Origin of the sequence: Pseudomonas sp. RIT-PI-a (assembly GCF_001187875.1) — a bacterium.
In the GTDB taxonomy this organism is placed as follows: domain Bacteria; phylum Pseudomonadota; class Gammaproteobacteria; order Pseudomonadales; family Pseudomonadaceae; genus Aquipseudomonas; species Aquipseudomonas coleopterorum.
Map to the genome: position 1 here is coordinate 1 of NZ_LGIR01000021.1, position 50,964 is coordinate 50,964.

A 50,964-nucleotide genomic window follows, 5' to 3' on the forward strand; every position below is an offset into this window, starting at 1 on the left:
GGTCAAGAAAGACCTGGGCTATGGCTTGCTGCTGAAGAAGTACACCGACACCGTGGTCGACGCCAGCGACGCGCAGATCGAGGCCGCCGCCGCCACCGTGGAAGCCGCCAGTACGCTGAGCTTGGCCGAAGCCAGCAGGGTCGGGTCGGTGAAGGCCAGCGCGGCGATGAAGATCGACATGGTGAAACCGATCCCGGCGAGCAGGCCGACCAGCCCCACCCCACCCCAGGTCACGCCCTCGGGCAGCCCGCAGATGTTCAGCTTGACCAGCAGCAGACTGGCCAGTAGCACGCCCAGCGGCTTGCCCAGCACCAGGGCGATCATCACCCCGGCGAACACGTGCTGCGACATCGCATCGCCCAGGTTCGCCCCACCGAAGCTCACCCCGGCATTGGCCAGGGCGAACAGCGGCATGACCCCGAAAGCGACCCACAGGTGCAGACCGACCTGAATCCGCTGCACCGGTGGCAGTACTTCGCGTTGCGCATCGCGCAGCTGCCGCAGCGGCTCGACCACCGCTTCTCGATTGTCGCTGCCAGGGGTGAAGCGCTCCATCAACTCGTTGAAGTTGCGGCGTATGACGTCCACCGGACGCTCGGCCATCGGCTTGGAGTAGACCGGCGTCAACAAGCCCAGAATCACCCCGGCAAGGGTGGGATGAACGCCCGTCTTGAGCAGGCCGAACCAGACGATCGCCCCAGGCAGCACGTAGGCAGATGCCTTGCTGATGCCCATGCGCTGGAACACCAGCACCAGCAGCACACCGGCCACGGCCACCAGCAGGCCGAGGTAGTCGAGGCTGGCGGTGTAGAACACCGCAATGATCAGGATCGCCACGATGTCGTCGATGATCGCCAAGGCCAGCAGCAGAATCCGCACGCTGGCCGGGATCGACTTGCCCAGCAACGCCAGCACGCCCACCGCAAAGGCGATATCGGTTGCGGTCGGCACCGCCCAGCCGGCGCTGGCGGCGGTGCCATGGTTGAGCACGGTGTAGAGCAAGGCCGGCATCAGCACGCCGCCCAGTGCCGCACCCAGGGGCAAGGTCGCCAGTTGCAGGTTGGCCAGGGCGCCGTCCTTGATTTCCTGGCGTATCTCCGCGCCCACCACCAGAAAGAAGATGGTCATCAGGCCATCGTTGACCAGAAAGTGCAGCGAGCGCGACACGCTGAAATCACCCAGCCCCAGAGTGATCTGGGTTTCCCAGAAATGCTCGTAGGACTCGGCTGCCGGGCTGTTGGCCCAGACCAGCGCAGCGATGGCGGCAAGCAATAACACGATGCCGCTGACGGCCTCGATGTGGGAGAAGCGTTCAAGCGCCGCCAGGGCGCGCTCGGTGAGCTGTTGCGGGCGGGGAATGACAGGCACGGCCGGTTTGGTTTCGGACACGGGGAGTCTCCGTTGGCGGCCCGACCAACGCTGAACTTTAACCTGCGCCGTACCCTATGCAGCGGCGCACCCGCGGCGATGATAGAAAGCCTGGGGCCAAGTTGCAATGCATCATCTCAATCCGGCGGCGGGGGTGGCATCAAGGTGGCGATCAGCGCGCGGACCGTGCCCGGCAGCGCCTCGAGTTCACGCACCAGAATGCTGCGTTCGCGCACTGCCCAGGGCTCGTCCAGTTCGATGGTCACCAGGCGCATGGTGCGGCTGTGCCGCAGGGCAGCCGATTCGGGAATGATGCCGATGCCCACGCCCGCCTCGACCATCCGGCAGATCGCTTCGAAGCTCGACACCTGAATGCGCAGCGACAGCCCCTGTCCGCTCCGCTCGACCTGTTCGCGCAGAAAGCTGAGCAAGGTGCTGCCCTCGTGCAGGCCAATGTGCTGGAACGCCAACGTCTGCTTGAAACCGATGCGCTTGCACTGGGCCAGCTCGTGCACCAAGGGCACGGTGAGTACCAGCCGGTCGGTGCTGAAGTGCATCACCTGCAAACCCGCCGCCTCCACCGGCCCGGCGATGATGCCCATGTCGGTGCTGCCGTCGAGCACGCCACGCACGATGTCGCGCGACAGTCGCTCCTGCAGGTCGACACTGACACCGGGCCGTTGTGCAAGAAAACCGGCCAGCACTTCAGGCAGAAATTCCGTGACCGCCGTGGTGTTGGCAAAAATACGGATGTGCCCTGCCGAGTCGCCCCCCAGGTGGGTGAAATCAGCTTTGAGGTATTCGACCTGACGCATGATCAACCGCGCATGCACCAGCAGCTTCTGGCCCGCGGGCGTCAGTTCCACGCCACGGCTGTCGCGGTACAGCAAACGCGTCTCGAGCTGTTGCTCCAGCGCCTTGATCCGCGCGCTGGCCGCAGCCGGCGACAGGAACGCCCGGCGCGCGCCCTGGGTCAGGCTCGGCGACTCGCCGATGTGGATGAAAAGGCGCAGGTCAGCCAGGTCGAAATGCATGGTGGGATCCTACCGTCGGGCGTTCGGCAAATATGAACGCCGCCTTACGCAAATGCAAATTCACAGAATGCGTCGGGCCTCGCATCATCGCTGCACAACAACAACGCAGAGGCCGACCATGAGCGCTTCAGATTCAGCCATCGACTACAGTGCCTGGACGGGCCGCACCGAGCAGGCGCGCGATGTACTGAGCCAGAACATCGTCGAACGCATTGCCGCGACGTTCGGCGAGCCTGCGCCGAAAGACGGCGAGCCCCTGCCGCCCTTGTGGCAGTGGTGCTTCTTCCAGGCGCCGGTCGCGGAAAGTCGATTGGGCACGGATGGGCATCCGCTGCGCGGCGGCTTTCTGCCCGCTGCGGATGACCGCAACCGCATGTGGGCCGGTGGCCGTCTCGAGTTCATCGAACCACTGACGGTCGGTTCTGCTGCCGAGCGTGTCTCCACCATCCTGCGCATCGAAGAAAAACACGGCCACACCGGCGCGTTGCTGTTCGTCACCGTACGCCACGACTACAGCCAGAACGGTCGCCTGTGCCTGCGCGAAGAGCAGGACATCGTCTACCGCGAGCCGAACCCGCCCAAGCTGACCAGTGACCCAGCGCCGGTTGCCGCGCAGTGGAGTGGAAGCGTGACGCCAACTGCGACCCTGCTGTTTCGCTACTCGGCCGTCACCTTCAATGGTCACCGGATCCATTACGACCACCCCTACGTGACCGGCACCGAAGGCTACGCCGGTCTGGTGGTGCATGGCCCGCTGATCGCCACCCTGCTGCTGCGCAGCTTCATCCACGCCAACCCCCAGGCGCGGGTGCGGCATTTCGCCTATCGAGGCGTGCGCCCCCTTACCGTACCCACCCCGTTCCAGCTCGGCGGCTGCCTGCTCGAGCAGGGCAAGGCGCGCCTGTGGGCCGGCAACGAGGCCGGTGTCGCCCAGAGCGCCGATGTCGCTTTCGACACTGTCACTACCGGCTCGCCACAACCTGGCCAGTAACCGCTCACTCAACACCGACTCCGAGATCCGCACATGCCTGCCTATGACGAAGAAGACCTCAATGCCATCCGCGAAGGCGTTCGTGCCCTGTGCGCCGAATTCGACGCCGCCTACTGGCGCAAGATCGATGAAGAAAAGGGTTTTCCCGAAAGCTTCGTCAAGGCCCTCACCGATGCCGGCTGGCTCTCGGCGATGATCCCCAGCGAATACGGCGGCTCCGGCCTGGGCCTGGCCGAAGCCTCGGTGATCCTCGAGGAAGTCAACGCCTGCGGCGGCAACTCGGGGACCGTACACGGCCAGATGTACAACATGTTCACCCTGTTGCGTCACGGCAGCGAGGCGCAGAAGCGCCACTACCTGCCCAAACTGGCCAGCGGGGAACTGCGCCTGCAATCGATGGCCGTCACGGAGCCGACCACCGGTACCGACACCACCAAGATCAAGACCACCGCCGTGCGCCAGGGCGACAAGTACGTCATCAATGGCCAGAAGGTGTGGATCTCGCGAGTGCAGCATTCGGACCTGATGATTCTCCTGGCACGCACCACGCCGTTGGCCGAAGTCACGCGCAAATCCGAAGGCATGTCGATCTTTCTGGTCGATCTGCGCGAAGCCATCGGCAAGGGCCTGACCGTTCAGCCGATCGCCAACATGGTCAACCACGAGACCAACGAACTGTTCTTCGACAACCTCGAACTGCCTGCCGACAGCCTGATCGGGGAGGAAGGCAAGGGTTTCCGCTATATCCTCGACGGCCTCAACGCCGAGCGCACGCTGATCGCTGCCGAGTGTATCGGTGATGGTCGCTGGTTCATCGAAAAGGCCAGCGCCTACGCCCGCGACCGGGTCGTATTCGGCCGGCCGATCGGCCAGAACCAGGGCGTGCAGTTCCCCATTGCCGAGGCGCACATCGAAATCGAAGCGGCCGACCTGATGCGCTGGCGCGCCTGTGAGGAATACGACAGCGGCAAGAATGCCGGCGCCAGCGCCAACATGGCCAAGTACCTGGCTGCGAAAGCGTCGTGGGAGGCCGCCAATGCCTGCCTGCAGACTCATGGCGGCTTCGGTTTTGCCTGCGAATACGACGTCGAGCGCAAGTTTCGCGAAACCCGCCTGTACCAAGTGGCGCCGATCTCCACCAACCTGATCCTGTCCTACGTGGCCGAGCATCTGCTCGAACTGCCACGCAGTTTCTGAGGGCCTGTCCATGAATGCCACACAGCGCTTGGCCCGGTTTCTCGCCGACCTGCAATACGCCGACATTCCCGAGCCCGTTCTGGCCCGCTGCGAAGACCTGTTCCTGGACTGGGTCGGCTCGGCACTGGCCAGCCAGGGTGCCCACCCCATCCCCTTGTTCGAACGCTACGCGCAGCGCATGGGGCCCGGCGACGGCCCGGCGAGAATGCTGGTCAACGGTCGCGGCACCTCGCCCTACTTCGCCGCGCTGGTCAACGGCGCCGCGTCGCACCTGGTGGAGCAGGACGACCTGCACAACAGCTCGGTGCTGCACCCTGCCACGGTGGTGTTTTCCGCCGTGCTGGCCGCGGCGCAGGAGCGTGGCAAATCGGGGCGGGAGTTGCTCTTGGCATCGGTGGCCGGCTACGAAGCGGGCATCCGCATCGGCGAGTTCATGGGCCGCTCCCATTATCGAATCTTCCACACCACCGCCACGGTGGGCACCCTGGCCGCTGCAGTCGCCGTGGGCAAACTGCTGGGGTTCGACCGCGAGCAGTTCATCAACCTGCTGGGCAATGCCGGCACCCAGGCGGCCGGGCTCTGGGAATTCCTGCGCGACGCCGCCGACTCCAAGCAGTTGCACACCGCCAAGGCCGCCGCCGATGGCTTGCTCGCCGCCTACATGACCGAAGACGGCCTGACGGGTGCGCGCAACATCCTGGAAGGCGAGCAGGGTCTGGCTGCCGGCATGTCCAGCGACGCCGACGCCAGCCGTCTGGACGATCGCCTGGGCAGCCGCTGGGCACTGGCGGAAACCTCGTTCAAGTTTCACGCCTCGTGCCGCCATACCCATCCGGCCGCCGATGCCCTCCTGCACTTGATGCAGCGTGAAGGGCTGTACCACCAGCAGATCGCCAAGGTGGTCACCCGCGTGCATCAGGGCGCCATCGATGTCCTGGGCCGAGTGGTCAAGCCCAGCACGGTACACCAGGCCAAATTCTCCATGGGCGCGGTGCTGGGCCTGATCGCCGTTCATGGCAGCGCACAGCTGATCGAATTCCGTGACCTGGCGCTGACGGATGCGGCAGTCGACGGCTTCCGCCAGAAAGTCAGCATGGAGCTGGACCCCGAGGTCGATGCGGCCTACCCCGCGCGCTGGTTGGGGCGAGTCATCGTCACGACCACTGACGGCCGTACCCTGAGCGCCGCCATCGACGAGCCCAAGGGCGACCCCGGCAATACCCTGTCGCGCCCCGAACTGGAAGCCAAGTTCCTGCGCCTGCTGGCCTTTTCCGGTGCACGCACACCGGCCGAAGGACAGGCGCTGATCGACCGCATCTGGCAATTGCGCGACGCCCAGACCTTGACCGATTTGATCTGACCCACAGGTGACCCCATGACCGAGCTCAATCCGCGTCCGCTGGACGGCATCACCGTCATCAGCCTGGAACACGCCATCGCTGCACCCTTCTGCACCCGTCAATTGGCCGATCTGGGGGCCCGTGTGGTGAAAGTCGAACGCCCCGGCAGCGGCGACTTCGCCCGTGGTTACGACCAGCGAGTCGACGGCCTGGCCTCGCACTTCGTCTGGACCAATCGCTCCAAGGAGAGCCTGACACTGGATCTGAAACAAGCGGCCGCCGATGCCGTGCTGCACGGACTGCTGGCCAAGGCCGACGTGCTGGTACAGAACCTGGCGCCGGGTGCAGCGGCGCGCATGGGACTGTCGTTCGAAGCGCTGCACGCGCGTTACCCGCGTCTGATCGTCTGCGACATCTCCGGATATGGACAAGGCGGTCCTTACGAGAAGAAAAAAGCCTACGACCTGCTGATCCAGAGCGAAGGCGGTTTCCTCTCCGTAACCGGCGGACCCGGCGAAGAGGAGCGGGCCAAGGCCGGCTGCTCGATCGCCGACATCGCTGCCGGCATGTACGCCTACACCGGGGTGCTCTCGGCACTGATGCTGCGCGACAAGACCGGCGTCGGCAGCCGCATCGACGTGTCGATGCTGGAAAGCCTGGTGGAATGGATGGGCTACCCGCTGTACTACGCCTACAACGGCGCGCCACCACCGGCCCGCGCCGGCGCGGCGCACTCGACCATCTACCCCTACGGCCCCTTCCCCACCGGCGATGGTGGCACGGTGATGCTCGGCCTGCAGAACGAGCGCGAATGGGCGCTGTTCTGCGAGAAGGTACTGCTCGATCCGGCGCTGGCCGCCGATCCGCGTTTTTCCAGCAACTTCGAGCGCTCACGTCACCGCGATCAACTGCGGCAGATCATCGTCGACAGCTTTGCGACGCTGTCGGTCGAGCAGGTGCTGGAGCGCCTGGACACCGCGCAGATCGCCAACGCCCGGGTCAACGACATGGCTGGCGTCTGGGCGCATCCGCAACTGGCCGCGCGCGACCGTTGGCGCCAGGTGGACAGCCCGTCCGGCAAGCTCCCTGCCCTGCTGCCGCCGGCCAGCAACGCGGCGTTCGCACCGCGCATGGATGCGGTCCCCGACCTGGGCCAGCACACCGCAGGCATTCTTGACGAGCTGGGTTATTCAGCCGAACAGCAGACGCACATGGCGGCGGCCGGCGTGATCTGATCCGTCTGCCACCGCCTCCACCGGGAACCATGAACCATGCCGATACCTACCCTTCGCTCGGCTCTGTTCGTGCCGGGCAGCCGCCCCGAACGGTTCGCCAAAGCCTTGGCCGCAGGCGCCGATGCGGTGATCGTCGATTTCGAAGACGCCGTCGAAGAGGTCCTCAAGCGCCAGGCGCGGGTGCATCTTGCCCAGTTTCTGCAGCAGACCGACACGGCCCGCGTATGGGTTCGGGTGAACGCCCCCGGGCATGCCGAACACGCCAGCGACCTGGCTTTCTGCGCCAGCCACCCAGGTGTCGTCGGGGTCGTGTTGCCCAAGGCCGAAACCTGCGCCCAGCTGACCACGGCGAGCCAGGCCGGCAAGCCGCTGTGGCCGATCATCGAAAGCGCCCGGGGTGTGCTGGCGCTGGAGTCCATCGCCAACGGCCCCGGCGTCGAACGGCTGTGTTTCGGCAGCCTGGACCTGGCCCTGGACCTGGGCCTGAACAATGGCACGCCATCGGCAGAAGCCTTTCTCGACCAAAGCCGCATGAGCGTGCAGCTGCATTCGCGCGCTGCCAACCTGCTGCCGCCACTGGACGGGGTGTTCGCCGTCCTTGATGACGCGCCGGGGTTGCAGCGCGCCATCGAGCACGCGCGCAACCTGGGCTACGGCGGCGCACTGTGCATCCATCCGCGTCAGGTGGCGGTGATTCATGCGGCACTGGCACCCAGCGTCCAGGATCTGGAATGGGCCCGTGCCGTACTGGCAGCCAGCACCGCCGCCGGGGGTGCGGGCGCTTTCCGGTTCGACGGCCAGATGGTCGATGCGCCGGTGTTGCAGCGCGCCAGGCGTTTGCTCGACGCCCCACAGGGCTAGGCCTGTACTGAAGCGTTCGGTAATGCCGAACGCCGGCTTACGCAAATACAGATTTTCGGCACGGCGTCGATTGAGCCATCCTCAAACTGAAAAATGCCTACGCTGCAAAGGGCCGGTTGGTTCGGTAAAACCGCCCTGAATGGATTGTCCTACAACAATAACAAGGTGATCTCCATGTTCAAGCTGACCCAGGCGCTGCTGTGCGCCGCCGCCGTTTCGATGGCAACCCTGGCCCAGGCCGCCGATCCCGTCGTCATCAAGTTCGCCCATGTGGTGGCAGAGAACACGCCCAAAGGCCAGGGCGCGCTGATGTTCCAGAAACTGGTGGCCGCCGATCCCAAGCTCAAGGACAAGGTGAAGGTGGAGGTCTATCCCAACTCCTCGCTGTTCGGCGATGGCAAGGAGATGGAGGCGCTGCTGTTGGGCGACGTGCAGATGCTTGCGCCATCACTGGCCAAGTTCGAGCATTACACCAAGCAGGTGCAGATCTTCGACCTGCCGTTCCTGTTCGATGACCTGGCTGCAGTCGACCGTTTCCAGCAAGGGCCCCAGGGCAAGGCGCTGCTGACCTCCATGGACGACAAGGGCATCCACGGTCTGGCCTACTGGCACAACGGCCTCAAGCAGCTGTCGGCGAACAAGAAGGTCATCCTGCCCAAGGATGCCCGTGGCCTGAAATTCCGCGTTCAAGCCTCCAGCGTACTCGAAGAGCAATTCAAAGCGATCCGCGCCAACCCGCGCAAGATGAGCTTCGCCGAGGTCTATCAGGGCCTGCAGACGGGCACGGTGAATGGCACCGAGAACACCTGGTCCAACTACGAGAGCCAGAAGGTCCACGAAGTGCAGCCCTTCTTCACCGAGACCAACCACGGCCTGATCGACTACATGGTCATCACCAATTCCAAGTTCTGGAACGGCCTGCCCGACGATGTCCGTGGCGAGCTGCAAACGCTGATGGACCAGGTCACCGTTGAGGTCAACAAGCAAGCCGAAGCGCTGAACCAGACCGCCCGGCAGAAGATCATCGACGCCAAGACCAGCGAGATCGACCCACTCACTGCCGAGCAACGCCAACAATGGCGCGAAGCGATGCGCCCGGTGTGGGACAAGTTCTCCGAGCAGATCGGCCCCGACCTGATCAAGGCCGCCGAAGCCTCCAACAAAGCCTCGTGAGGGGCTGACCTGTCCCCTGCACTGGCTTGGCTACGGCCGCCAGTGAAGCATGCGCGGCTGCCCGCTCGCCGGCGGCCGCTCTCTCGACGCTCGGAGAATTCCTATGCAATCGCTCAGGCAAGTCTGGGAGCACTTCGAGGAAGGCATGATCGCCTTCCTGCTGGCTGCCATGACGCTGGTGACGTTCGTCTACGTCGCGCTGAACAACCTCTACACGATGTTCTACACCCTCAGCGACAAATGGGCGTGGAGCAGCGACCTGTTCGCCGGCATCGGTGACCACCTGATGGGTTACGCCCAGGAAATGACCTGGAGCATCGCCTTGACCAAGGCGCTGTTCGGCTGGTTGATCTTCTTCGGTATCGCCTACGGCGTGCGTACCGCAGGTCACCTGGGAGTCGACGTGCTGGTGAAGAAAACCAGCAAGCCTGCGCAGCGCATTCTGGCGATGATCGCCTGCGGCTGCTGCCTGGTGTACGCCGGCCTGTTTCTGATCGCCAGCATCAAGTGGGTGTCGGCGGTGCTGGTCGCCGGCATCGGCGCCGAGGACCTGGATCGCTACGGCATCCAGATCGGCCATATCGCACTCATCGTGCCGATCGGCTTCGCCCTGATCATCGCCCGCTACCTGGAAATCATGTACCGCATCTATACCCATCGGCAGACCGGACTGGGCCTGGCCGACGAAGCGGCAGAAGCCAGCAAACTGGCCAACCCTGGCGAGGAGCACCGCTGATGACCGTTATCTGTCTGTTCCTGCTGCTGTTCGTGTTCATGTTTCTGGGCGTGCCCATCGCTATCTCCCTGGGCCTCTCCGGCGCGGTATCCATTCTGCTGTTCAGTCAGGACTCGCTGAGTTCGCTGGCGATCAAGTTGTTCGAGACCTCGGACAGCTACACCTTTCTGGCGATACCGTTTTTCCTGTTGTCCGGCGCCTTCATGACCACCGGGGGCGTCGCGCAACGGCTGATCGACTTCGCCAACGCCTGCGTCGGTCACATTCGCGGGGGCCTGGCGATTGCCGCGGTGCTGGCGTGCATGCTGTTCGCCGCCCTCTCCGGCTCCTCGCCAGCCACCGTCGCAGCAGTCGGCTCGATTGCCGTAGCCGGCATGGTGCGCTCCGGCTACCCCCGAGAATTCGGCGCCGGCATCATCTGCAACGCCGGTACCCTGGGCATTCTCATCCCGCCCTCGATCGTGATGGTAGTGTATTCGGCGGCCACCGAAACCTCGGTGGGCAAGCTGTTCATGGCCGGTGTCATTCCGGGCATCCTGCTGGGCGTGATCCTGATGGTGGTGATCTACATCGTCGCCCGGATCAAGAAACTCCCAGCCCAGCCACGCGCTACCTTCCGTGAATGGCTGACCACCGCACGCCGCGCCTTCTGGGGCCTGCTGTTGCTGGTGATCATTCTGGGCGGCATCTACAGCGGCATGTTCACCCCCACCGAAGCGGCCGCCGTAGCGGCGGTGTACTCGGCGTTCATCGCCCCGTTCGTCTCCAAGGACATGCGCCTGGCCGAGTGCCCGAAGGTACTGCTCGAATCCGGCCGCCTGACCATCATGCTGCTGTTCATCATCGCCAATGCCATGCTCTTCGCCCATGTGCTGACCACCGAACAGATTCCCCAGCAGATCACCAACTGGGTGCTGTCCGAAGGACTGACGCCGCTGGGCTTCCTGATCATGGTCAACATCGTGCTGCTGGTGGCCGGCAGCTTCATGGAGCCCTCGGCGATCATCCTGATCCTGGCACCGATCTTCTTCCCGATCGCCATGGAGCTGGGTATCGACCCGATTCACCTGGGCATCGTCATGGTGGTCAACATGGAAATCGGCCTGGTGCATCCGCCGGTGGGCCTGAACCTGTTCGTGACCTCGGCGGTAACGGGCCTGACCCTGGGCCAGACCATCCGCGCCGCCCTGCCCTGGCTGTCGATCCTGCTGATGTTTCTGCTGCTGGTCACCTACGTGCCGTTTCTTTCCCTGGCTTTGCCCAACTGGCTGGGCATGCCGTAACGGCCCGGGCCCCCCGCGCCGCTTTGGAGTTCGGTGGGCCAGGATCAGGAACCGAGCAGTGCGCTCTGCAATTCGCTGGAAGCAGCATAAAGCGGCACGTGACCGCGCATCAGAATCTGCGTACTGCGGCGGTAGGCCGCACTGCGGATCTGCAGTTGCCCATCGGACAGCGCCGCGACCACCGTGGTGTCCAGACGCCCCGCGGGGTTTTCGATGCTGACGTGGAGGTCCGCGAATGTCGCTCCGGGAGCGGCGATGTCACGGGCCACCTGGTGCGCGGTGGTGCCCGGGATCAGGCACGCTGCTGCCAGGCAGCAGCCGCCGGACACCGCCATGGAGGCATGACCGGTCTGCGGGGTGAAGTAGCGTACGGCGATATGACCACCCTCGCGCGGCGCGCCGACGATGCAGATCTTGGGGATGGTTTCGCTGCGCGCCAGCTCGTCGCGGGTCATGGGCACACCGTCTTTGCGGCGCAGCCCCATTTTCAATCCGGCCTCGGTCCACAGTGTGCGCAAGGTAGCCATGAAGGCCGCATCCGCCGCGAGCGATGCGACGGGTTCGTGCCCGGTCTTGCCCAGGCTGCGCGCATCGACGATGACCATCGGCACCGCCACATCGACGCAGGAGACCTCGATGCCAGCCACGTGGTCGACGACCGCGCCGGTCGGCAGCAAGGCACCGGTCTTGTTGCCGACCGGCGCCTGGAGAAACAGGTCCACGGCGGGGTAGTCGCCCATCACGCCAGGAATCTGCGCCGTGACGAAGTCCCCCCGCGTATCGCACTGCATGCGCGCCGTCGTGACCACGCCTGTGTTGGTGTTGCGGATATCGACTTCGCACAAGCCGCCGACCGGGGCTTGGAGCAGTCCGACATCCAGCGCCCACAGCAGCAGCGCGCTGGACATGTTGCCGCAATTCACGCTCCAGTCGATCTCGGCATGGTCACTGGCCAGTTGCGCGAGGGTGCTGACCAGACGCAGCTGGCCGTCCACGCGTTCGGTGTTCATCACGAACACCTTGTTACTGGTCGCCGGACCGCGGCCCAGACCGGTGATCTGGCGGTTGCCGGGATGACTGCCTGCCGCAGGCACACCCATCAATTGGCGCAGCAGTTGCTCACGCAGAACCGTATCGGTCGGCAGCAATGGCTCCCACAGGACTACACCGGTTGAGGTACCGCCGCGCATGTAATGCACCGGCACCTCGACCGAGCCGAGCCAACGTCGAGCGTGCCAGCCCGGCACAAGTCCAGAGCTGTTAGAGGTGACATCGTTCATCGGCTACTCCTGTGAGTCGGGCAGCACCGCAGAGCTCAGGGACTCATCAGCTCGCGGACCCTGGACGCCAGCGTGTCCATGGCGAACGGCTTGGTCAACACCTGCATGTCGGGCCCCAGGTAGCCATTGCCGATCGCTGCGTTTTCCGCATAGCCGGTAATGAACAGCACCTTGAGCTCAGGCCGCACCTCACGCCCGGCGTCGGCCATCTGCCGACCGTTCATGCCGCCGGGCAACCCGACGTCGGTGATCAGCAGATCGATACGCACGTCCGATTGCAGCAGCTTGAGGCCTGCCAGGCTGTCGGCCGCCTCGATCAAGGTGTAGCCCAGATCGCCCAGCACGTCGGTCAAGAGCATGCGCACGGTCGGTTCGTCGTCGACGATAAGAATGGTTTCTCCGGCGTGGGCCGCAGCAGCCAGGGATTCGCGGGTTTCCGGTATCTCGTCATCGACCTCGCCGTAATAGCGCGGCAGGTAGATGCGCAAGGTGGTGCCCTCGCCCACTTCCGAATAGATCCTCACCTGGCCGCCCGACTGCTTGGCGAAGCCGTAGATCATCGACAAGCCCAGCCCGGTGCCCTGACCGATGGGCTTGGTGGTGAAGAACGGGTCGAACGCCTTGGCAATGACGTCCGGCGCCATACCGGTGCCGGTGTCGGTGACACTGACCGACAGGTACTGACCTTCGGGTATGTCGTAACTGCGCGCGGCCTCACGATCCATCCAGCGGTTGGCGGTCTCGATGGTGATGCGCCCGCCATTGGGCATGGCATCGCGGGCATTGATGCACAGGTTGAGCAAGGCGTTTTCCAGCTGGCTGACATCCACCAAGGTCGGCCACAGGTTGGTCGCGCCCACCGTTTCCACGCGAATGCTGGGGCCTACCGTGCGCTGGATCAGCTCGGTCATGCCTTCCATCAGCGCATTGACATCGGTGGGCCGTGGATCGAGGGTCTGGCGTCGGGAAAACGCAAGCAACCGGTGGGTCAGCGCTGCAGCGCGCTTGGCCGCGCCCTGTGCGGTGCTGATGTACTTGTCGGTTTCCATCCAGCGCCCTTGGGCGATGCGCGTGCTCATCAGCTCGAGCGCACCGGAAATGCCGGCCAGCAGGTTGTTGAAGTCATGGGCCAGGCCGCCGGTGAGCTGCCCGACCGCTTCCATCTTCTGCGACTGGCGCAGTTTCTCTTCGGCCTGGATCAGCTTGACCGTACGCTCGGTCACGCGCTGTTCCAGGGTATCGTTGAGAGCACGCAACGCAGACAAGGCGCGATCGCGCTCGGCCTCGACCGAGCGCCGCGCCTCGACATCGATGAGCACCCCTGGAAAACGCAGCGGTTTGCCCTCGGCGTCGTTCTCGACACGACCGTTGGCCTCGATCCAGTAATAGTGGCCGTCGGCCCGACGGACGCGATACTGATGGGAATAACTGCCGCCGCGCTGAATCACTTCGCTGATCGCAGCGCTCAGGCCCTCGCGATCGTCGGGATGCACCGTGGCCACGATCGTTTCCAGGCTCAAGCCTTCACGGCCCAGCGCCGGATCCAGCCCGAACGCCAGGGCAAAGCCTTCGTCGACCGCGAAACGATCGGTCGGCAGATGCCAATGCCAGGTGCCGATGATGGCCCCCGCCGCCAGGGCCAACTGCACCCGTTCGATGTTTTCCCGCGCCACGGCTTCACTGGTGCGCAGACGATCCTCGGCATTGCGGCGGGCGGTGACGTCGCTGAAGATCACCGCTATCTTGCGTTCTTCGGGAAGGCCGACTTTCACGGCTCGCACATCGAACCAGCGTTTGAACGCTTCGGCATAGTTCTCGAAAGTAGCCGGCTCGCCGGTCTTGGCCACATGGCCATAGGTGTCGAACCAGAACTGCTCCAGGTCCGGGGCGAACTCGGTCACCCAACGCCCGCGCAGGTTGACACCGGCCTGCCGTTCGAAGGCCGGGTTGGCCTCGATGAAGCAGTAGTCGATGGGCCGATCTTCGGCGTCGAATTTGACCTCGACGATGGCGAACGCCGATTCGATGTTCTCCAGGATCTTGCGAAAACGTTCCTCGCTCTGCCGCAACGCGCTTTCAGCGTTGCGCACGCGGGTCAGGTCGAGCATCGCGCCGATCATCCGCACCGCCCGCCCTTCGGCATTGCGAATGACGTGCCCGCGGTCGAGCACTTCGGCGAACGAGCCGTCGTGACGCTGAAACCGGTATTCGCCGGACCAGGCCGATTGGCTGCCGTCGATCACGGCATGAATGGACTCATAGACGCCCGCGCGATCGTCAGGGTGAATATGCCCGATCCACCAGTCACCGGTGGGTTCGACGGAAGCCAGAGGATGGCCGTAGGCCTGCTCGAGCGCCTCGTTCCACACCACCTGGTTGCCGCTCAGGTCCCAGTCCCAGATGGCATCGTTGGTGGCCTTGACGGCCAGGCGGTAGCGCTCCTGGGTTTCCTTTATGGCCAAGCCGGCCAGGTGCTCGTTGGTACGGTCGCGCAGAATCTTGACGAAGCCCAGGTGCAGGCCGTCGTCGTACAGCGGCATCATCTCGCCAGATGCCCAGAAGCGCTGGCCATCCTTGCGCAGATGCCAGCGCTCGTCATTGGCACGCCCGTCACGCAGCGCCAGGCGCATCTCCAAAGCCAGCCGCCCCTGCTCGCGGTCTTCGGGCGTGAAAAACGGTTCGGCGCTGCGGCCGCACATCTCATCCGAGGTCCAACCCATGACGTGGGTCGCCCCCATGTTCCAGTCGGTCACGATGCCTTGGGTATCGATCACCACCATCGCAAAATCGATGGAGCTGTCGAATACGGCGCGTTGGCGAGCCTCGTCGGTCACATGCGGCGAACGACTGGGCTTATCGGGGGCGGCCTCGGGCGCAGGCGATCGGGCCAAGGCCTGCAACTGGCTCAGCACAACATGAGTGTGTGGATCGTGCAGGTCGAAACCGGCTTCTTCCATTACCTTGCGCAGGCGCTCGACCTGGAATGCGCGAGCTGCAACTGTCGTGTCGTTCAGAACGCCTCCAACTACCTTATAAAGGTGCCATTGACCCAATGCAGTGCTACGTGTGTGTTAGGCAGTGACCTGGCAGCGGGGTTCCCGAACGCGCGCAGCGTCAAGGGTATCCGGTGGTTCACGTGAAACGACTTGCAGACAGCGCCATACCCTGAACAGGCCACGCATCTTGAAAACGAGACGAGCGTGTACAGCAGGTGGAGAAATCATGTGCGAACAGGAAGGTGAAGCAGAAGGTGCACGTCATGTGCCGGGTTCATGTGCAGTGTCGATATGACGTGGATAATGGCAGGGGCGGCTGGATTCGAACCAACGCATGGCAGGATCAAAACCTGCTGCCTTACCGCTTGGCGACGCCCCTGTATCCGGTGCAAGAAAGCCAGTTGCTGGCCTCTGCATGAACGAGCGGGAATTTATCAGGTTTCTTTCGCGCAGGAAACCCCAATTGCAATAAATATTCTTCAAAAACAGCCGGTTGCTTTCCGGCGTCACCGTACCCGGCTTCAAACGGTGCAGGGATGAACTGTACGCGCCTGTGCCAAGTCCTATCTTCATCGCCCACTTGCCACGCCAGGCGTGCATCTTCAACCCTATCAGGAGGCACACTTCATGAGCCCTACCCCCTACGTTCCACCCAAGGTCTGGAAACACGACGCGGAATCCGGCGGCCAGTTTTCCAAGACCAACCGCCCGACCGCTGGTGCTACCCATGAGCAGACCCTGCCCGTGGGCAAGCACCCGTTCCAGCTGTATTCCCTGGCGACCCCCAACGGCGTCAAGGTGAGCATCATGCTCGAAGAGCTTCTGGAACTGGGCCATGCTGATGCCGAATACGACGCCTGGCCGATTCGCATCGGCGAAGGCGATCAGTTCTCCAGCGGGTTCGTCGAGATCAATCCGAACTCGAAGATCCCGGCGCTGGTGGATCACAGTGCAGGTGCCGGCGTGCGGGTGTTCGAGTCAGGCTCCATCCTGATCTACCTGGCGCAAAAGTTCGGCGAGTTCCTGCCCACCGATGTGGCAGCACGCACCGAAGCCATGAACTGGCTGTTCTGGCAGATGGGCGCAGCCCCCTATCTGGGTGGCGGCTTCGGGCACTTCTATGCCTATGCGCCGGAGAAGCTGGAGTACCCGATCAACCGCTTCACCATGGAAGCCAAGCGTCAGCTGGATGTACTGGACAAGCGACTGGCCGAGACACGTTTCATAGCCGGCGACGAATACACCGTGGCCGATATTGCGATCTGGCCGTGGTATGGGCAGCTGGTGCGCGGCAATCTGTACGACGCAGCGCAATTCCTGGCGGTTGACGAGTATCCTCACCTGCAGCGCTGGGCCGAAGAGATCGCCCAACGTCCCGCCGTGCAGCGCGGTCAACGCGTCAACCGCACCTGGGGCGATGAAGCGACCCGAGTCCCCGAACGCCATAGCGCCGCCGACTTCAAATAACCCAATCCCGGCTTGCACCGCCCCTGTAGCAGCGGTGCAAGCCGCGTCCGGCCTCACCGCAATACGCCTGACACTCCACGTATAACGCCGACGCGGCTTGCGCCGCTGCTACACGGGGCGCAGGCGACGTTCATGCTTTGTGCAAGGCATCGCCGTGATGCAGCGCCGAATGACCCGTCTTGTCGCTCTTGACCTCGTACTGCGGCTCATCCTTGGACGCCGGCCGGTGTTTGCCCATGAACTCCACGTCCTTGACGTGAACCTTGGTCACCTTGCCATGGATCTCCCCCGCTTCGGAATTCCAGCGCACCGCGTCACCCACCTTGAATGCATGGCTCATGGTCTTGCTCCTCATGTGATGAAAACCCTTCAAGAAAAGGAGTGCAACGCACTCCATTGATTCACTCCACATAGCGACTCAACGTCCGGATGGCACTGCGCGCAAGGTGAACTCGGTGATTTCCGACGGCACCCCCAAACGAATCGGAAAGCCGTTCCACAACCCGCTGCCATTACTGACATACAGCTGCAGGCCTGCGCGGCGGTACAACCCGGACACGAACCCCTCGTTGGCCTTGGACACCACCTGATCGAAACCGCGAATCATCCCGCCATGGGTGTGCCCGGACAACTGCAGATCGACGCCTGCGGCGATCGCCTGGTCGATCCCGGCGGGTCGATGGTTGAGCAGCACGATCGGCGCATCGGCCGGTGCACCGCGCAGGGCCAGATCCAGGTCCGGTGCGCTGCCTCCGTACCGGGTGGCGACCTTGTCGGTGATACCGGCGATGACCAGTTGCCCGCGTGTATCGCCGACCACCTCATGCTGGTTGATCAGACTGTGCATGCCCGCCTCGCGAAACTTGGCCATCCAGCCTTCGTTGCCGAAGTAATACTCGTGGTTGCCGGGAATCGCGATCACGCCATCGCGGGCGCGCAGCTTCGCCAGCGGTCGCACGTCGGTGGCCCGTGCCTGAAGGGTGCCGTCGATGAGGTCCCCGGTGATCACCACCAGATCCGGCGCCAGCGCGTTGGTGCGCGTGACGACTTCGTCCACCCAGGGCTCGGGAAACAGCACGCTGATGTGCAGGTCGGACAGCTGCACCAGCCGGAACCCATCCAGCGCCGGCGCCAGCCCGGGTATCTGGATGTCCACCTGACGCACGTCCGGCACGCGAGTGGCCTGGGCCACACCGAAGCCGGAGACCACCACCGCCAGCGCTGCCACGCCATAGCGCCATTTGGCCAGGGCGCTGCGTGACGAAGCGCGGCGACGGACCAGGCGGGTCAGCAGGATGCCCAGATCCAGTACCAGCACGAAAGCGAACAGCAGGGCAAACCCGGTACAGGCCCAGCCAGCGCTGTACGCCACCCAATAGGGGACTTCAGGCGAGTACATGGTCCCGGTGAACGCCAGAATCAGCAGGTGATACTTGGACGCGGCGAGCAGCACCAGACCGATCAGCAAACGCCAGCCAGTGGCCAGGGGCAATGGGTAGATGAAGCGCAGCGCAACATACAGAAACGCGACAGTCGCATAGATGTGGAACACGGCTATTCCTCATGGTCAGTGGCACTCTGACAGCCGGCCCCTTCGATGGTTTGTCAGCGAGTTGCTACAGAACGTGTGCAACCCCTCGACCCACCTGATGCGCTGCGCCCCCCCTGTAGCAGCGGCGCAAGCCGCGTCGGCGATCCACGCGGAGTGTCAGGCAAATTGCGGTGAGGCCGGACGCGGCTTGCGCCGCTGCTACAGGGGATCGGGGTGTCTGCGGGCCTGCAACCTCAACTGTCCGGAAACGGAATGGACAGCAACCACTCGCGAAAGGCCACCAGCGACGGCAGTTGCTGATTGTGGGTGGGATACGCCAGATAATACCCGCGACCGCTTTCCATGGGCTCGAACAGGGTCACCAACTCACCCTGAGCGATTTCGTCCTGTACCAGAATGCGCGGCACCAGCCCGATGCCGATCCCGGCGATGACCGCCTGGATCAGGTGCGCCGTGTGTTCGAAGCTCGGCCCCAGGCGCGGGGTCGACGAGCCGGTCAACCCGACGCTGGCAAACCAGTCCGACCACGCGTGTGGCCGCGACACCACGCCCAAGAGCAACTGCCGCCCTGCCTCCTGCACGGACATCTGCGTATGAGCGGGCAAGGCCTTGGGGCTGGCCACCACCACCAGCTTCTCCGAGAGCAATCGATGCGCCACATAGCCCGGCCACTGCCCCGACCCCGCGCAGATGATCGCGCTCATGTCCTGCGCGCCTTCGGACAGGTCACCGCGCACGATGCGCGAATGAAGATGCACCAGACTGCCGGGGTGGCGCCCATAGAAGTCCCCCATCCGCGGCATCAGCCATTTGGACGCGAAGGTCGGCAGCACCGCCAGGTGCAGGGTATCGGCCTCGATGCGATGGGAAATGGTCTGCAGGGTGGCGCCGCGAATCCGCGCCAGGGCGCCAGCCAGCTCGTGCTGGTACAGCGCGCCTGCTGCGGTCAACTCGATGTGCCTGCCTTCACGTTTGAACAACGCCACCTCCAGCAGCGCTTCGAGGGCCTGCACCTGCCGACTCACCGCGCTCTGAGTCAAGGCCAGTTCGGCCGCCGCCCGGGTGAAACTGCCGTGGCGACCCGCAGCTTCGAACGCCAGCAGCAACGACATGGAAGGTGTGAGCCGTCGAGGATTCATTCATTGAGCTCATGCAAAAAGCGAAGGATATACGTTTGCCCGGTGGGCCCGTGTCGGCGAAAATACGGTCACGCACGTCATGATGCAAGGCCCCTGCGGTAGATACCATCGGCTCTTCGAACTCGATCACCGCGCGCCTCGCCCTTTGCACACATGCCTGTTTCGAATGCAAATCCACTGCCCCGCCGGATTCCGACTGCCATGATCGCCGAACTGTCCCGTCAGAAAGCTCCCCTCGCGCCCTATCAGGCACTGCTGCGTCAGCTTGAACGTGCAGGCTTCCAGGGCGAGATCGTCGACGACTACGCCATGCGCACGGTGCTGGCCACGGACAACTCGATCTATCAGCGCCAGCCCCAGGCCGCCGTATTCCCTCGGCACGAGGCCGACGTGCAGCTCCTGACCCGCCTGGCCAGCCAGCCGGAACATCGCAGTGTAGTGCTGACCCCACGCGGCGGCGGCACCGGCACCAACGGCCAGTCGCTGACCGATGGCCTGGTGGTGGACCTGTCCCGGCACATGAACCAGGTGCTGGAGATCAACGTCGAAGAGCGTTGGGTGCGAGTCCAGAGCGGCGTGGTCAAGGATCAGCTCAACGCGGCCCTGAAGCCCCATGGACTGTTCTTCGCCCCCGAGCTGTCGACCTCCAACCGCGCGACCATCGGCGGCATGATCAACACCGACGCCAGCGGCCAGGGCAGCTGCACCTACGGCAAGACCCGCGACCACGTGCTGGAGCTGACGACCCTGCTGCTAGGCGGCGAGCGCCTGCACAGCCACAGCCTCGACGCGTCGCAGCTACAAGCCAACCGCGCGGGCGACGGCCGCATCGCCGAGGTCTATCGGTGCGCCGCGACCATCGCCGACGAGCAGGCCGAATTGATCGACGCGGTCTTCCCCAAACTCAACCGCTGCCTCACCGGCTATGACCTGGCCCACCTGCGCGAAGCGGACGGACGCTTCAACCTCAACAGCGTACTGTGCGGCTCGGAAGGCTCGCTGGGCTTCATCGTCGAAGCCAAGCTCAACGTGCTGCCGATCCCCAGGCATTCCATTCTGGTCAATGTGCGCTATGCCGGCTTCATGGACGCGCTCAACGACGCCAATGCCTTGATGGCGCACCAGCCGCTGTCGATCGAAACCGTGGACTCCAAGGTCCTCCTGCTGGCCATGAACGACATCGTCTGGCATGGCGTGGCCGAATACTTTCCCACCGACGCACAGGCGCCGACTCTGGGCATCAATCTGGTGGAATTCAGCGGCGACGACCTGGCCGTCGTCGAACAGCGTGTCGAACAGTTCATTGCCCACCTGCAGCAGGACACCACGGTGCAGCGCCTGGGTCACACGCTGGCGGTCGGCGCTCTGGCGGTGAGCCGGGTCTACGCGATGCGCAAGCGCGCCGTGGGCCTGCTCGGCAACGTTCAGGGCGAAGCCCGGCCGCAGCCGTTCGTCGAGGACACCGCCGTGCCGCCGCAGAACCTGGCGGCCTACATCGGCGAGTTTCGTGCCTTGCTCGACGGTCACGGCCTGCAGTACGGCATGTTCGGCCATGTCGATGCCGGCGTGCTGCACGTGCGGCCGATCCTGGACATGAAGGACCCGCGCCAGGCCGCCCTGATCCGGCCTATTTCCGACGAGGTCGCGGCGCTCACCCAGCGGCACGGTGGCCTGCTCTGGGGCGAGCACGGCAAGGGCCTGCGCTCGCAATACGTGCCCGAGTACTTCGGCGAGCTGTATCCGGCCCTGCAGGCACTCAAGGCCGCTTTCGATCCCTTCAACCAGCTCAACCCGGGCAAGATCGCCACACCGGCCAGTGTCGCCGATGCGCGACTGACCCAGGTCGACGAAGTGACCCTGCGTGGCGAGCTGGACCGCACCATCGACGAGCGGGTCTGGCAGAGCTACGACAGCGCCGTGCACTGCAACGGCAACGGTGCGTGCTACAACTTCGACCCGAACGACGCCATGTGCCCGTCGTGGAAAGCCACACGCAACCGTATTCATTCGCCCAAGGGCCGTGCCTCGCTGATCCGCGAATGGCTGCGCCTGCAGGGCCTGCACGGCGCCAACGTGCTGCAGAGCGCGGGCGGCAACCTGTTCCAGCGTGCGCGCAACAGCCTGGCCCGGCGCATGGGCCGCGACGACTTTTCCCACGAGGTGTACGACGCCATGGCCGGCTGCCTGGCCTGCAAGTCGTGCGCGGGGCAGTGCCCGGTCAAGGTCAACGTGCCGGAATTCCGTGCGCGCTTTCTGCAGCTGTACCACGGGCGCTATCTGCGACCGCTGAAGGATTACCTGATCGGCTCGCTGGAATTCAGCATCCCGTACCTGGCGCGCTTTCCCCGCGCCTACAACGCGGTCATGTCCTTCGCGCCGGTGCAACAGGCGCTGCAACGCGTGGCCGGCATGGTCGACAGCCCGCTGCTGAGCCTGGTCGATTTCCAGGCTCACTGTCGCGACTGGAACGTGCGCGCGGCGACCGCCGATCGTCTCGCCCGGCTGACCCCCGAGCAGCGTCAGCGCAGCGTGATCCTGGTGCAGGATGCTTTCACCCGCTACTTCGACACGCCGGTAATGGCCGACTGGCTCGAGCTGATTTCGCGGCTGGGTTTCGACATCTACCTGGCGCCCTTCGCCGCCAACGGCAAGCCGTTGCAGGTGCAGGGCTTTCTCGGTGCATTCGACAAGGCCGCCCGGCACAACGCCCAGTCGCTGCGGCAATTGCAGGCCAGCGGCATCGCTCTGGTCGGCCTGGATCCGGCCATGACCCTGGTGTACCGCCAGGAGTACGCGAAAACCCTGGGGCACGACCAGGCACCGACCGTTCTGCTGCCCCAGGAATGGCTGGCCCAGGTACTGCCGCAGACCGGCGAACCCGGCACCGGCGGCGTCTACCAGCTGTTGCCGCATTGCACCGAGAAGACCAACGAGCCGAACAGCATCACCCATTGGCAACAGGTGTTCAGCCGTCTGGGCGCGACCCTGCAGGTATTGGCCAGCGGCTGCTGCGGCATGTCCGGCACCTATGGCCATGAAGCGCGCAACGTCGCCACCTCCAAGGTCATCTACGGGCAATCCTGGCAGCCGTTGCTGGCCCGCTACCAGGGCTCGGGCAATCTGCTTGCCGACGGCTATTCCTGCCGCAGCCAGGTCAAACGCGAAGAAGGTCACACGGTCCGTCACCCGCTACAGGCCTTGCTGGAACACGTGAGAAAAAACACCGTTTGAAAACGCTGGCGAGCCTGACGTTGGTGACTATGCTCGGGTAGACTAGGCGGCTAATCGACCCCGCATGCTCGCTTGCGCACACAGGAATTTCTCGGATGTCCGTCCAGGCTCGCAACAATGTGGTAGTCAAGGGCCAAGGGCCTCTGACGCTGGTGTTCGCTCATGGGTTTGGCTGCGACCAGAACATGTGGCGCATGGTCGAACCTACCTTTGCCAAGCGCTACCGCACCGTGTTGTTCGACATGGTCGGATGCGGCAAGTCCGATGTTGCCGCCTATGACATCGACAAGTACTCGACGCTGGCGGGCTATGCCGAGGACATCGTCGAAATCATCCAGGAATTCAAACAGGGTCCGGTGGTGTTCATTGGCCATTCGGTCGGCGCGATGGCCGGCGTCATGGCCGCCAACCTGAGCCCCGGTCTGATCAGTGCCCACGCCATGGTCGGCCCCTCGCCGTCCTATATCACCGACGAAGACTATCCGGGCGGCTTCACCCGCGACGACATCGACGCCCTGCTTTCGACCCTTGAAAGCAACTACCTGGGCTGGTCCAGCACGATGGCGCCACGCATCATGGGCAACTCGGAAACGCCGGAACTGGGCGCCGAACTGACCAACAGTTTCTGCCAGACCGACCCGAACATCGCCAAGCGTTTCGCGCGTGTGACCTTCCTCACCGACAGCCGCGAAGACGTACGCCAGTTACGTGAGCCGGTACTGGTCATCCAGTCTTCCGACGACTTCATCGCGCCCAGGGCCGTTGGCGAATACCTGACTCAAGTGATCGACGATTGCCGCATGGTGCTGGTCGAGAACGAAGGCCACTGCCCGCACCTGAGCCAGCCTGCCGCCTGCATCGAAGCCATCCAGACCTTCCTCGACCAGACCTGCGGCCATCTGCCCGCATGAGCGTCGAGGCCACGGGCATCCCGAATGCCGAGGCGCTCTATCAACAGGCTCCCTGCGCCCTGCTGCTCATCAACGAAAAGGGCTTGATCCTCGAGGTCAACCAGACGTTCTGCCAATGGCTGGGCCATACCCGCGAGCAACTGATCGGCACACGCAAGCTGCAGGAACTACTGACCGTAGGTGGTCGCATGTTCTACCAGACGCACTGGATGCCATTGCTGGCGATGCAAGGTTTCATCACCGAGGTCAAACTGGACTTCTTGACCGCGCAAGGCACTGTCGCGCCGATGGTACTCAATGCCGGAAGACGCGAGCATGAAGGCCAGGTGCTCAACGCCGTATCGGCGTTCATCGTGGCTGACCGCATGCGTTTCGAACAGGAACTGCTGCAGGCCAAGCGTCAGGCCGAGGACGCCCTGCAGCGGCATGTGGTGCTGGAACACGAACTGAATCGACAGCGCGAGCTCGCCGTAGATCGCGCACTGTTCGCCGAGCAGATGATCGGCATCGTCAGCCACGATCTGCGCAACCCGTTGCAGGTCGTGTCCATGGCAGCGCAGTACCTGCGTTCGCAGGACATGACCGAACGGCAGGACACCATGCTCGGCCACATCGGGGAGGCCACGACACGTTCGCAACGCCTGATCAACGACCTCTTGGACTTCACCCAGGCGCGAATTGGCCAGGGTTTGGCGGTGAGCCGCGCACCCATCCAACTGGACCGTGTCATCGCGGCCGCCGTCGCCTCGTTGCGCCTGCTTCACCCACACCGCGAAATCGCTTTCAGCGCCAGCGACGAAGCCTTGTTCTGCCAGGCGGACGCGGACCGTCTGGCGCAATTGCTCGGCAATCTGGTCTCGAATGCGGTGACTTATGGCGATGGCGCCAGCCCAATCGACGTGCGAGTGTCGGCAGCACAGGGAACAGTGGAAATTGCCGTGCACAATGTCGGCAATCCGATCGAGGAAACCCAGCTGAGCACGATTTTTTCCCCCATGACGCGAGGAGCTGAAGCGGGTCGCGAAGTACGCAGTGTCGGGTTGGGGCTGTTCATCGTCAGCGAGATCGCCAAAGCCCACGGGGGTGTGGTCGAGGTCGTTTCTACCGCACAGGCAGGGACCACCTTTGCCGTGCGTTTTCCGGCGTATGCCTCAGGCGGTCACTGACCGCCATCGGCAGACCGGCTGCCCAAACCTCAGCGCGGCTCGTGCATCGGGCAACCGTTGTGGGTGGCGCGAAAGCCGGATGACATCTCGTAGGCGGGTTTGCGCACACGCATGACACCCCCCAGGGGACGGTGCGCCGCCAGACCATGCCAAGGGCTGAACGACATCCGCTCGTTGATCGTCTGAATGCTTTCCTCCGACCATGCGGCCTGGGCCGGCACTTCGATACGGGCAACGGTCACGAAGGGACTCAGCTCTTCCGACCATTGCTTTGAGGCATCCTCGATCGGCATTTCATCAAGGTCGGTTGCCAGCTGGATACGCACTTCCCACGTACCCCCCTGGGTTGCGAAATATTCGGTGACCGCTTCACGCAGTCCGTCTGGCTTGCCGTCCAGATCGACGGGTTGATCGGTCAAATCGGTCAGCGATTGGGCTACTGGCACCACTTCCAGCTTGGCGTAGTGGTTACCGTACAAAAACGGCACGACCGTGTTGAAGGTCTCGCCCAGCACATGGGTCAGCGGATGCCCGCCCATGCTCTTGAGCGTACCGCTTTCACCGCCCATGGTCTCGATCACCGACTCCACGCCACGAAGCAGCGCCGAAAACGCCTTCTTCAGACCAGGACCCTTGTCTGTGGTCTTGGCCAAGAGCTTGAGACTCTTCAAGAACGCCTTTGGCGTGGCAGCGGTGAACGCCTTGGCGTTCTGCATCACGAAATCCTGGGTCACATCGCCTTCACTGCCCGGCAAACGCTCGCCCTGAACGCCAACGATCTTCAGCCCCAAGCCGCGAGGTGTGGAAACCTTGTCGTCCAGAATGTCACCAGGGTTGGTGGAAAAGCGCATCACCACCGGCAGTGTGCCAGGGACGGCAAAGGCGCCCTGCGCCAAAGGCGCAGGAAGACCCTCGAGTACCGTGATATGACCCCTTACCAGCCCGTGAGCCTTGGCATGCACGCCACGCAACGCGTGGCCGCCGTCTTCGAACGTCGTATCCAGGATGCTGCGCATCACCTGGTTAAGCTCTTGGCTGGTTTCAGCCTCGTCATCGGGCACTTGCTCGAATGAAGGCTCAAACACCAGCGGAGTGACGGTCAATCCACCTTCCGGCAGTGGACGGTCAGCCAATGGGTTATCCGAAGAATGGTTCATGTGCATGCCTCTGCTCTGGTCGTACGGTTATCACGCTGGATCTTTATTATTTGGCCAGGTCGGCTTTCAGACGCTCGCCTGCATACATCTGGGCTTCCTCGGCTTTTTTCACCACTGCAGCGGTGCCGAAGAATTCGTGGGTCACGCCGGGATAAACCTTGCGCTCGACACTGACACCCGCAGTACGCAGCGCCTTTTCCAGCTCGGCGCCATCGTCGCGCAGCGGGTCGATTTCGGCGTTGATGACTGTCACTGGCGGCAAGCCCTTCAAGTCGGCATGGACCAGATCGATGCGTGTGTCTTTCACGTCAGCCGGACCCTTGGTCACGTTGTCGATGAACCACAGCATCATCGGACGGTTGAGCGGCATGGCATCGGCGTACTTGCGATAGGACTCGGTCTCGGTATTCGACTGAGCCACCGGGTAAACCGACAGCACATGCTTGGGCTCGGTCAGACCGGCCTTGTGGGCTGCAACTGCGGTTGCCACAGCGAGGTTGCCGCCGGCGCTTTCGCCAGCCAGTGCCAGACGTTTGGCATCGCCATTGACTGCGGAAGCGTTCTTGCTCAGCCAGCGATAGGCTGCCAAGGCATCGTCATGAGCCGCGGGAAACTTGTTCTCAGGGGCGCGACGGTAGTCGACGGACACGACCACGGCGTTAGCCTGCTTGGAAATACCGCGCGCCCCACCGTCATACACCTTGCGATCGGCGAATACCCAGCCGCCACCGTGGAAGTACAGGACCACCGGGAACGGTCCTTTGCCTTCGGGGGTGTAGACGGTAGCCGGCAGTGCGCCTGCTGCGCCCGGTACGGTGATATCACGAGTGGTCACACCAGGGACCAGGGCGGTCGGAGTGCTGTCACGCTTCTCATCAGCGAGCACGCCTTTGACGGCATCGGCAATGGTGGGTTGCTGCCGAGCCTCGACGGCCGTGATTTTCTCCACGGCCTTGGCGTCGAAGCTGGCGAATTTGTTCAGGACGGTCTGCATGTCCGAATCGGTGCGGAACATGCTCTTGGTACCGCTCACGGCGAGTTCGGAAACCGAGCGTTTTTCCGGATCACGCGCGCAGCCGCTCAAAGCCATTGCCACGCCAGCAGCGCACAGCGCTACCATCCACTTACGGTCAGTCTTGATCATTGTTTTTTGCCTCGCACGAGAGTGGGAACGTCACGGAATATCAGGCCGCTGATAGCAACTTGATGTTCCAAAATTCTCACCTGCACTCAGACCGACGGTAGTCCTCCAAATACCACGACCCCTGTAGCAGCGGCGCAAACCGCATCATCGGCCACAGAGGTGTGTCTGGAAAAACTGGGCGACCCCTGACGCAGGTTGCGCCGTTGCTACAGGGGTCGCGGTTGGCGGGACTTACGCAGTGGCGTCCCAGGCGCGGTCGCCGGAGGCGTCCTTGATGCGCGTCGGCAGGCCCATGGCGTCGAGCGCCTTGAGGAACGGCTCTGCGGGCAGCTCTTCGACGTTGGCCATGCGCTGCACGTCCCATTCGCCACGGGCAACCAGCAGGGCGGCAGCCACGGGCGGCACACCGGCCGTGTAGGAAATGCCCTGGCTGTCGGTCTCGGCGTAGGCTTCTTCGTGGTCCGCGACGTTATAGATGAACATCTCAAAGGGCTGCCCATTGCGGCTGCCCTTGACCAGATCGCCGATGCAGGTCTTGCCGGTGTAGCCCGGCGCCAGAGACGAGGGATCCGGCAACACCGCCTTGACCACCTTGAGCGGGACCACTTCCAGACCTTCGGCGGTCTTCACCGGCTGCTCCGACAGCAGACCGAGATTCTTCAGCACCGTGAACACATTGATGTAGTGCTCACCGAAGCTCATCCAGAAGCGCACGTTGGGCACATCGAGATTCTTCGACAGCGAGTGCACTTCGTCATGCCCGGTCAGGTACAGGTTCTGCGAACCCACCACCGGCAGATCGTCGGTGCGCTTGACTTCGAACATGGTGTTGCTGGTCCACTGGCTGTTCTGCCAGCTCCAGACCTGCCCGGTGAATTCCCGGAAATTGATTTCCGGATCGAAATTGGTGGCGAAATACTTGCCGTGGGAACCGGCATTGACGTCGAGGATATCGATCGAATCGATACGATCGAAATGCTGTTGCTGCGCCAGCGCCGCATAGGCATTGACCACGCCCGGATCGAAGCCCACGCCCAGGATGGCGGTGACGTTCTTCTGTTGGCACTCTTCCAGGTGCTTCCACTCGTAGTTGCCGTACCAGGGCGGCGTTTCGCAGACCTTGCCCGGCTCTTCGTGGATGGCGGTGTCCAGGTAGGCCACGCCGGTGTCGATGCAGGCGCGCAGCACCGACATGTTCAGAAACGCGGAACCGACGTTGATGACGATCTGCGACTCGGTCTGCACGATGAGTGCCTTGGTCGCCTCGACGTCCAGCGCATCGAGCGCGAACGCCTGGATGTCGGCGGGCTGCTTGAGGCTGCCCTTGGCCTTGACGCTGTCGATGATGGCCTGGCATTTGGAGATGTTGCGCGACGCGATGGCAATACGACCAAGTTCATCGTTGTGCTGCGCGCACTTGTGGGCCACCACCTTGGCGACACCTCCTGCACCAATGATAAGAACGTTCTTCTTCAATTTATTCACTTCTCCTCGGCTGTCCGCTTACGAAAGGCTGGACAGGTAGTCTTCGAAACCAAACTCACGAACCATCTCGACTGTACCGTCGAGTTGTTTCACTACGATGGACGGCATCTTCAGGCCGTTGAACCAGTTCTTCTTGACCATGGTGTAACCGGCGGCATCGACGAACGACAGGCGATCACCGATGGCCAACGGACGCTCGAACGGGTATTCGCCGAAGATATCGCCGGCCAGGCAGGATTTGCCGCACACCATGTAGGTGTGTTCGCCACTGCTGGGGGCCAGCTTGGCATTGAGCCGGTAGATCAGCAGGTCGAGCATGTGCGCTTCGATCGAGCTGTCGACCACGGCCAGGTGCTTGCCGTTGTAGAGGGTGTCGAGCACGGTGACTTCCAGCGATGCGCTGTTGGTGATCGCCGCCTCGCCAGGTTCCAGGTACACCTGCACGCCGTACTTCTGCGAAAAGGCCTTGAGCCGGGCGCAGAAGTCGTCCAGTGCGTAACCTTCACCGGTGAAATGAATGCCGCCGCCGAGGCTGACCCATTGCACCTTGTGCAACAGATGACCGAAGCGCTCCTCGATGGTCCCCAGCATCTTGTCGAACAGGGCGAAGTCGCCGTTCTCGCAGTTGTTGTGGAACATGAAGCCGGAGATCTGCTCGATCACTTCCTCGACCTTGACCGGGTCCCATTCGCCCAGACGGCTGAATGGCCGCGCCGGATCGGCCAGCAGGTAGTCGGAACTGCTGACCTGCGGGTTGACCCGCAGGCCGCGGGTCTTGCCTTGCGAAGCCTGGGCAAATCGCTGCAGCTGGCCGATCGAGTTGAAGATGATCTTGTCGCAGTTGGCGAGCATCTCTTCGATCTCGTCGTCGGCCCAGGCCACGCTGTAGGCGTGGGTTTCACCGGCGAACTTCTGCCGACCCAGCTTGAGCTCGTACAGCGACGACGAGGTGGTGCCGTCCATGTACTGCTCCATCAGGTCGAACACCGACCAGGTGGCGAAGCACTTGAGCGCCAGCAAAGCCTTGGCCCCGGACTGTTCGCGCACGTAGGCGATCTTTTCCAGGTTGCCCAGGAGCTTCTGTTTGTCGATGAGGTAGTACGGCGTATTGATCATTTCGAGGCCCCCGGCATGGCCAGCCAAAAAAAGGACCCGCATTGTGCCTTCAGTTACCTCGGACCGAAAGAGCGACCGCCCGATTTCCACGCGATACCACCCCACCGACCGCAGCACCGGACACACCGCACCCACCACCAATGCGGCTTGCACCGCTGCCACATGGCGGCGCAAACCACGTCCGGCCTCACACCGCCTACACCACCGACGCGGCTCCCGCGCCCCTGTAGCAGCGGCGCGAGCCGCGTCCGGCCTCGCCGCGCAACATCAGGCACACCGCCGACACGCTTACCGGGACTTGCGCCGGGCCAGCAGGCCGCCCATGAGGCCCGTGGCGCAGCCGATCAACAGTCCGCCGACATGCGCACCATTGGCAATTTCGCCGAAGCCCAGCACGCTCACCAGCCCACTCAGGCACAGCCCGAGCCATATCAGCATCATGACCAACACACCACGGGGCAAACGGTAGATCGGGTTGGGCGCCAGCCACTGGTACAGCCAGCAGTGCCCGAGTAAGCCATACAGCACCCCCGACAACCCGCCGAACAAACTCGGCCCACTGACCAGGTACTGGACCACGTTCGAGACCAGGCTGAACGACAGGGTCAGCCCGAGCAGATTGATCCGCCCCTGCAACGCTTCGATACGCCGCCCCAGCTCCCAGTACCACAGCGCGTTCATCGCCAGGTGCAGCAAACCGAAATGGATCAGCATGGGGCTGAACAGACGCCACCACTGCCCGCTCGCCAGGGTATCGGCCAGCGGCGTGAAGTAGAGGTACTCGCCCTGCACCTGAAAGTCGAGAAAGGTCAGCCAGCGCAGACTGCCCAGGTTGTCCCCCAGCAGGGTCACTGCCGCCACCACCAGGCACGCCAGAAGCACCGCAGCCGTGGCCGGGCTGGCCTTGAGCTGCTGCACGAAACCCGGCCTCTGCACCGGCGCATGCCGGGCCATCAATTGCGGATCGACTTCGGCGTTGCCTTCCGGATAGCGCTGGTACAGGTCGCGAATATCCTGCGCCAGGCGTTCGTCGGGCACCCAAAGCACTTGGTTACCCTGCTCTTCACTGACCCGATGGGGCACCTTCAGACGTCTCAGCAAACCTACGAAACCACTCAGGTCAGTGCTCAGCGGCAGACGCAATACGGCGATTGCACTCATGAAAACGCCTCCGGGCGTTCGACTTCGACCCACACGAACTTGCGCGGATCGATTCGGGTTTCCTGGTCCAGACGGTACGCCACCAACTTGCCGTACAGCACCGCGCTGTAATCCAGGCAAGCCAGGTTGGGCCGTATCGCCGCCGGTCGCCCACTGCGCCAGTAATGGCCGACGAACAGCAACGGCTCGTCGACTCCATAGCGCAGCAAGGCGTTCTTCTGCTCTTCGCTCAACGGCGCGCAGGCCACCTCGTCTGGCAGCGCATCAGGCTGAAACACCACATCACCGTAGGTTTGCGGATCGTCTTCCCAGAACTTGGTGCGAAAGAAGGCCCGACTCAGGCCGTCGGCCCCAGTCAGGGTGAGACCACCGGGCAGACGCATGTCGGTGCCGCGCAGCAGGCGGTCGAACACCTGGCTGGCAAAGCTACCCTTGACCGCCGATGCCTGGAGAAAATGCGCGTCGATGCAGCCATCCGGGTGCTGTCGGCGCAGCGGCTCGATAAGGCCTGCGTCCCAGCACGCGTGCACCAGCCGGAAGCGTTCGGCATCCAGAAACAACGGCAACTCGTAGAACCAGCCAAGAAAATCATGCCAGTCACCAGGGTGCTGAGCGAACTGGTCGAGGGTCTCCTGAATCAGGCGTTCATGCCGTGGCACATGTTCGCGTACATAGTGCTTGCCACTGCCCGGCAGGGCCGGCGTGCTCCAGCCCAGGGCGTTGAACTCGTGATTGCCCATGATGCAGCGCGCCTGATCGGCCACCACCATGTCATGAACGATGTGCAGGGACTCGCGGATCCTTGGCCCGCGATCGATGATGTCGCCGAGAAACAGCGCCTGGCGCGAACCATGGCGCCAGACGCCGCCCTGCTTGCGATAGCCCAGCCTGTCGAGCAGATGTTCGAGGGTGTGTGCGCAACCGTGCACATCGCCGATCAGGTCATAACTTCGCGCCGGGTCGAGCATCAATCGCCTCCGGTGTTGCCGAGCCGGCTGCCCCAGCCGAGTTTGGTCCGGCACACTTCGTAATAGTTGTGGTCCAGCGGGTGGATCAGGCGCAGTTTCTGCGATTTCTTGCGCACCGTGAGGGTATCGCCCGGAGCACAGGTAAAGTGGTTCTGGCCATCACATGAGACTTGCGGATAGATCTGCATGTTCTTTGAGACAACGATTTTCATCTCGCTGTTGCCATCGACGACGATCGGCCGACCCGAAAGCGTGTGCGGGTACATGGGCACGATCACAATCGCATCGAGCTTGGGATGCATAATCGGCCCGCCCGCCGACAGTGCGTAGGCGGTCGAGCCGGTCGGCGTGGCGAGGATCAGGCCGTCGGCCTTCTGGCTGCAGACGAACTGCCCGTCGATGTAGATCTCGAACTCGATCATGCGGGTCGACTTGCCCGGGTGCAGCACCACGTCGTTGAGCGCATCGCCCTGGCCGATGGCCTCGCCATGCCGGCGCACTTCGGCCTCGAGCAGGAAACGGTTCTCGACCAGATAGTGCCCGTCCAGCACCTCGGCCACCTTGACCTCGAGTTCGTCGGGACGGATGTCGGTGAGAAAGCCCAGGCTGCCGCGGTTGATCCCCAGCACCGGGGTGTTGTGCCGCGCCAGCGCCCGTGCCGCACCCAGCAGGCTGCCGTCGCCGCCGACCACGATCACCAAGTCACAGACTTCGCCGAGCATCTTGCGCGAAGACGTCTGCAGGTTGTGGCCGGGCAGTACTTCGGCAATGGTGTCCTCGAGGATGACGTGCATGTGCCTGTCCAGCAGGAAGCGCTTGAGGCGGCGAATGGTATCGAGCACCTGCGAGCTGCCGAGGCGGCCGATGATACCGATATTGCGAAATTGCTCCATGAGGCTCCTGCTCGGGTCTGTTCTGGCTATCGGGATGCGCCAGGCACATTCCACAACGCTGTCGCGCAACCAGCGGTTGCGGACACAAATACGGATCTGGATTATGGAGTAAAGCCGTTGCCGCACAAAACCCTTTCAGCCACCGCGCCATTGACCGGGATCGTCCCATGAATCCATTTGCCGCCCTCGCCGACTTCCCGCGCCACCTGCGCCAGCCCCAGGTGCGCGATCTGGCGTGGGTCATCCTCGCCCCGCCGCTGCTGCACACAGCGCCCTGGACGCAACGCCATCCCCTGGCCGGCAGCCGCTGGGCCGAACGGCCCGAAGACTTGCAGGCGTGGCTGCTGGCCCTGGACGATGCCAGCCAACCCCTGGTCGACTGGCTGGCCCAGGCCCCCACGCGGCGCCTTGGCCTGTACTACGAACGCCTGTGGCAATTCGCCCTGCGCCAAGCGCCCGGTATCGAGCTGCTTGCCGCCAACCTGCCGATTCGCAAGGGTGGACACACGTTGGGCGAGCTCGACATGGTGATTCGCGACCGCGACGGTGTACATCACCTGGAACTGGCCATCAAGCTGTACCTGGGGCCGGTGGCCGCCGATGGCCATGATGCCTTTCAGTGGCTGGGCCCCAACACCCAGGATCGGCTGGGTCGCAAGCTAAACCACCTGGCCGAGCATCAGTTGCCCATTTCCACGTCCAGTCAGGGCCGCGAAGCCTTGCACGACCTGGGCATAGAGCAGTTCGACGCCCACCTGTGGCTGGCCGGCTACCTGTTCTACCCCTGGCCAGGTGCAGCGAGCGCGCCCGAACATGCCCACCCCGACCACTTGCGCGGACGCTGGGTGCATCAGCGCGATTGGCCGATCTTCGTCGAGCAACGCCCGGACGGGCGCTGGCAGCCGCTGCCGCGCGATGCCTGGCTGGCACCGGCTCGCCTCGCTGCCGCCGACGCCTGGGCACCCGACCAGCTCAACGCCTGGCTGCAGCAACTGGACCCACTCGCCGCCGCGCAGATGCTCGTGCGTCTGACCCACGACGCTCATGGTGACTGGCAGGAAGCCGAGCGGGTCTTCCTGGTCGCCGACCCCTGGCCAGCCCTGCCGGGCGTGTAAAGCACGGAGCTGGCTAAAGATGTCCACGGCCGGCCCGATACCCTGTGCATGACCGCTCGAGTAGTCGCCCGATGACCTGGAGAAACACCCACGCGCGTTACGGCAGCCTGTCCATCGCCCTTCACTGGTCGATGCTGGTCCTGCTGGCCGCCACCTATGCGTGTATCGAGTTGCGCGGACAATTCGCACGAGGCAGCGGCGCGCGCGCACTGATCGTGCAGTTTCACTTCATGCTGGGCCTGAGCGTGGGTTTGCTGGTGTGGCTGCGTCTGCTGGCACGAAGCCTGGGCGTCACCCCGCGCATCGTTCCGCCTCTCCCCGCCTGGCAGACCCGCCTGGCCAGCCTGATGCACCTCGCACTCTACGCCTTGATGATCGGCCTGCCGTTGCTGGGCTGGCTGATCCTCAGCGCGCAGAACCGGCCCATATCGTTATGGGGCATCGAGTTGCCTCACCTGATCGGCGAGGACCGTGACCTCGGTGGGCGCCTGCAGGAATGGCACATGCGCATCGCCGGCTGGGGCTATTGGCTGATCGGCCTGCACGGTCTGCTGGGCCTGGGCCATCATTATCTGCGCGGCGACAATACCCTGCGCCGCATGCTGCCGCAGCGCGACTGAAACGTCACGGCGAGGTCCGCCAACCCTGCAGGCCGCCGGTGTGCACGAACACCACGCGGCTGCCTGCGGCGAGCACGCCCGCCGTTGCCGCCTCGCGCAAGGCCCACAACGCCTTGGCCGTGTACACCGGCTCCAGGGGAATACCCGCCTCGGCCTCGCAGTCGCGCATGAACGCCAGCAGCGCGCTGTCCATCTTGGCAAAGCCGCCGCGACTGGCATCGAGCAGGGTATGACCCCGTTCGCCGCACAGCGCATTCACCTGCTCTTGCGCACCATGTCCCGGCCCGACCGCCAGCGCTCCGTAAACCCGACGCTGCCCGCCTTCGGCGAGGACCAAGCCGGCCAGAGTCGTACCGGTACCCACGGCCAGCCACCATGCCTCGAAATCGTCCCAGCCGATATCTGCCAGTTGCGCCTGCACTTGAACCCTCAGAGCTGCACACCCCTTGGCCCCCAGCAACCCTCCGCCACCCTCGGGCACCGGCAGCAGATCGGGGTAGCGTGCCTGCCAGGGTGCCCAGAAATCCTCCCGGTGGCGCTGTCGATACCCCTCGTAACCCAACCAGTGCAGCTCCATTCCCCACCGCTGCAGGTCAATCACGGTCGGCGTCACCTGGGCGTGGCCGCGCAGCAAGCCGACCGTGCGCAGACCCAGGCGCTCACCGGCCGCCGCCAGGGCATGCAGATGGTTGGAATGCGCACCGCCCAGACTGATGAGCCCCCTGCAGCCAGCAGCCTGAGCGGCCAGCAGGTGATGCTGGAGCTTGAACGACTTGTTGCCGCTGATCAGCGGATCGATGAGGTCGAGCCGGAGTACGGCCGCTTCGATGCCGGCCTCGGCGAGCCAGGACAATCGCAAGGGGTGTAACGGGGCGCGTGGTAGATCAAGAAGCATGGGGGCCTGACAAGCTGGACGTGAGAATGCAGCGGCGCCGGGACCGACCCGGCGCGCTGCTCATTCTACAGCACGGCTGCCAGGCGCGAGCCCTGGTCGATGGCGCGTTTGGCGTCCAGTTCAGCGGCCACGTCCGCACCGCCGATCAGGTGCACTCGCTGCCCGGCCTCGATCAGCCCCTGTTCCAGCTCGCGCAACGGATCCTGCCCCGCGCAGATCACCACGTTGTCCACCGCCAGCACCCGCGGCTCGCCCCCGGCCACGCGCACATGCAGGCCGGCGTCATCGATCTTCAGGTACTCGACCCCGTTGACCATGCGCACGCCCTTGCTCTTCAACCCGGCGCGATGGATCCAGCCGGTGGTCTTGCCCAGGCCTTCACCCACCTTGCCCGCCTTGCGCTGCAGCAGGTAGACCTCGCGCGCCGGCGCGTGGGTCTGCGCCGCAACCCCAGCCACACCGCCGCGAGCGTGCAGCGTCAGGTCGATGCCCCACTCCTTCCAGAATGCCTCACGATCAAGGCTGGTGAACGGCCCTTGATGCACCAGGAACTCGCTGACGTCGAAGCCGATGCCACCGGCGCCGATCACTGCCACACGCGGCCCCACCGGGCGCCGTTGCAGCAGCACGTCCAGGTAACCCAGCACCATGGGATGGTCGATACCCTCGATGTCCGGCAGCCGAGGGGCGATGCCCGTGGCCAGCACGATCTCGTCGAAACCTCCGGCTGTCAGCGCGGCTACGTCGACCCGCGCGCCCAGGCGCACGTCCACGCCGAGGCGCGTCAGCCTGCGATCGAAATAGCGCAGGGTTTCGTTGAACTCTTCCTTGCCCGGAATGCGCTTGGCCACGTTGAACTGACCGCCGATCTCGTCGCGCGAGTCGAACAGCGTCCCCGCAGGGCCGCGCGCGGCCGCCACCGTGGCCGCCGCCAACCCGGCCGGGCCGGCACCGACGATGGCAATCCTGCGCACCTGGGTCACGGGCAGATAATTGAGCTCGGTTTCATGGCAGGCGCGCGGGTTGACCAGGCAACTGGTCAGCTTGCCGGCGAAGGTATGATCCAGGCAGGCCTGGTTACAGGCGATGCAGGTGTTGATCTCGTCGCCCCGGTCGGCAGCGGCCTTGTTGATGAATTCAGGGTCGGCCAGAAATGGCCGCGCCATCGATACCATGTCCGCGTCGCCATCGGCCAGGATGCGCTCGGCTACCTCCGGGGTGTTGATGCGATTGGTGGTGATCAGCGGCAGCCGCACCGCCGTGCGCAACTTCGCCGTGACCTTGCTGAACGCCGCGCGGGGCACCTTGGTGGCGATGGTCGGAATGCGTGCTTCGTGCCAGCCGATACCGGTGTTGATCAGCGTGGCGCCCGCCGCCTCGATGGCCTGGGCCAACTCGACCACTTCCTCCCAGATGCTGCCGCCTTCGATCAGGTCGAGCATGGACAGGCGGAAGATGATGATGAACTCGCGACCGACTGCTTGCCTGACCTGACTGACGATCTCGACCGCCAGGCGCATGCGATTGGCGTAGCTGCCGCCCCAGCGATCGGTACGCTGGTTGCTGTGGGCTGCCAGGAACTGATTGATGAAGTAGCCTTCCGAGCCCATGATCTCGACACCGTCATAGCCTGCCGACTGGGCCAGTCGAGCACAGGCGACGAAGTCAGCGATCTGCTTCTGAATGCCCTCTTCATCAAGTTCATGAGGCTTGAACGGGTTGATCGGCGCCTGAATGGCGCTCGGCGCCACCAGCTTGGGGCTGTATGCATAACGCCCGGCATGCAGGATCTGCAGGCAGATCTTGCCGCCGGCCGCGTGCACCGCCTGGGTCACGATCCGATGCTTTTCCGCCTCCTCAGGCGTGCTCAGCTTGGCCGCCCCGGCATACACTCCGCCTCCTTCGTTCGGTGCAATGCCGCCAGTGACGATCAGGCCCACTCCACCCCGCGCACGTTCAGCGAAATACGCGGCCATGCGTTCGAACCCGCCCGGTTTTTCCTCAAGACCGGTGTGCATGGAACCCATCAGGCTTCGGTTGCGCAAGGTGGTGAAACCCAGGTCCAGGGGTGCCAGCAGATGAGGATAGGGAGCAGCGGCCATGGGATCTCCACAGGCAGGATCACGGATAGGTGCCAAGCCTCTTTCAGCGGGCTCGGTCACAACGAGTGTCTGACAGTAAAGACCCGAGCCGTCTGTCTCAATGACCAGAAATGACAAGTCATTGATCATGCCGCACGCGACGTCTACCCTAGTGCGGATTCACCAACAGGAGCTGATTGTTGTCCCTCATGCGCAAAATCCTGATGTCCGTGGTCGCCCTGCTTTGCCTGGCGGCGTTGACCACCTATGCGCTGTGGACGACCCAGCGGCCCGTGGGCCACTACCTGTCGGACCTGCGCGTCACGTTCGAGGGGGTCGACGGCGTGCCGGCCGGGCGGGGCAATCTACTGGGCGTTCAGCCCGAACTGTTCCCGGCGGACTACCAGAGTGTCGAACGCCTGCGCCTGAAACTGGCCGGTTATCTGCAACACGCCCAGGACGCCGGCCTGCTCAACGGCAAGACCATCGTCGTGCTGCCCGAGCACATCGGCACCTGGTTGTGGGCCGTGGGCGAGAAGAACGAGTTCTACCAGGCCGCGCAACGCCGCGATGCCGAACAATGGCTCGCCGCCAGCAACCCGCTGGACCTGCTCGCCGGATTGGTCCAAGCCCATGGCGACGACCGCTTCGCCGACGCCTACCTGCGCATGAAGGCGGCGCGCATGGCCGATCAATACCAGCAACTGTTCGGCGGCCTCGCCAGGCAGTTCGGTGTGACGCTGGTCGCGGGCTCCATCATTCTGCCCAAGCCTTCGGTTGCCGACGGTCGCCTGCGAACCGACAGCGGGCCGTTGTACAACGCCAGCGTCGTGTTCGCCACCGATGGCTCCATCCTCGGTCAGCCGCAGCTCCAGCATTTTACCAGTCACCCTACCCGGCGCTATGTGCAATCCCTGGGCGATGCGCCATTCAACGTTTTCGACACCCCGGCCGGAAAACTCGCCGTACTGATAGGCACCGACAGCTGGCACCCGGCCAGTCACGCCCAACTACGCCGGCAGGACGTGCAACTGCTGGCGGTGCCGGCATCGGTGCTGGGCCGGGGCCGCTGGTCCAGCCCGTGGCGTGGCTTCCGCATCAGCCCGGCGCCCACCGATGTCGCCGTGTCATCTCGCGAAGTCAGCGAGGCACACGCCTGGCAACGTCTGAGCGAAGCCAGCGCGCCCTTGGCCAGCATGACCGTGTTCATGGGCGGGCATTTCTGGAATCAGTTCTACGAAGGGCAAAGTTTCGCGCGCCAGCGCGAACGGTTCGGGCAAGTCGGCGATGGGCGCGGCGCGCGCCTGATCAACTTGTGGCTCTAGGCGCGTGACGGGCCAGCGCATCAAACTCGGCGACCTGTCGGTCGGCTTCACTCAAAGCCTGGCCGAGGCAGTACGTAGCCACGGTCATGACCCCTTACCCCTGTTGGCCCAATACGGACTGGAGCCCAGTCGGCTCAACGTGGCCGGTGCACGGTTGACCATCGCCCGCTATATGCGCCTGGGGCATGCGGCCATCGCACTCACCGGCGACCCTGCCCTGGGCCTGCGCATCGGTCAGGCCAGTCGCTTGAGCCAGGCGGGGTTGGCGGGTATCACGGCCGCACAGGCGCCAACGGTGCGCGAAGCCGCCCGTACGCTGATTCGCTTCGAAGCACTGTATGCAGCCAACTACCGTGGACAGTCGAGCTTTCATGAAGACCGCGAAGGCGCCTGGCTACGTTTCTATTCGATCAGCCCCTACAACGCCTACAACCGGTTCGTTGTGGATTCGCTGCTGACCGGCTGGCTGCGGCAACTGAGCGTGCTGGCGGGGCAGGAAGTGCGTGCACAGCGGCTGGAGATCGAGTTCGCCGCGCCGCAGTACGCCGATCACTACCCTGCCAACACCAGCTTCGGCTGCGAGCACAATCAACTGCGTCTCACCCACGCCAGCCTCAGCCTGCGCAACCCCGAGCACTGTCCCAGCACCTGGCAGCATCTGTTGCAACTGTGCGAGCAGGAGCTGGAACGGCTGACCCGTATCCGGACTTTGGCCGAACGGGTCAGCCAGCTGCTCGGCCCCTTGCTCAATGGCGGGCGCGAGCCCACGCTGGACGAAGTCGCCGCTTGCCTGAAAATGCCGGCCTGGACCCTACGCCGCAAGCTGACCCAAGAAGGCACCCAATTTCGCTCGATTCTCAACGACACCCGCCGGGACCTGGCACAGACCTACATCCGTGACACCGAGCTGGCCTTCGGCGAAATTGCCTATCTACTGGGATTCACCTCGGCCGAAGCCTTCCAGCGTGCGTTCAAGCGCTGGTGCGCAGTCACGCCCGGAGAGTACCGCCGCACGAACCGTTGATGGCCCGTACGTACATGGTCTTCAAGGCTGCGAGACAGGCGTGTCGGCGGCAGGCGTTTCAGGGGCGGCATCGGGGACTGCCTGCGGCGTTTCGGGCTGTGTCATGATTTCGATCGGTGCCGGTTGCGCCGGAGGTGCCACAGGCTGCGAGGCCTCCTGTTCAGGCACCGCGTCTACCTGAGGCGCCTGGATGGCAGGCGGCGTCGGCTGCGCCAACGGCGTTTGCGCAGCCGATGGCGCCGCTACCGCAGGCGCCAGGGAAGTAGCGGGTGCGGTGTCGGGCACACCCAGCTCATCCTGGGCTGGCTGCGGCGCTGCCGCTTTCTTGGCTTTGACCGGCATGAAGCTCTCGACCAGGGCGAAATAGCGGTCGTAGAACGTATCCGACGCCACTGTTTCACTGGCCACCTTGACCATGGAGTCGTCGGTGGACCCGATCGGCATCGACACCGAACCCAGCACCCCCACGCCCACACTTGCGGAGTTGTTGACCTTCTTCAGCGCGTAGCGATCCTGCAGGGCGTTGGCGAACACGGTGGAACTGTGATCACTGCTGGCATCGGCTACGCAGACCACGTTGAAGCTGATTTCCAGATGACTCTCGCCGGTTTGCTGGAAGCTCTTGTGGCCGCTGACCTGGCGCGGATCATTGCTGGTGATGATGTAGCCCTGACTGAGCAATCCTCGCCGGGCGGCCTCGCAGGATGCTACGTCACTGACGGGATAGTTGCGCGAGAACGTACCCGAGTCGGCAAAGTTTTCGTGTTCGTAGATGGCGGTCTTGGGTGAGGAACACCCTGCCAGGCCAAGCCATGCAATTGCCAGCAAGGCGCCTGGGAGGCGACGTCCGAAAGGAAATGGGAGTGACATTTGGAGTCCTGGAAAACAGTCTGCGGCTATTGTGCAACAGAACATGCGCATGCGGCGCATGAAATACCGTTCAATCAGGACGTGCGGTGATACGCAATGTTTCCATGGACTGCGTGCTTACCTCACTGCAGGCGGCTGAGTCACAGGCTGCGCAGGAGCGCCAGTAGCGGCTGCAGAATCAAGAGGCACGGTCGCAAGTGCGGCGCGTTGCTCGGCGCGAGCCTTGGCACGCAACTGCTTGCGCCAGCGATACTTGCTGGTGGCTGCGATATACCAACCGAACAACGGGCCCAACACCATGCCTGCGAGCACACCTGCCAATACGAAGACAGAAACCGGCAACGAAGGACTGGACCACCCAAGAGCGCTCAGGGTGACGGCCTGCTGGTTCTCAAGCACGAATATCAGCACGGCAGCGGCGACTGCCAGGAAGATCAGCACCAGCAGCAACTTCTTGAGATTACGCAAAGCCTTCTCCTTCAACGTCGATCAAACGAGTTCTTCATCCTCGTTCACCCGGTCGCGCAATTCCTTGCCGGGCTTGAAATGCGGAACGAACTTGCCATCCAGGCTTACTGACTGACCTGTCTTCGGGTTACGCCCGACACGCGGCGCGCGATAGTGCAGGGAAAAGCTGCCGAAACCGCGTATCTCGATCCTGTCACCCGTGGCAAGGCACTGGGACATTTGTTCAAGCATGGTCTTGATGGCCAGTTCCACATCCTTGGATGAAAGTAGACCTTGATGGGTGACAATACGTTCGATCAATTCCGACTTCGTCATATTTTTCCCTTCTTTATCAAGCAGCTAGATCAGCGCTTAGAAGGTTTTAGCATGGCTTGACAGATTTGAACAGCCCGACTCTTGACTTCTTCGCAATCAGTTGTCGGTGCACTATTTGAACGCACTGCTCTTGCGGCATTTGACGATCATGCTGCGCGTGGAATAACCGGCAGGGTTGAGACCGAAGACGTAGTCATCGGGGTCTTCCTTGGCATCACTGGACTTGGCCAAGGTGCGGTAGCCCGCAGGTCCACAGGCGGACTCGGCTTCTTTCTCGCATTGCGCCCAGGACGAAGTGAGTCCCGAACAGTTGATGTGCAATCCGCGGTTGCCACGCTTGCCGTGGGAGGTGGAGGTGGCGGCGCAGGCGGTCACCAGCAGCAATGCTGCGATGAGCAAGGTAAATTTCATGACTCGGGCCTTGTCTACTTCAGGATGGACACGGGTTCAGGAGTAACGGCGAAATCGATCAACAACGACAGGCCACCTACCCTATCCAAGTAGCTGGCCGATTGCTAATTTACTTCAGGCGGGTTTCAGTGCGATGACTCGGAAGATTGTAACTATTCGTACAACACCGCTTTGACCTGTCATCCCTGGCTGTTGCAGCGCACGAACATGGTCCGACTGGCCATGCCGGGATTCCAGCCCAGGAAGCCATCCTCCGGGTCCTCCTTGACATCCGATGTCTTTGCCAAGACCTTGTAGCCTGCCGAGCGGCACGATTGATGGGCCTTGTCATAGCACTTGCCCCATGACGAACCCAAGCCACTGCAGTTGATTTGCAACGCCTGCATGCCCCGATAATCTCGTTTGACCACCGATGTGGTGGAGCACCCGGACGTCAGGCCAACTACTACGAACAGCATCGCGGTTACTACGGTTTTCATCCCTGGAGGTCCTTGGGTATTCACTTATGCCTTTGAGCCTCCCAGGCACTTTTAAGTTCGGCATCCGTTTCTGCTGATCGGTACGAAACACAAATCGCAGGCACAAAAAAGGGCGACCGAAGTCGCCCTTTTTCTACAGGTCAAACAGAACTTAGTTCTGCTTTTCCATCTGAGCACGCAGCAGGTCGCCCAGAGTGGTCGGACCGGCAGCGATATCCGAAGTGGCTGGCTTGTCGCGCAGGCTCTGGATAGCTTCTTTCTCGTCTTCAACGTCTTTCGATTTGATCGACAGTTGGATGACGCGGGACTTGCGGTCGACGCTAATGATCTTGGCTTCGACTTCTTCGCCTTCCTTCAGGACGTTGCGAGCGTCTTCAACGCGGTCACGGCTGATTTCGGAAGCTTTCAAAGTGGCTTCGATGTCGTCGGCCAGGGTGATCACAGCGCCCTTGGCGTCAACTTCTTTAACGGTACCGCGAACGATAGCGCCTTTGTCGTTGACAGCAACGTAGTTGGAGAACGGATCGTCTTCCAGTTGCTTGATGCCCAGGGAGATGCGCTCGCGCTCTGGATCTACCGACAGGATGACGGTGTCAAGCTCGTCGCCCTTCTTGAAACGACGTACGGCTTCTTCGCCCACTTCGTTCCAGGAGATGTCGGACAGGTGAACCAGGCCGTCGATGCCGCCGTCCAGACCAATGAAGATACCGAAATCGGTGATCGACTTGATGGTGCCGGAGATCTTGTCGCCCTTGTTGAACTGGCCAGAGAAGTCTTCCCACGGGTTCGACTTGCACTGCTTGATGCCCAGGGAGATACGACGACGCTCTTCGTCGATGTCCAGAACCATGACTTCCACTTCGTCGCCGACTTGTACGACTTTCGAAGGGTGGATGTTCTTGTTGGTCCAGTCCATTTCGGAAACGTGCACCAGGCCTTCCACGCCTTCTTCCAGCTCTGCGAAGCAGCCGTAGTCGGTCAGGTTGGTCACGCGCGCCATGACGCGAGTGCTTTCTGGGTAACGTGCCTTGATGGCAACCCATGGGTCTTCGCCCAGTTGCTTCAGGCCCAGGGATACGCGGTTACGCTCGCGATCGTACTTCAGAACCTTGACATCGATCTCGTCGCCAACGTTGACGATTTCCGATGGGTGCTTGATACGCTTCCAGGCCATGTCGGTGATGTGCAGCAGGCCATCGACGCCACCCAGATCGACGAATGCGCCGTAATCGGTGAGGTTCTTGACGATACCCTTGACTTGCTGACCTTCCTGCAGGGATTCCAGCAGAGCTTCGCGCTCGGCGGAGTTCTCGGCTTCCAGGACGCTGCGACGGGAAACGACAACGTTGTTGCGCTTCTGGTCCAGCTTGATGACCTTGAATTCGAGCTCTTTACCTTCCAGGTGGGTGGTGTCGCGCACAGGGCGGACATCGACCAGGGAACCAGGCAGGAACGCACGGATGCCGTTAACGTCGACAGTGAAGCCGCCTTTAACCTTACCGTTGATAACGCCCTTGACCACTTCCTCGGCGGCGAAAGCTGCTTCCAGAACGATCCAGCACTCGGCGCGCTTGGCTTTTTCGCGGGACAGCTTGGTTTCGCCAAAGCCGTCTTCTACCGCGTCCAGCGCAACGTGGACTTCGTCACCGACCTTGATGGTCAGTTCGCCAGCGTCGTTGTAGAACTGCTCGAGCGGGATGACACCCTCGGACTTCAGACCGGCGTGGACAGTAACCCAGTCACCGTCGATATCGACGACGATACCGGTGATGATTGCGCCTGGCTGAAGATTGAGAGTTTTTAGGCTTTCTTCAAAGAGTTCTGCAAAGCTTTCGCTCATTTTAATTCCTGTAGATTTGGGCGAAACATACGCCCATCAGCCACGCTCCAGACAACGTGGGTTTCGTTCAAGTAAAAGAAAGCCACCGGGATATTGACTGGGTTCCCGCATGGCTTCTTCGTCACCCGGCGATATCGCGAAGTGCGATCTCGCTCATGATGCGTTCCAACACCTGCTCGATGGACAACTCCGTGGAATCCAGCTGTATGGCATCGGCCGCCGGCTTGAGCGGGGCCACTGCGCGCTGGGTGTCACGCTCATCGCGTGCACGTATCTCATCTAGCAGACTCGACAGACTAACATCGTTGCCGGCTGTCTTCAACTGCAAGTAACGTCTGCGCGCACGTTCCTCGGCGCTCGCGGTCAGGAACACCTTGAGCGGCGCATCGGGGAACACCACCGTACCCATGTCGCGACCATCGGCGACCAGGCCAGGCAGTTCCTGAAACGCCCGCTGGCGCTGCAGCAAGGCATCGCGCACTGCTGGCAGGGCGGCGACCTGAGAGGCGCAGGCGCCGATCTGCTCGTTGCGAATGTCCCGGGTGACATCGTCGCCTTCCAGGACAATGCGCTGTGGCTGGCCATCGGCAGCGGCAATGAATTGCACGTCCAGGTGCGCAGCCATGACCATCAGTGAAGCTTCGTTGCTCAAATCCACGCCGTGATTGCGTGCGGCGTAGGCCAGCAGCCGGTACAACGCGCCCGAATCGAGCAGCTTCCAGCCCAGACGCTTGGCCAGGATACCGGCGACGGTACCCTTGCCCGAACCGCTGGGCCCGTCGATGGTGATGACTGGCGCCACGTTCACGACTTGCCCTCTTCGGCTACATTGATACCCACTTGGGCGCACAGGCCGAGGAAGTTCGGGAACGACGTGGCGACGTTGGCGCAGTCGTGGATGCGGATCGGCGCGCTGGCGCGCAGGGAGGCGACGCTGAAGGCCATGGCGATGCGGTGATCGCCGTGGCCGTGGACTTCGCCACCGCCCATGGCAGGCACCCCGTGACCGACGCCGTCGATGATGATGCCGTCAGCGGTGGGCTCGCATTTGACACCCAACGCTTGCAGGCCGTCGGCCATGACCTGGATACGGTCGGATTCCTTGACCCGCAGCTCTTCGGCGCCGCGCAACACGGTGCGCCCCTCGGCGCAGGCGGCTGCCACGAACAACACGGGGAATTCGTCGATCGCCAGCGGCACCAGCGCTTCGGGAATCTCGATGCCCTTGAGACGGGCAGCCCGCACGTGCAGGTCGGCAACCGGTTCGCCACCGACTTCACGCTGGTTTTCCAGGGTGATGTCGGCGCCCATCAGGCGCAGGATATCGATGACACCCGTACGCGTAGGGTTGATGCCGACGTGTTCCAGGGTCAGGTCCGAACCTTCGGCGATCGAAGCAGCCACCAGGAAGAAGGCGGACGAGGAGATGTCGCCCGGCACCTCGATATGGGTCGCGGTCAACCTGTGCCCGGACTCGACCGACGCCTGCGGGCCGTCGACGTGCACGGGGTAGCCAAAACCACGCAACATGCGCTCGGTGTGGTCGCGGGTCGGTGCAGGCTCGGTGGTGGTGGTCTTGCCTTCGGCCCACAATCCAGCCAGCAACAAGCAGGATTTGACCTGGGCAGAGGCCATCGGCAGGGTGTAGTTCAGCGCCTTGAGGCGCTGTCCGCCGCGAATGACCATCGGCGGACGACCCTCGGCAGCGGTCTCGATGACCGCGCCCATTTCCCGCAGGGGGTTGGCCACGCGGTTCATGGGACGCTTGGACAGCGACGCATCGCCGGTCAGCGTGGTGTCGAAGCTCTGCGCTGCCAGGATACCGGCGAGCAGGCGCATCGAGGTCCCGGAGTTGCCCAGGTAGATCGGCCCTGGCGGGGCCTGCAACCCGTGCAGACCGACGCCGTGGATGGTCACGCGGCCCTGGTTCGGGCCTTCGATGACCACGCCCATGTCGCGGAAGGCCTGCAAGGTCGCCAGAGCGTCTTCGCCTTCCAGGAAGCCTTCGACTTCGGTGGTGCCTTCGGCCAGCGAGCCGAGCATGATCGAACGGTGCGAGATGGATTTGTCGCCCGGTACGCGGATGCGGCCATTGAGGCTGCCGCCGGGTTTGCCCAGGAAGATCAGGTCGTCATTGGAGTTCATAGCGTCCACATAGGCCCGACGGGCCAGGATTTTACTGAAATGCTCGCGGGCCACCCTGGCGCGTGTGAACACGCCCAGCAGGTGATGCCCATCCCCTGCATCGACCGCGTCGCGCAAGGCGTCGAGATCGCTGCGAAATGTATCGAGTGTGCGCAGCACCGCCTCGCGGTTGGCGAGGAAGATGTCGTGCCACATGACCGGATCGCTGCCGGCGATTCGGGTGAAATCGCGGAAACCGCCCGCAGCGTAGCGGAAGATTTCCAGGTTTTCACTGCGCTTGGCCAACGAATCTACCAGACCGAACGCCAGCAGGTGCGGCAGGTGGCTGGTGGCGGCAAGCACCTCGTCATGGCGCTCGACCTGCATGTGCTCCACGTCCGCCCCCAGGGCGCGCCACAGGCCGTCGACCCGGGCCAGCGCCTGGGGCGAGGTTTCGGCCAGCGGCGTGAGGATCACCTTGTGCCGCTTGAACAACTCGGCATTGGCTGCCTCCACCCCGCTCTGCTCGGAACCGGCGATCGGATGGCCTGGCACGAAGCGTGAGAGGTCACCGCCGAAAGCGTCACGATAAGCTCGCACCACATTGCCCTTGGCGCTGCCGACATCGGTGATCACCGCCCGACCCAGATCGAGTCGAGCCAGCGCCGCCAGCAGTTTCTCCATGCCCAGGATCGGTACTGCCAACTGGATCACATCGGCGCCCACACAGGCCTTGGCAAGCTCCGCCTCACAGCGGTCCACCACACCCAGCTCGACGGCGCGCTGGCAGGAACGTGGATCGAGATCGACCCCGACCACTTCATCGGCCAGGCCGCTCTGCTTGATGCCTTTGGCGAAGGAGCCGCCGATCAGTCCCAATCCCACTACCACCAGGCGGCCTATTCTGGCAGCGCCGGGTTGCAATTGCGTGAAATCAGACACGAGCCAGCACCTGGCGCAATGCCTCCAGGAAGCGGCTGTTCTCTTCGGCCAGGCCGATGGTCACGCGCAGGTGGTTGGGCATGCCATAGCCGGCCACCGGGCGCACGATCACACCCTCGCGCAGCAGCCCCTGAAACACCGGACCGGCGTCGCGACCCACATCCACGGCAATGAAGTTGCCCTTGGACGGGATCCACTGCAGACCGAGCTCGGTGAAACCCGCCTCCAGCTGCTGCATGCCAGCGCTGTTGAGTTCGCGGCTGCGCTGCAGATATTCGGTGTCGGTCAGCGCGGCGCACGCGGCAGCCAGCGCCAGGCTGTTCACGTTGAACGGCTGGCGCACGCGATTGAGCACGTCGGCAATAGTGGCAGAAGACAGGCTGTAACCCACGCGCAGCGCGGCCAGGCCATAGGCCTTGGAGAACGTACGCGACACCAGCAGGTTGGGGTAGCGTGCCAGGTAGTCCAGGCCGTCGGGCAAGTCGCCGCCTACGGCGTATTCGATATAGGCCTCGTCGAGCACCACCAGCACGCTGGGCGGAACCGCCGCCAGAAAGTCTTCCAGCGCCTGCGGTCCGAACCAGGTCCCGGTCGGGTTGTTCGGGTTGGCCAGAAACACGATGCGGGTCTTGTCGTCGATCGCAGCCAGCATCGCGGACAGGTCATGGCCGAACTGCTTGGCCGGGACGACCCGCGCGCCGGCATTCACGGCCTGCACGACCAGCGGATAGACGGCGAAGGCGTGCTCGCTGAACACGGCGTTCAGCCCAGGCGCCAGGTAGGCGCGGGCGACCAGTTCGAGAATATCGTTGGAGCCGTTGCCCAGGGTCACCTGGTCGATCTGCACGCGGCACTGCTGAGCCAGCAGGGTCTTGAGGTCGAAACCGTTGCCATCAGGGTAGCGTGTGAGTTCGGCCAGCTCGCGCTCGATCGCGGCGCGGGTCTTGGGGCTTGCGCCCAATGGGTTCTCGTTGCTGGCCAGCTTGATGATGCTGGCCGGGTCCATGTTCAGCTCTCGGGCCAGTTCGTCCACTGGTTTGCCGGGAACGTACGGGGAAAGCTGTTGAACACCGGTCTGGGCCAGGGCAAGGAAATCGGTCATGCGTGCTAACCCTTCTGTTAGAGAACCGCTTTGGGGTACGAGCCGAGCACCTTGAGTGCCACGGCTTCCTGACTGATCTGTTCCAGCACACCCTTGATCAACGGGTCGCGATGGTGGCCGATGAAGTCGATGAAGAACACGTAGGTCCACTTGCCGCTGCGCGACGGACGGGTCTCGATGCGTGTCAGGTCGATGCCGTTGTCATGGAACGGCACCAGCAGCTCGTGCAGGGCACCGGGGCGGTTACTCATGGACACGATGACCGAGGTCTTGTCGTCGCCGGTCGGCGGTACTTCCTGGTTGCCGATGATCAGGAACCGCGTGGCGTTGTCCGGGCGGTCCTCGATCTTTTCGGCCAGGCGCTCCAGGCCATACAGGCCGGCCGCCATGTCGCCGGCGATGGCCGCCGAATTCCATTCGCCCTTGACCCGCTTGGCCGCCTCGGCGTTGCTGGCCACCGCGATGCGCTCCACGTTCGGGTAGTGCGCGTCCAGCCACTTGCGGCATTGCGCCAGGGACTGTGCGTGGGAGTAGATGCGAGTGATGCTATCGGTCTTGGTGTTGTCGCCGATCAGCAGGTGATGGTGGATGCGCAACTCGACCTCGCCGCAGATCACCATGTCGTGCTCGAGGAAGCTGTCGAGGGTGTGGTTCACCGCGCCTTCGGTGGAATTCTCCACCGGCACCACGCCGAAATTCACGGCGCCGGCGACCACTTCGCGGAACACCTCGTCGATCGCGGCCATCGGCTTGCTGATCACCGCATGGCCGAAATGCTTCATCGCAGCGGCCTGGGTGAAGGTGCCCTCCGGACCCAGGTAGGCCACCTTCAACGGGTTTTCCAGGGCCAGGCAGGAGGACATGACTTCGCGGAACAGACGCGCCATTTCCTCGTTGCTCAGCGGCCCCTTGTTGCGTTCCATCACGCGCTTGAGCACCTGCGCCTCGCGCTCGGGCCGGTAGAACACCGGCACCTCGCCTTCGGCCAGCGCCGCCATCTTGACCCGTGCGACTTCTTCGGCACAGCGGGCGCGATCGCTGATCAGCTCGAGGATCTTTTCGTCGAGGCTGTCGATGCGGACCCGCAGGGCCTTGAGTTCATGTTCGGACATCAGCCGTTTTCCTTTTCGAACTCCGCCATGTAGTCGACCAGCGCTTCGATGGCGTCAAGGCCCAGGGCGTTGTAGATGGAGGCGCGCATGCCACCGACCGAACGGTGACCCTTGAGGTTGAGCAGGCCGCGCGCGTCGGCGCCGGCCAGGAACGCCTTGTCCAGACGCTCGTCGGCCAGGCGGAACGGTACGTTCATCCACGACCGGGCGTTGACCGAGATCGGGTTGCTGTAGAACGCGCTGGCGTCGATGAAGCCGTACAGGCGGTCTTTCTTGGCCCGGTTGCGCGCTTCCATGGCGGCAACGCCGCCCTGCTCCTTGAGCCACTCGAACACCAGGCCCGAGAGGTACCAGGAGTAGGTCGCAGGCGTGTTGTACATCGAGCCGTTGTCGGCCGCGATCTTGTAGTCGAGCATGGTCGGACAGGCGCTGCGGGCCTTGCCCAGCAGGTCGTCGCGCACGATGACCACGACCAGGCCGCTGGGGCCGATGTTCTTCTGCGCACCGGCGTAGATGAGGCCGAACTGGGAGACGTCAATGGGCCGCGAGAGAATGTCCGAGGACATGTCGACCACCAGCGGGGTGTCGCCGGTCTGCGGAATCCAGTCGAACTGCAGGCCGCCGATGGTTTCGTTCGACGCGTAGTGCACGTAGGCCGCGCCGGGCGTCAGTGTCCACTCGTTCTGGCCGGGAATGGCCTGGTAGTCGTAGGGTTTGGCACTGGCCGCGACGTTGACATTGCCGTAGCGACGGGCTTCCTCGATGGCCTTCTTCGACCAGATGCCGGTTTCGACGTAGTCCGCCGTACCGCCTTCGGGGAGCAGGTTCAGGGGGATCTCGGCGAACTGCTGGCTGGCACCGCCCTGCAGGAACAACACCTTGTAGTTGGACGGGACGCCAAGCAGATCGCGCAGGTCCTGTTCGGCCTTTTCGGCAATGGCGGTGTAGTCCTCGCTGCGATGGCTCATTTCCATCACCGAGAGACCCTTGCCGCGCCAGTTCAGCATTTCAGCCTGGGCGCGCTGCAGTACGGCTTCGGGAAGCGCGGCGGGGCCTGCGCAGAAGTTAAAGGCTCGATTGCTCACATCCACTCTCGCTCTGCTTGAATTCGGGGCTGACCCGGGTGTGTCTGTCGGAAGATCGGCGGTGCGCCCTTCGCGGGCCAGAGCCCCGCCCCCACAAGTGTTACTAATCCTGTGGGAGGGGGGGTGCGCCCCCGGGAGGGGCACCCCCCCGATCTACTGCCCTACAGCTTACTCCTCGGGCGTTTCGTCCGCGGCCTCTGGCGTCGAGTCACCCTGAGCCAATTCGGAATCGTCCGGCTCAAACTTCCGCACCCTCCACCCCCCCGACCACC

Annotated in this window: 43 protein-coding genes and 1 tRNA gene; 16 read left to right on the forward strand and 28 right to left on the reverse strand. The window is 63.4% G+C overall.

What is annotated here, in order from left to right:
* Nucleotides 1-18: 18 nt before the first annotated feature.
* Both nhaA and AC788_RS14705 read right to left on the reverse strand, forming a co-directional pair.
* The gene (gene nhaA, locus AC788_RS14700; RefSeq protein WP_082223680.1) at nucleotides 19-1,389 is read right to left on the reverse strand and encodes a Na+/H+ antiporter NhaA; all 1,371 of its coding nucleotides are present in this window, start codon (nucleotides 1,387-1,389) and stop codon (nucleotides 19-21) included.
* A gap of 116 nt (nucleotides 1,390-1,505) precedes the next feature.
* Nucleotides 1,506-2,402, reverse strand: coding sequence for a LysR family transcriptional regulator (locus AC788_RS14705; RefSeq protein ID WP_049861335.1), 897 nt, complete (start codon nucleotides 2,400-2,402; stop codon nucleotides 1,506-1,508).
* 118 nt (nucleotides 2,403-2,520) lie between these two features.
* On the opposite strand from AC788_RS14705, the gene AC788_RS14710 reads away from it, so the two are divergent.
* The 8 genes from AC788_RS14710 (at nucleotide 2,521) to dctM (ending at nucleotide 11,218) form a co-directional block, all read left to right on the forward strand.
* Entirely contained in the window at nucleotides 2,521-3,393 is an 873-nt protein-coding gene (locus tag AC788_RS14710; RefSeq protein WP_049861336.1) for an FAS1-like dehydratase domain-containing protein, read from the forward strand.
* A gap of 33 nt (nucleotides 3,394-3,426) precedes the next feature.
* Nucleotides 3,427-4,590 carry an acyl-CoA dehydrogenase family protein gene (locus tag AC788_RS14715; protein WP_049861337.1) on the forward strand — a complete coding sequence of 388 codons (1,164 nt, stop codon included), beginning with the start codon at nucleotides 3,427-3,429 and terminating at the stop codon, nucleotides 4,588-4,590.
* Between the two features lie 10 nt (nucleotides 4,591-4,600).
* Nucleotides 4,601-5,950, forward strand: coding sequence for an MmgE/PrpD family protein (locus AC788_RS14720; RefSeq protein ID WP_049861338.1), 1,350 nt, complete (start codon nucleotides 4,601-4,603; stop codon nucleotides 5,948-5,950).
* A 15-nt stretch (nucleotides 5,951-5,965) separates the two neighbouring features.
* Nucleotides 5,966-7,165, forward strand: a complete 1,200-nt coding sequence (locus tag AC788_RS14725; protein ID WP_049861339.1) for a CaiB/BaiF CoA transferase family protein — start codon at nucleotides 5,966-5,968, stop codon at nucleotides 7,163-7,165.
* Between the two features lie 36 nt (nucleotides 7,166-7,201).
* Entirely contained in the window at nucleotides 7,202-8,026 is an 825-nt protein-coding gene (locus tag AC788_RS14730; RefSeq protein ID WP_049861340.1) for an HpcH/HpaI aldolase/citrate lyase family protein, read from the forward strand.
* 174 nt (nucleotides 8,027-8,200) lie between these two features.
* The gene (locus AC788_RS14735; RefSeq protein ID WP_049861365.1) at nucleotides 8,201-9,199 is read left to right on the forward strand and encodes a TRAP transporter substrate-binding protein; all 999 of its coding nucleotides are present in this window, start codon (nucleotides 8,201-8,203) and stop codon (nucleotides 9,197-9,199) included.
* Nucleotides 9,200-9,302: 103 nt separating this feature from the next.
* Entirely contained in the window at nucleotides 9,303-9,935 is a 633-nt protein-coding gene (locus AC788_RS14740; RefSeq protein WP_049861341.1) for a TRAP transporter small permease, read from the forward strand.
* Nucleotides 9,935-11,218 carry a C4-dicarboxylate TRAP transporter large permease protein DctM gene (gene dctM, locus AC788_RS14745; RefSeq protein ID WP_049861342.1) on the forward strand — a complete coding sequence of 428 codons (1,284 nt, stop codon included), beginning with the start codon at nucleotides 9,935-9,937 and terminating at the stop codon, nucleotides 11,216-11,218. The genes AC788_RS14740 and dctM overlap by 1 nt, the downstream gene beginning before the upstream one ends.
* Before the next feature lie 44 nt (nucleotides 11,219-11,262).
* Here the strand turns inward: dctM and AC788_RS14750 are convergent, their stop codons facing one another.
* The 3 genes from AC788_RS14750 to AC788_RS14760 form a co-directional block, all read right to left on the reverse strand.
* Complete coding sequence (locus AC788_RS14750) at nucleotides 11,263-12,498, reverse strand: PrpF domain-containing protein (protein ID WP_082223681.1); 1,236 nt, start codon at nucleotides 12,496-12,498, stop codon at nucleotides 11,263-11,265.
* A 35-nt stretch (nucleotides 12,499-12,533) separates the two neighbouring features.
* A complete protein-coding gene (locus AC788_RS14755) occupies nucleotides 12,534-15,455 on the reverse strand; it encodes a PAS domain-containing hybrid sensor histidine kinase/response regulator (RefSeq protein ID WP_082223682.1) in 2,922 nt (973 codons plus the stop codon).
* 343 nt (nucleotides 15,456-15,798) lie between these two features.
* A tRNA-Gln gene (locus AC788_RS14760) sits at nucleotides 15,799-15,873 on the reverse strand.
* A 248-nt stretch (nucleotides 15,874-16,121) separates the two neighbouring features.
* Here AC788_RS14760 and yghU point away from each other — a divergent pair.
* Entirely contained in the window at nucleotides 16,122-16,961 is an 840-nt protein-coding gene (yghU, locus tag AC788_RS14765) for a glutathione-dependent disulfide-bond oxidoreductase (RefSeq protein WP_049861343.1), read from the forward strand.
* 130 nt (nucleotides 16,962-17,091) lie between these two features.
* Here yghU and AC788_RS14770 read toward each other — a convergent pair whose 3' ends face one another.
* From AC788_RS14770 to AC788_RS14780, 3 genes are all read right to left on the reverse strand, one after another.
* Nucleotides 17,092-17,301: a DUF2945 domain-containing protein gene (locus AC788_RS14770; RefSeq protein WP_049861344.1), complete on the reverse strand. Its 210-nt coding sequence runs from the start codon at nucleotides 17,299-17,301 to the stop codon at nucleotides 17,092-17,094.
* A gap of 78 nt (nucleotides 17,302-17,379) precedes the next feature.
* A complete protein-coding gene (locus AC788_RS14775) occupies nucleotides 17,380-18,513 on the reverse strand; it encodes a metallophosphoesterase (protein ID WP_049861345.1) in 1,134 nt (377 codons plus the stop codon).
* Nucleotides 18,514-18,746: 233 nt separating this feature from the next.
* Nucleotides 18,747-19,652 (reverse strand): LysR substrate-binding domain-containing protein, encoded by a 906-nt coding sequence (locus tag AC788_RS14780; protein ID WP_049861346.1) that lies wholly within the window; start codon nucleotides 19,650-19,652, stop codon nucleotides 18,747-18,749.
* 201 nt (nucleotides 19,653-19,853) lie between these two features.
* Here AC788_RS14780 and ydiJ point away from each other — a divergent pair, with 201 nt between their 5' ends.
* The 3 genes from ydiJ to AC788_RS14795 all read left to right on the forward strand — a co-directional run bounded on the left by ydiJ (nucleotide 19,854) and on the right by AC788_RS14795 (nucleotide 24,960).
* A complete protein-coding gene (ydiJ, locus tag AC788_RS14785) occupies nucleotides 19,854-22,883 on the forward strand; it encodes a D-2-hydroxyglutarate dehydrogenase YdiJ (protein ID WP_082223683.1) in 3,030 nt (1,009 codons plus the stop codon).
* Between the two features lie 95 nt (nucleotides 22,884-22,978).
* Complete coding sequence (locus AC788_RS14790; protein WP_049861347.1) at nucleotides 22,979-23,794, forward strand: alpha/beta fold hydrolase; 816 nt, start codon at nucleotides 22,979-22,981, stop codon at nucleotides 23,792-23,794.
* A complete protein-coding gene (locus AC788_RS14795; protein WP_049861348.1) occupies nucleotides 23,791-24,960 on the forward strand; it encodes a PAS domain-containing sensor histidine kinase in 1,170 nt (389 codons plus the stop codon). Before AC788_RS14790 ends, AC788_RS14795 begins: the two co-directional genes overlap by 4 nt.
* 29 nt (nucleotides 24,961-24,989) lie before the next feature.
* On the opposite strand, the gene AC788_RS14800 is transcribed toward AC788_RS14795, so the two are convergent.
* The 7 genes from AC788_RS14800 to AC788_RS14830 all read right to left on the reverse strand — a co-directional run bounded on the left by AC788_RS14800 (nucleotide 24,990) and on the right by AC788_RS14830 (nucleotide 32,884).
* Nucleotides 24,990-26,117, reverse strand: a complete 1,128-nt coding sequence (locus AC788_RS14800; RefSeq protein ID WP_049861369.1) for a catalase family protein — start codon at nucleotides 26,115-26,117, stop codon at nucleotides 24,990-24,992.
* A gap of 46 nt (nucleotides 26,118-26,163) precedes the next feature.
* On the reverse strand, nucleotides 26,164-27,261 hold the full coding sequence (locus AC788_RS14805; RefSeq protein WP_197979055.1) for an alpha/beta hydrolase: 1,098 nt from the start codon (nucleotides 27,259-27,261) through the stop codon (nucleotides 26,164-26,166).
* 231 nt (nucleotides 27,262-27,492) lie between these two features.
* Entirely contained in the window at nucleotides 27,493-28,737 is a 1,245-nt protein-coding gene (locus AC788_RS14810) for a saccharopine dehydrogenase family protein (RefSeq protein ID WP_049861349.1), read from the reverse strand.
* Nucleotides 28,738-28,764: 27 nt separating this feature from the next.
* A complete protein-coding gene (locus AC788_RS14815; protein WP_049861371.1) occupies nucleotides 28,765-29,862 on the reverse strand; it encodes a carboxynorspermidine decarboxylase in 1,098 nt (365 codons plus the stop codon).
* Between the two features lie 288 nt (nucleotides 29,863-30,150).
* On the reverse strand, nucleotides 30,151-31,023 hold the full coding sequence (locus AC788_RS14820; RefSeq protein WP_049861350.1) for a rhomboid family intramembrane serine protease: 873 nt from the start codon (nucleotides 31,021-31,023) through the stop codon (nucleotides 30,151-30,153).
* A complete protein-coding gene (locus AC788_RS14825) occupies nucleotides 31,020-31,994 on the reverse strand; it encodes a metallophosphoesterase (RefSeq protein WP_442965544.1) in 975 nt (324 codons plus the stop codon). The genes AC788_RS14820 and AC788_RS14825 overlap by 4 nt, the downstream gene beginning before the upstream one ends.
* A complete protein-coding gene (locus AC788_RS14830) occupies nucleotides 31,991-32,884 on the reverse strand; it encodes an NAD(+) kinase (RefSeq protein WP_043187749.1) in 894 nt (297 codons plus the stop codon). Before AC788_RS14830 ends, AC788_RS14825 begins: the two co-directional genes overlap by 4 nt.
* A 167-nt stretch (nucleotides 32,885-33,051) precedes the next feature.
* Between AC788_RS14830 and AC788_RS14835 the strand changes: the two genes are divergently transcribed.
* On the forward strand, nucleotides 33,052-33,999 hold the full coding sequence (locus tag AC788_RS14835; RefSeq protein ID WP_049861352.1) for a DUF1853 family protein: 948 nt from the start codon (nucleotides 33,052-33,054) through the stop codon (nucleotides 33,997-33,999).
* Nucleotides 34,000-34,070: 71 nt separating this feature from the next.
* Nucleotides 34,071-34,619 carry a cytochrome b gene (locus tag AC788_RS14840; RefSeq protein ID WP_049861353.1) on the forward strand — a complete coding sequence of 183 codons (549 nt, stop codon included), beginning with the start codon at nucleotides 34,071-34,073 and terminating at the stop codon, nucleotides 34,617-34,619.
* A gap of 4 nt (nucleotides 34,620-34,623) precedes the next feature.
* Here AC788_RS14840 and AC788_RS14845 read toward each other — a convergent pair whose 3' ends face one another.
* Both AC788_RS14845 and AC788_RS14850 read right to left on the reverse strand, forming a co-directional pair.
* Nucleotides 34,624-35,514 (reverse strand): 1-aminocyclopropane-1-carboxylate deaminase/D-cysteine desulfhydrase, encoded by an 891-nt coding sequence (locus tag AC788_RS14845; protein ID WP_049861354.1) that lies wholly within the window; start codon nucleotides 35,512-35,514, stop codon nucleotides 34,624-34,626.
* Between the two features lie 65 nt (nucleotides 35,515-35,579).
* A complete protein-coding gene (locus AC788_RS14850) occupies nucleotides 35,580-37,616 on the reverse strand; it encodes an NADPH-dependent 2,4-dienoyl-CoA reductase (RefSeq protein ID WP_049861355.1) in 2,037 nt (678 codons plus the stop codon).
* A gap of 188 nt (nucleotides 37,617-37,804) precedes the next feature.
* Between AC788_RS14850 and AC788_RS14855 the strand changes: the two genes are divergently transcribed.
* A complete protein-coding gene (locus AC788_RS14855; RefSeq protein ID WP_049861356.1) occupies nucleotides 37,805-38,920 on the forward strand; it encodes a nitrilase-related carbon-nitrogen hydrolase in 1,116 nt (371 codons plus the stop codon).
* A 4-nt stretch (nucleotides 38,921-38,924) separates the two neighbouring features.
* On the forward strand, nucleotides 38,925-39,944 hold the full coding sequence (locus AC788_RS14860; protein ID WP_049861357.1) for an AraC family transcriptional regulator: 1,020 nt from the start codon (nucleotides 38,925-38,927) through the stop codon (nucleotides 39,942-39,944).
* A 21-nt stretch (nucleotides 39,945-39,965) separates the two neighbouring features.
* Here the strand turns inward: AC788_RS14860 and AC788_RS14865 are convergent, their stop codons facing one another.
* The 11 genes from AC788_RS14865 to serC all read right to left on the reverse strand — a co-directional run bounded on the left by AC788_RS14865 (nucleotide 39,966) and on the right by serC (nucleotide 50,692).
* Nucleotides 39,966-40,814 (reverse strand): DUF2242 domain-containing protein, encoded by an 849-nt coding sequence (locus AC788_RS14865; protein ID WP_049861358.1) that lies wholly within the window; start codon nucleotides 40,812-40,814, stop codon nucleotides 39,966-39,968.
* Between the two features lie 117 nt (nucleotides 40,815-40,931).
* On the reverse strand, nucleotides 40,932-41,282 hold the full coding sequence (locus AC788_RS14870) for a lipopolysaccharide assembly protein LapA domain-containing protein (protein WP_082223684.1): 351 nt from the start codon (nucleotides 41,280-41,282) through the stop codon (nucleotides 40,932-40,934).
* Nucleotides 41,283-41,303: 21 nt separating this feature from the next.
* Nucleotides 41,304-41,597, reverse strand: a complete 294-nt coding sequence (gene ihfB / locus AC788_RS14875; RefSeq protein ID WP_049861359.1) for an integration host factor subunit beta — start codon at nucleotides 41,595-41,597, stop codon at nucleotides 41,304-41,306.
* A gap of 111 nt (nucleotides 41,598-41,708) precedes the next feature.
* Nucleotides 41,709-42,008 carry a hypothetical protein gene (locus tag AC788_RS14880; protein WP_049861360.1) on the reverse strand — a complete coding sequence of 100 codons (300 nt, stop codon included), beginning with the start codon at nucleotides 42,006-42,008 and terminating at the stop codon, nucleotides 41,709-41,711.
* A gap of 179 nt (nucleotides 42,009-42,187) precedes the next feature.
* A complete protein-coding gene (locus AC788_RS14885; protein ID WP_049861361.1) occupies nucleotides 42,188-42,487 on the reverse strand; it encodes a hypothetical protein in 300 nt (99 codons plus the stop codon).
* 151 nt (nucleotides 42,488-42,638) lie between these two features.
* The gene (gene rpsA, locus AC788_RS14890; protein ID WP_049861362.1) at nucleotides 42,639-44,327 is read right to left on the reverse strand and encodes a 30S ribosomal protein S1; all 1,689 of its coding nucleotides are present in this window, start codon (nucleotides 44,325-44,327) and stop codon (nucleotides 42,639-42,641) included.
* A gap of 121 nt (nucleotides 44,328-44,448) precedes the next feature.
* Complete coding sequence (gene cmk, locus AC788_RS14895) at nucleotides 44,449-45,135, reverse strand: (d)CMP kinase (protein WP_049861363.1); 687 nt, start codon at nucleotides 45,133-45,135, stop codon at nucleotides 44,449-44,451.
* The gene (locus AC788_RS14900; RefSeq protein ID WP_442965545.1) at nucleotides 45,132-47,393 is read right to left on the reverse strand and encodes a bifunctional prephenate dehydrogenase/3-phosphoshikimate 1-carboxyvinyltransferase; all 2,262 of its coding nucleotides are present in this window, start codon (nucleotides 47,391-47,393) and stop codon (nucleotides 45,132-45,134) included. Before AC788_RS14900 ends, cmk begins: the two co-directional genes overlap by 4 nt.
* A complete protein-coding gene (hisC, locus tag AC788_RS14905) occupies nucleotides 47,386-48,495 on the reverse strand; it encodes a histidinol-phosphate transaminase (protein ID WP_049861364.1) in 1,110 nt (369 codons plus the stop codon). Before hisC ends, AC788_RS14900 begins: the two co-directional genes overlap by 8 nt.
* 17 nt (nucleotides 48,496-48,512) lie before the next feature.
* Nucleotides 48,513-49,607: a prephenate dehydratase gene (gene pheA, locus AC788_RS14910; RefSeq protein ID WP_043187723.1), complete on the reverse strand. Its 1,095-nt coding sequence runs from the start codon at nucleotides 49,605-49,607 to the stop codon at nucleotides 48,513-48,515.
* Complete coding sequence (gene serC, locus AC788_RS14915; RefSeq protein ID WP_049861373.1) at nucleotides 49,607-50,692, reverse strand: 3-phosphoserine/phosphohydroxythreonine transaminase; 1,086 nt, start codon at nucleotides 50,690-50,692, stop codon at nucleotides 49,607-49,609. Before serC ends, pheA begins: the two co-directional genes overlap by 1 nt.
* Between the last annotated feature and the right edge of the window lie 272 nt (nucleotides 50,693-50,964).

What these genes read in the sequence shown, in the direction of transcription:
- AC788_RS14705 (WP_049861335.1), bottom strand. Translation starts at nt 2,402, where the DNA reads ATGCATTTCGACCTGGCTGACCTGCGCCTTTTCATCCACATCGGCGAG.
- AC788_RS14710 (WP_049861336.1), top strand. Translation starts at nt 2,521, where the DNA reads ATGAGCGCTTCAGATTCAGCCATCGACTACAGTGCCTGGACGGGCCGC.
- AC788_RS14715 (WP_049861337.1), top strand. Translation starts at nt 3,427, where the DNA reads ATGCCTGCCTATGACGAAGAAGACCTCAATGCCATCCGCGAAGGCGTT.
- AC788_RS14720 (WP_049861338.1), top strand. Translation starts at nt 4,601, where the DNA reads ATGAATGCCACACAGCGCTTGGCCCGGTTTCTCGCCGACCTGCAATAC.
- AC788_RS14725 (WP_049861339.1), top strand. Translation starts at nt 5,966, where the DNA reads ATGACCGAGCTCAATCCGCGTCCGCTGGACGGCATCACCGTCATCAGC.
- AC788_RS14730 (WP_049861340.1), top strand. Translation starts at nt 7,202, where the DNA reads ATGCCGATACCTACCCTTCGCTCGGCTCTGTTCGTGCCGGGCAGCCGC.
- AC788_RS14735 (WP_049861365.1), top strand. Translation starts at nt 8,201, where the DNA reads ATGTTCAAGCTGACCCAGGCGCTGCTGTGCGCCGCCGCCGTTTCGATG.
- AC788_RS14740 (WP_049861341.1), top strand. Translation starts at nt 9,303, where the DNA reads ATGCAATCGCTCAGGCAAGTCTGGGAGCACTTCGAGGAAGGCATGATC.
- dctM (WP_049861342.1), top strand. Translation starts at nt 9,935, where the DNA reads ATGACCGTTATCTGTCTGTTCCTGCTGCTGTTCGTGTTCATGTTTCTG.
- AC788_RS14750 (WP_082223681.1), bottom strand. Translation starts at nt 12,498, where the DNA reads ATGAACGATGTCACCTCTAACAGCTCTGGACTTGTGCCGGGCTGGCAC.
- AC788_RS14755 (WP_082223682.1), bottom strand. Translation starts at nt 15,455, where the DNA reads ATGGAAGAAGCCGGTTTCGACCTGCACGATCCACACACTCATGTTGTG.
- yghU (WP_049861343.1), top strand. Translation starts at nt 16,122, where the DNA reads ATGAGCCCTACCCCCTACGTTCCACCCAAGGTCTGGAAACACGACGCG.
- AC788_RS14770 (WP_049861344.1), bottom strand. Translation starts at nt 17,301, where the DNA reads ATGAGCCATGCATTCAAGGTGGGTGACGCGGTGCGCTGGAATTCCGAA.
- AC788_RS14780 (WP_049861346.1), bottom strand. Translation starts at nt 19,652, where the DNA reads ATGAATCCTCGACGGCTCACACCTTCCATGTCGTTGCTGCTGGCGTTC.
- ydiJ (WP_082223683.1), top strand. Translation starts at nt 19,854, where the DNA reads ATGATCGCCGAACTGTCCCGTCAGAAAGCTCCCCTCGCGCCCTATCAG.
- AC788_RS14790 (WP_049861347.1), top strand. Translation starts at nt 22,979, where the DNA reads ATGTCCGTCCAGGCTCGCAACAATGTGGTAGTCAAGGGCCAAGGGCCT.
- AC788_RS14795 (WP_049861348.1), top strand. Translation starts at nt 23,791, where the DNA reads ATGAGCGTCGAGGCCACGGGCATCCCGAATGCCGAGGCGCTCTATCAA.
- AC788_RS14800 (WP_049861369.1), bottom strand. Translation starts at nt 26,117, where the DNA reads ATGAACCATTCTTCGGATAACCCATTGGCTGACCGTCCACTGCCGGAA.
- AC788_RS14805 (WP_197979055.1), bottom strand. Translation starts at nt 27,261, where the DNA reads ATGATCAAGACTGACCGTAAGTGGATGGTAGCGCTGTGCGCTGCTGGC.
- AC788_RS14815 (WP_049861371.1), bottom strand. Translation starts at nt 29,862, where the DNA reads ATGATCAATACGCCGTACTACCTCATCGACAAACAGAAGCTCCTGGGC.
- AC788_RS14820 (WP_049861350.1), bottom strand. Translation starts at nt 31,023, where the DNA reads ATGAGTGCAATCGCCGTATTGCGTCTGCCGCTGAGCACTGACCTGAGT.
- AC788_RS14830 (WP_043187749.1), bottom strand. Translation starts at nt 32,884, where the DNA reads ATGGAGCAATTTCGCAATATCGGTATCATCGGCCGCCTCGGCAGCTCG.
- AC788_RS14835 (WP_049861352.1), top strand. Translation starts at nt 33,052, where the DNA reads ATGAATCCATTTGCCGCCCTCGCCGACTTCCCGCGCCACCTGCGCCAG.
- AC788_RS14840 (WP_049861353.1), top strand. Translation starts at nt 34,071, where the DNA reads ATGACCTGGAGAAACACCCACGCGCGTTACGGCAGCCTGTCCATCGCC.
- AC788_RS14845 (WP_049861354.1), bottom strand. Translation starts at nt 35,514, where the DNA reads ATGCTTCTTGATCTACCACGCGCCCCGTTACACCCCTTGCGATTGTCC.
- AC788_RS14850 (WP_049861355.1), bottom strand. Translation starts at nt 37,616, where the DNA reads ATGGCCGCTGCTCCCTATCCTCATCTGCTGGCACCCCTGGACCTGGGT.
- AC788_RS14855 (WP_049861356.1), top strand. Translation starts at nt 37,805, where the DNA reads ATGCGCAAAATCCTGATGTCCGTGGTCGCCCTGCTTTGCCTGGCGGCG.
- AC788_RS14865 (WP_049861358.1), bottom strand. Translation starts at nt 40,814, where the DNA reads ATGTCACTCCCATTTCCTTTCGGACGTCGCCTCCCAGGCGCCTTGCTG.
- ihfB (WP_049861359.1), bottom strand. Translation starts at nt 41,597, where the DNA reads ATGACGAAGTCGGAATTGATCGAACGTATTGTCACCCATCAAGGTCTA.
- AC788_RS14880 (WP_049861360.1), bottom strand. Translation starts at nt 42,008, where the DNA reads ATGAAATTTACCTTGCTCATCGCAGCATTGCTGCTGGTGACCGCCTGC.
- AC788_RS14885 (WP_049861361.1), bottom strand. Translation starts at nt 42,487, where the DNA reads ATGAAAACCGTAGTAACCGCGATGCTGTTCGTAGTAGTTGGCCTGACG.
- rpsA (WP_049861362.1), bottom strand. Translation starts at nt 44,327, where the DNA reads ATGAGCGAAAGCTTTGCAGAACTCTTTGAAGAAAGCCTAAAAACTCTC.
- hisC (WP_049861364.1), bottom strand. Translation starts at nt 48,495, where the DNA reads ATGACCGATTTCCTTGCCCTGGCCCAGACCGGTGTTCAACAGCTTTCC.
- pheA (WP_043187723.1), bottom strand. Translation starts at nt 49,607, where the DNA reads ATGTCCGAACATGAACTCAAGGCCCTGCGGGTCCGCATCGACAGCCTC.